The organism is Streptomyces sp. NPDC025833 (assembly GCF_055558055.1).
This window is the reverse complement of the sequence record NZ_JBVHNF010000005.1, coordinates 1-57,671: the sequence shown is the minus strand read 5'-3', so window position 1 is coordinate 57,671 and position 57,671 is coordinate 1. Positions and strand designations below refer to the sequence as shown.

At 74.0% G+C, this 57,671-nt stretch carries 39 protein-coding genes and 1 rRNA gene (1 of these 40 running past the window's edge); 24 read left to right on the top strand and 16 right to left on the bottom strand.

All coding sequences use genetic code 11. From position 1 onward, the window contains the following. From ACZ4K2_RS09720 to ACZ4K2_RS09690, 7 genes are all read left to right on the top strand, one after another. Nucleotides 1-2,805 carry the 3' portion of an FtsK/SpoIIIE domain-containing protein gene (locus tag ACZ4K2_RS09720; protein ID WP_467471331.1) on the top strand. 663 nt of this gene lie to the left of the window's left edge, so 2,805 of the gene's 3,468 nt are visible here — the last part of the coding sequence; its start codon lies beyond the left edge, outside the window; its stop codon occupies nt 2,803-2,805. Nucleotides 2,806-2,994: 189 nt separating this feature from the next. Next, entirely contained in the window at nt 2,995-4,374 is a 1,380-nt protein-coding gene (locus tag ACZ4K2_RS09715; protein WP_467471329.1) for an ABC transporter substrate-binding protein, read from the top strand. A 7-nt stretch (nt 4,375-4,381) separates the two neighbouring features. Next, on the top strand, nt 4,382-5,725 hold the full coding sequence (locus ACZ4K2_RS09710; RefSeq protein ID WP_467471327.1) for a carbohydrate ABC transporter permease: 1,344 nt from the start codon (nt 4,382-4,384) through the stop codon (nt 5,723-5,725). After that, complete coding sequence (locus ACZ4K2_RS09705; protein ID WP_467471326.1) at nt 5,722-6,630, top strand: carbohydrate ABC transporter permease; 909 nt, start codon at nt 5,722-5,724, stop codon at nt 6,628-6,630. Before ACZ4K2_RS09710 ends, ACZ4K2_RS09705 begins: the two co-directional genes overlap by 4 nt. A gap of 156 nt (nt 6,631-6,786) precedes the next feature. Then, nucleotides 6,787-9,018, top strand: a complete 2,232-nt coding sequence (locus tag ACZ4K2_RS09700) for a bifunctional glycosyltransferase/CDP-glycerol:glycerophosphate glycerophosphotransferase (protein WP_467471324.1) — start codon at nt 6,787-6,789, stop codon at nt 9,016-9,018. A gap of 125 nt (nt 9,019-9,143) precedes the next feature. Next, nucleotides 9,144-11,345 (top strand): bifunctional glycosyltransferase/CDP-glycerol:glycerophosphate glycerophosphotransferase, encoded by a 2,202-nt coding sequence (locus ACZ4K2_RS09695; RefSeq protein ID WP_467471323.1) that lies wholly within the window; start codon nt 9,144-9,146, stop codon nt 11,343-11,345. A gap of 6 nt (nt 11,346-11,351) precedes the next feature. Continuing rightward, entirely contained in the window at nt 11,352-13,550 is a 2,199-nt protein-coding gene (locus tag ACZ4K2_RS09690; RefSeq protein WP_467471322.1) for a bifunctional glycosyltransferase/CDP-glycerol:glycerophosphate glycerophosphotransferase, read from the top strand. Nucleotides 13,551-13,598: 48 nt separating this feature from the next. On the opposite strand, the gene ACZ4K2_RS09685 is transcribed toward ACZ4K2_RS09690, so the two are convergent. Further along, nucleotides 13,599-14,012, bottom strand: coding sequence for an organic hydroperoxide resistance protein (locus tag ACZ4K2_RS09685; protein ID WP_467471320.1), 414 nt, complete (start codon nt 14,010-14,012; stop codon nt 13,599-13,601). A gap of 124 nt (nt 14,013-14,136) precedes the next feature. On the opposite strand from ACZ4K2_RS09685, the gene ACZ4K2_RS09680 reads away from it, so the two are divergent. Beyond that, nucleotides 14,137-14,634 (top strand): MarR family winged helix-turn-helix transcriptional regulator, encoded by a 498-nt coding sequence (locus ACZ4K2_RS09680; protein WP_467471318.1) that lies wholly within the window; start codon nt 14,137-14,139, stop codon nt 14,632-14,634. Here the strand turns inward: ACZ4K2_RS09680 and ACZ4K2_RS09675 are convergent. Continuing rightward, nucleotides 14,582-16,135 carry a glycosyltransferase family 39 protein gene (locus tag ACZ4K2_RS09675; protein WP_467471316.1) on the bottom strand — a complete coding sequence of 518 codons (1,554 nt, stop codon included), beginning with the start codon at nt 16,133-16,135 and terminating at the stop codon, nt 14,582-14,584. The genes ACZ4K2_RS09680 and ACZ4K2_RS09675 overlap by 53 nt on opposite strands. Before the next feature lie 237 nt (nt 16,136-16,372). Here ACZ4K2_RS09675 and ACZ4K2_RS09670 point away from each other — a divergent pair, with 237 nt between their 5' ends. From ACZ4K2_RS09670 to galE, 3 genes are all read left to right on the top strand, one after another. Then, nucleotides 16,373-17,644: a glycosyltransferase 87 family protein gene (locus ACZ4K2_RS09670; RefSeq protein ID WP_467471314.1), complete on the top strand. Its 1,272-nt coding sequence runs from the start codon at nt 16,373-16,375 to the stop codon at nt 17,642-17,644. Nucleotides 17,645-17,688: 44 nt separating this feature from the next. Further along, nucleotides 17,689-19,326, top strand: a complete 1,638-nt coding sequence (locus ACZ4K2_RS09665; protein ID WP_467472038.1) for a glycosyltransferase — start codon at nt 17,689-17,691, stop codon at nt 19,324-19,326. 102 nt (nt 19,327-19,428) lie between these two features. Continuing rightward, nucleotides 19,429-20,415 carry a UDP-glucose 4-epimerase GalE gene (gene galE, locus ACZ4K2_RS09660; RefSeq protein WP_467471312.1) on the top strand — a complete coding sequence of 329 codons (987 nt, stop codon included), beginning with the start codon at nt 19,429-19,431 and terminating at the stop codon, nt 20,413-20,415. A gap of 560 nt (nt 20,416-20,975) precedes the next feature. On the opposite strand, the gene ACZ4K2_RS09655 is transcribed toward galE, so the two are convergent. Next, entirely contained in the window at nt 20,976-21,614 is a 639-nt protein-coding gene (locus ACZ4K2_RS09655; protein ID WP_467471310.1) for a TetR/AcrR family transcriptional regulator, read from the bottom strand. Nucleotides 21,615-21,819: 205 nt separating this feature from the next. Here ACZ4K2_RS09655 and ACZ4K2_RS09650 point away from each other — a divergent pair, with 205 nt between their 5' ends. From ACZ4K2_RS09650 to ACZ4K2_RS09635, 4 genes are all read left to right on the top strand, one after another. Then, the gene (locus ACZ4K2_RS09650; protein WP_467471308.1) at nt 21,820-22,734 is read left to right on the top strand and encodes an ABC transporter permease; all 915 of its coding nucleotides are present in this window, start codon (nt 21,820-21,822) and stop codon (nt 22,732-22,734) included. Beyond that, nucleotides 22,727-23,668, top strand: a complete 942-nt coding sequence (locus ACZ4K2_RS09645) for an ABC transporter ATP-binding protein (RefSeq protein ID WP_467471306.1) — start codon at nt 22,727-22,729, stop codon at nt 23,666-23,668. Before ACZ4K2_RS09650 ends, ACZ4K2_RS09645 begins: the two co-directional genes overlap by 8 nt. Before the next feature lie 114 nt (nt 23,669-23,782). Continuing rightward, nucleotides 23,783-25,993, top strand: a complete 2,211-nt coding sequence (locus tag ACZ4K2_RS09640; RefSeq protein ID WP_467471304.1) for a CDP-glycerol glycerophosphotransferase family protein — start codon at nt 23,783-23,785, stop codon at nt 25,991-25,993. Beyond that, nucleotides 25,990-27,636, top strand: a complete 1,647-nt coding sequence (locus ACZ4K2_RS09635) for a glycosyltransferase family 2 protein (protein ID WP_467471302.1) — start codon at nt 25,990-25,992, stop codon at nt 27,634-27,636. The genes ACZ4K2_RS09640 and ACZ4K2_RS09635 overlap by 4 nt, the downstream gene beginning before the upstream one ends. Nucleotides 27,637-27,729: 93 nt before the next feature. On the opposite strand, the gene ACZ4K2_RS09630 is transcribed toward ACZ4K2_RS09635, so the two are convergent. Both ACZ4K2_RS09630 and ACZ4K2_RS09625 read right to left on the bottom strand, forming a co-directional pair. Beyond that, a complete protein-coding gene (locus tag ACZ4K2_RS09630) occupies nt 27,730-29,244 on the bottom strand; it encodes a hypothetical protein (RefSeq protein ID WP_467471300.1) in 1,515 nt (504 codons plus the stop codon). Nucleotides 29,245-29,364: 120 nt separating this feature from the next. Further along, nucleotides 29,365-34,308, bottom strand: coding sequence for an NAD-glutamate dehydrogenase (locus tag ACZ4K2_RS09625; RefSeq protein ID WP_467471298.1), 4,944 nt, complete (start codon nt 34,306-34,308; stop codon nt 29,365-29,367). Nucleotides 34,309-34,909: 601 nt separating this feature from the next. On the opposite strand from ACZ4K2_RS09625, the gene ACZ4K2_RS09620 reads away from it, so the two are divergent. After that, nucleotides 34,910-35,476, top strand: coding sequence for a DJ-1/PfpI family protein (locus ACZ4K2_RS09620; protein ID WP_467471296.1), 567 nt, complete (start codon nt 34,910-34,912; stop codon nt 35,474-35,476). 89 nt (nt 35,477-35,565) lie between these two features. Here the strand turns inward: ACZ4K2_RS09620 and ACZ4K2_RS09615 are convergent, their stop codons facing one another. Together ACZ4K2_RS09615 and ACZ4K2_RS09610 are read right to left on the bottom strand one after the other, a co-directional pair. Continuing rightward, complete coding sequence (locus tag ACZ4K2_RS09615) at nt 35,566-36,234, bottom strand: HAD family hydrolase (protein ID WP_467471295.1); 669 nt, start codon at nt 36,232-36,234, stop codon at nt 35,566-35,568. A gap of 47 nt (nt 36,235-36,281) precedes the next feature. Further along, entirely contained in the window at nt 36,282-36,794 is a 513-nt protein-coding gene (locus ACZ4K2_RS09610; protein WP_467471293.1) for a DUF6912 family protein, read from the bottom strand. A 326-nt stretch (nt 36,795-37,120) separates the two neighbouring features. Between ACZ4K2_RS09610 and ACZ4K2_RS09605 the strand changes: the two genes are divergently transcribed. Next, complete coding sequence (locus ACZ4K2_RS09605) at nt 37,121-37,612, top strand: Rv3235 family protein (protein ID WP_467471291.1); 492 nt, start codon at nt 37,121-37,123, stop codon at nt 37,610-37,612. Nucleotides 37,613-37,795: 183 nt separating this feature from the next. Here ACZ4K2_RS09605 and secA read toward each other — a convergent pair whose 3' ends face one another. Further along, entirely contained in the window at nt 37,796-40,606 is a 2,811-nt protein-coding gene (gene secA / locus ACZ4K2_RS09600) for a preprotein translocase subunit SecA (RefSeq protein ID WP_467471289.1), read from the bottom strand. 253 nt (nt 40,607-40,859) lie between these two features. Here secA and ACZ4K2_RS09595 point away from each other — a divergent pair, with 253 nt between their 5' ends. Both ACZ4K2_RS09595 and ACZ4K2_RS09590 read left to right on the top strand, forming a co-directional pair. Continuing rightward, on the top strand, nt 40,860-41,429 hold the full coding sequence (locus ACZ4K2_RS09595; RefSeq protein WP_467471287.1) for a GNAT family N-acetyltransferase: 570 nt from the start codon (nt 40,860-40,862) through the stop codon (nt 41,427-41,429). Nucleotides 41,430-41,502: 73 nt separating this feature from the next. Next, nucleotides 41,503-42,678, top strand: coding sequence for a winged helix-turn-helix domain-containing protein (locus tag ACZ4K2_RS09590; protein ID WP_467471285.1), 1,176 nt, complete (start codon nt 41,503-41,505; stop codon nt 42,676-42,678). Between the two features lie 12 nt (nt 42,679-42,690). Here ACZ4K2_RS09590 and ACZ4K2_RS09585 read toward each other — a convergent pair whose 3' ends face one another. The 7 genes from ACZ4K2_RS09585 to mtnA form a co-directional block, all read right to left on the bottom strand. Beyond that, nucleotides 42,691-43,434 carry a response regulator gene (locus ACZ4K2_RS09585; protein ID WP_467471284.1) on the bottom strand — a complete coding sequence of 248 codons (744 nt, stop codon included), beginning with the start codon at nt 43,432-43,434 and terminating at the stop codon, nt 42,691-42,693. Between the two features lie 203 nt (nt 43,435-43,637). Beyond that, nucleotides 43,638-44,330 (bottom strand): ribosome hibernation-promoting factor, HPF/YfiA family, encoded by a 693-nt coding sequence (gene hpf, locus ACZ4K2_RS09580; protein WP_467471282.1) that lies wholly within the window; start codon nt 44,328-44,330, stop codon nt 43,638-43,640. Nucleotides 44,331-44,643: 313 nt separating this feature from the next. Next, nucleotides 44,644-45,537: a ComF family protein gene (locus tag ACZ4K2_RS09575; protein WP_467472036.1), complete on the bottom strand. Its 894-nt coding sequence runs from the start codon at nt 45,535-45,537 to the stop codon at nt 44,644-44,646. A gap of 120 nt (nt 45,538-45,657) precedes the next feature. Then, the gene (locus ACZ4K2_RS09570; protein WP_467471280.1) at nt 45,658-47,502 is read right to left on the bottom strand and encodes an LpqB family beta-propeller domain-containing protein; all 1,845 of its coding nucleotides are present in this window, start codon (nt 47,500-47,502) and stop codon (nt 45,658-45,660) included. Then, on the bottom strand, nt 47,492-49,576 hold the full coding sequence (mtrB, locus tag ACZ4K2_RS09565) for an MtrAB system histidine kinase MtrB (RefSeq protein ID WP_467471278.1): 2,085 nt from the start codon (nt 49,574-49,576) through the stop codon (nt 47,492-47,494). Before mtrB ends, ACZ4K2_RS09570 begins: the two co-directional genes overlap by 11 nt. Nucleotide 49,577: 1 nt before the next feature. Next, nucleotides 49,578-50,267, bottom strand: coding sequence for a two-component system response regulator MtrA (gene mtrA / locus ACZ4K2_RS09560; RefSeq protein ID WP_187279108.1), 690 nt, complete (start codon nt 50,265-50,267; stop codon nt 49,578-49,580). Nucleotides 50,268-50,542: 275 nt separating this feature from the next. Next, nucleotides 50,543-51,688, bottom strand: a complete 1,146-nt coding sequence (mtnA, locus tag ACZ4K2_RS09555; protein ID WP_467471275.1) for an S-methyl-5-thioribose-1-phosphate isomerase — start codon at nt 51,686-51,688, stop codon at nt 50,543-50,545. 140 nt (nt 51,689-51,828) lie between these two features. Here mtnA and ACZ4K2_RS09550 point away from each other — a divergent pair, with 140 nt between their 5' ends. The 5 genes from ACZ4K2_RS09550 (at nt 51,829) to ACZ4K2_RS09530 (ending at nt 57,475) form a co-directional block, all read left to right on the top strand. Next, a complete protein-coding gene (locus tag ACZ4K2_RS09550; protein WP_467471273.1) occupies nt 51,829-53,205 on the top strand; it encodes a glycerophosphoryl diester phosphodiesterase membrane domain-containing protein in 1,377 nt (458 codons plus the stop codon). Between the two features lie 127 nt (nt 53,206-53,332). Then, complete coding sequence (locus ACZ4K2_RS09545) at nt 53,333-53,983, top strand: DUF4129 domain-containing protein (RefSeq protein WP_467472033.1); 651 nt, start codon at nt 53,333-53,335, stop codon at nt 53,981-53,983. After that, on the top strand, nt 53,980-55,176 hold the full coding sequence (locus ACZ4K2_RS09540) for a DUF4350 domain-containing protein (RefSeq protein ID WP_467471272.1): 1,197 nt from the start codon (nt 53,980-53,982) through the stop codon (nt 55,174-55,176). The genes ACZ4K2_RS09545 and ACZ4K2_RS09540 overlap by 4 nt, the downstream gene beginning before the upstream one ends. Next, nucleotides 55,173-56,165 carry an AAA family ATPase gene (locus tag ACZ4K2_RS09535; RefSeq protein ID WP_467471270.1) on the top strand — a complete coding sequence of 331 codons (993 nt, stop codon included), beginning with the start codon at nt 55,173-55,175 and terminating at the stop codon, nt 56,163-56,165. The genes ACZ4K2_RS09540 and ACZ4K2_RS09535 overlap by 4 nt, the downstream gene beginning before the upstream one ends. Then, nucleotides 56,165-57,475, top strand: coding sequence for a DUF58 domain-containing protein (locus ACZ4K2_RS09530; RefSeq protein WP_467471269.1), 1,311 nt, complete (start codon nt 56,165-56,167; stop codon nt 57,473-57,475). The genes ACZ4K2_RS09535 and ACZ4K2_RS09530 overlap by 1 nt, the downstream gene beginning before the upstream one ends. A gap of 108 nt (nt 57,476-57,583) precedes the next feature. Here ACZ4K2_RS09530 and rrf read toward each other — a convergent pair. Continuing rightward, nucleotides 57,584-57,671: ribosomal RNA gene (gene rrf / locus ACZ4K2_RS09525) — 5S ribosomal RNA — on the bottom strand; the annotation flags it as partial.

Below are 57,671 nucleotides of genomic sequence, written 5' to 3'. Positions count from 1 at the left end.
GTCGCCGTGGGCGGCGGTCCGGCGGACGCGGACGCCGTCCCGCCGCGGCCGTCCGCGGCCGGCGACCCCGGACAGCACACCCACGACATCCACGGCGCCGACGGCCCGGGCGCCTTCGGCGCGGGTGCGCGGGAGCACCGGCGGGGGCTGTCGCCCGTGGTCCCGGGGCAGCCCGGGGCGCCGGGCGTGGAGCACCGCGGCGCGCGCTCCGACCAGGACACGCACGCCGGGCGCCTCGGCGTGGGCGGCGCGTACGCCGGTGCGCCGGGCAACGAGGACGCGCGGGCGGACGGCCGGATGGGCACCCCGGTCAGGGGGACGGACCTCCCGTGGGACGCCGGCCCCGCGGACGCCGGCACTCCGCAGGGCGGCCCCCAGGGCGCCCGGCGCCGCGGGCTCGGGGCCTGGGCGCGCCGGCTGGCCGGGGGGCGCGGTGAGCAGCCGGCCGCTGCGGCGCCGGACGGCGGCCCGGCCGCCCACGGCGACGGCGCCCCCGTGGCGCAGGCCCCGGGGCAGCCGGATACCTGGCCGGATCCGGCCGCCGTGCTGCTGGCCGCGCTGGGCCCCGGACCCCGGCTGTGGGAGCGCGGGCCGGGCCACCCCGAGGCGCTGACCGTGCGGCTCGGCACGGCCGACCGAAGCGCGCCGGACGGCTCGGGCCTGCTACCGGCGGTGCCGGTGACCGCGGCCCTGCGCGAGGCGGGCGGGCTCGGCCTGGCCGGTCCGCGCCCGCGGCTGTCCGGGCTGGCCCGCGCGGTGCTGGCCCAGCTCGCCGCGCTGCACTCCCCCGACCTGCTGGAGATCGTGCTGATCAGCGCGGACCACACGCGGCCGGTGGCGCAGCGCACGGCCGAGTGGGCGTGGCTGGGCTGGCTCCCGCACGTCCGGCCGGGGCACGGCCAGGACTGCCGCCTGCTGCTGGCCTACGACCGGGAACAGGCGGCGGCCCGCACGGAGGAGCTGCTGCGCCGGCTGGAGGACCACGCGGCGACCGGCCGGACGACGGCCCACCCCGCCGCGGCCCGCGGCACGGACCCGGCGGCGGACGCCGGGACCCGTACCGCGCCGTACGCCCCGGCGCCCGGTGTCCCGCCGCAGGGCGCCGGCCGCCCCGCGCCGTCCGGTGCCCCGGCGCACGGACCGCGCCCCGCGCCCCCGGGCGCCCCGGCCGGCCCGTGGTCCGACGGCGAGGGGGCCGCGCGCCGTCCCTCCTGGGCCAGGGAGGACGTCCCCGCGGCCGGGGCCGGCGGGTTCCCGGGGCCGTACACCGTCGTCGTCGTGGACGGTGATCCGGGCGGCTCGGCGCTGCGGGACGCCCTCGCGCGGCTGGCCGCGGCCGGGCCGCGGGCCGGGATCCACGTGCTGTGCCTCGCCGAGACCGAGCCCGCCTCGCCCGCCTCGCCCGTGGCGCGGACGTACGAGGCCGCGTGCGCGGTGACGCCGACGTTCCGGCACTGCGGTGCGGTGGCCCTGCTCAGCGGGGACGTCGCCGCCGGACTGAAGTTGCTGCGGGTGGCGCCGGGCGGCCCGGCCGGCCCCGGCACGCAGGCCGCCGTCGACGCCGTCTCCGCCGCCTGGGCCGAGCGGTTCGCGCGGGCCCTGGCCCCGCTGCGCCCGGACGGCCCGGCCGGCGAGCCGCAGGCGCGCGTGTCCGTCCCGCTGCCGCGGTCGGCGCGGCTGCTGGACGAGCTGGGGCTGGCCCGGGCCACCCCGGCGTCGCTGATGGCGCGCTGGGCGGACGCCGCCGACGACGCGGAGGCGCTGGGCGGGCGGGCCCGGGCGGTGCTCGGGGCCGGGCCGCGCGGTCCGGTCACCGCCGACCTCGTGGCCGACGGGCCGCACCTGCTGATCGAGGGGCCCGCCGGGAGCGGCCGGACCGAGCTGCTGCGGGCCGTGGTCGCCTCGCTGGCCGCCGCCGAGCGGCCGGACCGGCTGGCCGTGGTGCTGCTCGACGGCCGGGACGGGGTGGGGGCCGGCGCCGGGCGCGGCGAGGGCCTGCGCGTGTGCACGGACATACCGCACGTGACGACGCATCTGATCGCCAACGACCCGGTGCGGATGCGGGAGTTCGCCCAGTCGCTGGCCGCCGAGCTGAAGCGCCGGGCGGAACTGCTGGGCCGGGCGGACTTCGCCGGGTGGCACGCGGGCCGGGAGGTGTCCGGCCGGCTGGTGGCCCGGCGCGCGTCCACCCCGGTCGCGTCCGCCTCTACAGGGGACATAGAGGCGCCGCCCAGTTCCACCCTGCGGCTGCGGCCGGGCGCGGCGGCCCGGCAGCAGGCCGTGACGGCTCCGCCGCTGCCCCGGCTGGTGGTGGTCGTCGACGATCTGGACGCGCTGGTCTCCCCCGCGCTGGGCTCGCCGGGCCGGCCCGCCGCCGGGTCGGTGATACGGGCGCTGGAGGCGGTGGCCCGGGAGGGTGAGCGGCTCGGGGTGCACCTGGTGGCGGCGGCCGGGACCGGCGGCCGTACGGCGGAGTCGGAGCCGGCCCGCCGGGCGGCCCTGCGGGTCGTGCTGGACGCCCCGCAGCCCGGACCGGAGCAGCCGGCGCCGGGCCGGGGGCGGCTGGCGCACGCGGACGGCTGGTCCGTGGCCTTCCAGGGCGGCCGGGTGACCGGGCGCATACCGCGCACCGCGACCCAGCGGCCGACGGTCGTGCCGCTGGACTGGCAGCGCATGGGCGACCCGCCGGCCCGCCGGCCCGTGCGGGAACTGGGCAACGGGCCGACCGACCTGGCCCTGCTGGCGAGCGCGGTGGAGCGGGCCGCGCGTCAGGTGGCGGCGGCGGAGGTGCCGTCCCTCCTCTGAGTGATCCCCCTTCCCACGGCCGCCGGGAACCCGCGCGCATACGACCCCGGTCACGAGCCGGTCACGATGCGCCCGTCGGCACCGCAGGCGCTCTTGCCCGCCCGGAGCGGCCCGGCGTAGACCGGACCGCACTGGACAGAGTTCTTGACGTTCAACGACGTTCAACGGAGAACGACGAACGGGGAAGTGATGCGCAGCAAGAGCGACACGTTCCGCACCCGCAGGGCCGCCGGCACCGCCGCCGCCCTGCTCGCGGGAGCCCTCGCGCTGACCGCCTGCTCCGGCGGCGACGACGACGAGAAGGATGACAACCAGGCGAGCGGCGGGGCCACCGCGCCCACCGTCGCCCTGCCGAAACTGGACGGCGCCCATCTGGAGGTGGCCGCCGTCTGGACCGGCGGCGAGCAGGCCAACTTCAAGAAGGTCCTCGCCGAGTTCGAGAAGCGCACCGGAGCGAAGGTCACCTTCGTGCCCGCGCAGGACCCGATCATCAACTTCCTGGGTTCCAAGGTCGCGGGCGGCCAGCCGCCGGACGTCGCGCTGCTGCCGCAGCCCGGCGCGATCAAGCAGGCCGTGCAGAAGGGCTGGGCCAAGCCGGTCGGGGCGGAGGGCCGGAAGGAGCTGGCGAAGAACTACTCGCAGGGCTGGCAGGACATCGGCAAGGTCGACGGCAAGCAGTACGGCGTCTACTACAAGGCCGCCAACAAGTCGCTGATCTGGTACAACGCCGAGGTCTTCGAGAACGCGGGCGCCCAGGAGCCGAAGACCTGGAAGGACCTGCTGACCGCCTCGCAGGCGGTGTACGACTCCGGGGTCACGCCGTTCTCGGTGGCCGGCGCGGACGGCTGGCCGCTGACCGACTGGTTCGAGAACATCTACCTCTCCCAGGCCGGCCCGGAGAAGTACGACCAGCTCGCCCAGCACAAGATCAAGTGGACCGATCCGACGGTGAAGCAGGCGCTGACCACCCTCGCCGACGTCTGGGGCAAGAAGGACTACCTCGCGGGGGGCCAGAACGGCGCGCTGCAGACGGAGTTCCCGCAGTCGGTCACCCAGACCTTCACCGGTGGCGACCAGCCGAAGTCGGCGATGGTCTACGAGGGCGACTTCGTGCAGGTGAACATCGGTGAGACCAAGGCGAAGGTGGGCACGGACGCGAAGGTGTTCCCGTTCCCGGCCGTCGGCTCGGACGCGCCGGTGGTCTCCGGCGGTGACGCGGCCGTGATCCTGAAGGACTCCAAGGCGGCGCAGGCCCTGATCACGTTCCTCGCCTCGCCGGACGCGGCCACCATCCAGGCGAAGCTCGGCGGTTACCTCTCCCCGAACAAGAACGTGCCGGTCTCGGCGTACCCGAACGCGGTGCAGCAGAAGATCGCCAAGGCGCTGATCGCGGCCGGCGACGACTTCCGCTTCGACATGTCCGACCAGGCGCCGCAGGCCTTCGGCGGAACGCCCGGCAAGGGCGAGTGGAAGGACCTCCAGGACTTCCTGAAGAACCCGAAGGACGTCGCGGGCGCCCAGGCGAAGCTGGAGAAGGACGCGGCGGCGGCCTACGGGAACGGGAGCTGATCCGGCCATGGCGTCGGCAGCGGCGGCCGGGGCCCCACCGGGCCCCGCCGCACCCCGCGGTCGCAGAAGCGTGACCGGCACCCGCAAGGCGGTGGCAGCGCTGTTCCTGCTGCCCGCCCTGGTGCTGCTCGGCGCGCTCGTGGTCTACCCGATCGGGTACTCGGTGGTCCGCAGTCTCTACGACGCCTCCGGCGACTCCTTCGTAGGAGTGGACAACTACCGGACCCTCTTCACCGACGACAGCATCCGCACCGCCCTGAAGAACAACGTCATCTGGGTGGTGTTCGCCCCCACGGTCGCCACCGCGCTCGGCCTGGTCTTCGCCGTGCTGACCGAACGGGTGCGCTGGGGAACGGCGTTCAAGCTGGTCGTCTTCATGCCGATGGCGATCTCGATGCTGGCCGCCGGGATCATCTTCCGGCTGGTGTACGACCAGGACCCGGACAAGGGGGTGGCGAACGCCGTCTGGGTCGGCGTGCACGACACGTTCACGCAGTCGTCGGCGTTCCCGAAGGCCCACCCGGGCCGCCGGTCGCCGCTGGTGGCCGAGGACGGCGGCTTCGTCACCAAGGACGCCGTGCGCGCGGGCCGGCCGGTCGCCCTGCCGCTGGTCGGGGTCGCCCCGGACCAGCTCCCGGACGGGGTGGGCGAGGCCGCCGCCGCCCGGCCGGAGGCCGCCGAGGTCACCGGCACCACCTGGCAGGACTTCACCCGCGGCAAGGGCGTCGGCAGGCTCGGCGCGCCCGATCCGGGCGAGGTCGGCTACGCCGGGATGCGGATCGAGGCGGTGAAGGACGGCAAGGTCGTCGCCTCGGCGAAGGCGGCCGCGGACGGCACGTTCACGCTGCCCGCGGCGGCGGACGGGGCCCGGCTCAGGCTGCCCGCGGCCAACTTCCGGGAGCCGTACAACGGGGTCGAGTGGCTCGGCCCGTCGCTGGTCACCCCGTCGATCATCGGGGCGTACGTGTGGATGTGGGCGGGCTTCGCGATGGTGCTGATCGCGGCCGGCCTCGCGGGCGTGCCCCGGGAACTGCTGGAGGCGGCGCGGGTGGACGGCGCCACCGAGTGGCAGGTGTTCCGCAAGGTCACCGTGCCGCTGCTGGCCCCGGTGCTGGCGGTCGTCGTCGTGACCCTGATGATCAACGTGCTGAAGGTGTTCGACCTGGTGTTCATCATCGCGCCGGGCTCGTCCCAGGACGACGCGAACGTGCTGGCGCTGGAGCTGTACCGCAAGGGCTTCGCGGAGGGCCGGCCGGGCGTCGCGAGCGCGATCTCGGTGTTCCTGCTGCTGCTGGTCATCCCCGTGATGGCCTTCAACATTCGCCGGCTGCGGCGGGAGGTGCGGCGATGACGGCGACCGCCGGAGGCATCCGCAGGACCGAGCCGGCCGGGGCGGTCCGGGCCAGGGAGCCGGTCGGGACCCGGATCGCCGGGAAGCTCGGCGGCGGACTGGTCCGCGTGGTGCTGATCGTCGTCGGCCTGTTCTGGCTGGTCCCGACCATCGGCCTGCTCGTCTCCTCGCTGCGCGCGCCGGAGGACATGAGCGCGAGCGGCTGGTGGACGGTGTTCTCCGAGCCGTCCCAGCTCACCGTGGACAGCTACCGCAAGCTGCTGGAGAACCCGGACATCACCGGCTCGCTGCTGAACACCGTGCTGATCACGGTCCCGGCGACCCTCCTCGTCGTGGTGGTCGGGTCGCTGGCCGCGTACGCGTTCGCGTGGATGGAGTTCCCGGGCCGGGACTGGTGGTTCCTGGGCGTCGTCGGCCTGCTGGTGGTGCCGGTGCAGGTGGCGCTGATCCCGATCGCCGAACTGTTCGGCAGGATCGGGCTTTTCGGCTCGATCCTCGGGGTGGTCCTGTTCCACACCGGCTTCGGCCTGCCGTTCGCGGTGTTCCTGCTGCGGAACTTCTTCGCGGAGATCCCGCGGGAATTGCTGGAGGCCGCCCGGCTGGACGGCGCGGGCGAACTGCGCGTGTTCGCACGGGTCGTGATGCCGCTGGGCGGTCCGGCGATCGCCTCGCTCGGCATCTTCCAGTTCCTGTGGGTGTGGAACGACATGCTGGTCGCCCTGGTGTTCACCAAGTCGGGCACGCAGCCGGTCACCGTCGCACTCCAGACGCAGGTACGGCAGTTCGGCAACAACATCGACGTCCTGGCACCCGGGGCGTTCATCTCCATGGTGATCCCGCTGGCCGTGTTCTTCGCGTTCCAGCGGCAGTTCGTGTCCGGTGTGATGGCGGGAGCCGTCAAGTAACAATGCGACACAGGTGGTTCGGGGGCGGGCCGGAAACGGCCCGCCCCCTCGTCGTGCCGGCGCCGGGTAGCCCGAATGCCGTACGGGCCGTAACCAACTCACTCCACCGGGCGTTGCCGGGCAGAACGCCCGCGCCGACCGACCCATGGATGTCCCTTGCCGAGGTTCAGTGTCATTGTCCCCGCGTACGAGGTCCAGGCGTATCTCCCCCAGTGCCTGGACTCGGTGCTCTCGCAGTCGTACGGCGACCTGGAACTGATCGCCGTGGACGACCGCTCGCCCGACGCCTGCGGCGCGGTCATCGACGAGTACGCGGCCCGGGACCCGCGGGTGAGGGCCGTGCACCTGCCCGAGAACCAGGGCCTCGGCCGGGCCCGGAACGCGGGCATGGCGGAGGCGGCGGGCGACTACCTGCTCTTCCTGGACGGCGACGACACGCTCACCCCGCACGCGCTGCGCTCCGTCGCCGAGCGGCTGGCCGCGACCGGCGACCCGGACGTCCTGGTCTTCGACTACGCGCGCACCCACTGGGACGGCCGCGAGGTCCGCAACCGGCTCGCCGGCCAGCTCACCGAGGAGGGTCCGGCGCCGTTCCGGCTCCAGGACCGGCCCGGACTGCTGCGGGTGCTGATGGTCGCCTGGAACAAGGCGTACCGGCGCGACTTCGTACGGGCCCACGGGTTCGCCTTCCCGCCGGGCTACTACGAGGACACCCCCTGGACCTTCCCGGTGCTGATGACCGCCGGGTCGATCGCCACCCTGGACCGGGTGTGCGTGCACTACCGGCAGCGGCGGCAGGGCAGCATCCTCGGCACCACCAGCCGCAAGCACTTCGACCTGTTCGACCAGTACGACCGGGTGTTCGCGTACGTCGACGGGCGGCCCGGGCTGGACCGCTGGCGGCCGGAGCTGTACCGGCGGATGGTCGACCACTACGCGGTGGTGTTCACCCGGCGGGGCCGGCTCCCGCGCGGCAGCCACGGCGAGTTCCTGCGCCGGGCCCGCGCCCGCTGCCGCCGCCACCGGGTGCCGGGGGTGCGCCTCGGGCCGCGGCACCTCCTCGTCCGCTTCGGGCTGCACCGCACATTCCGGGTGCTGCGGGTGGCCTCGGCCCTGCGCCGGCGCACCCGGAAGGGCGCGGCGGGGCTGTCCCGCGCCCTGCGCGCCGGCGCCCTGCGGCTGCACTACGCGGTCCAGTCCTGGCTGCCGCTGCGCGCGGACCGGGCGGTGTTCACCGCGCGGGAGGGGCTCGGTGATCCGGCCGCGCTGGAGGAGGCGTTCCGGGCGCACGCCCCGCACGTGGCCACGGCGTGGGTCGTCCGGCCCGGGCAGGAGCGGGCGGCGCCGCGGGGGCCGCGCCCGCTGCGGCCCGGCACGGCCGCGTACTGGTCGGCGCTGGCCCGCTCCCGCTACCTGGTCGGCGACACCGGCCCCGGGGGCGGGATCCGCAAGCGGCCGGGCCAGGTCTTCGTGCGGACCCCGGAGGGCACGCCGCTGGGGCACACGGGTCTCGACCTCCAGGAGCGCCCGGCGGTGGCCCGGGACACGGACTTCGCGGAGCTGCTGCGGGACGCCGACCGGTGGGACTACGTCCTGTCCGGCAACCGGCACACCACCCTGACCTGGGAGCGGGCCCACCCGGGCCGCTACACCACGCTGGAGTACGGGCTACCCCGCAACGACGTCCTCCAGCGGGCGACCGCGGCCGACGTGGCCCGGCTGCGGGCCTCGCTGGGCGTCCCGGAGGGCACGGTCGCGGTGCTGTACGCGCCCGCGCACCGCGACCACCGGCGCACCCAGCTCCCGCCGCTCGACCTGGAGCGGATCGCAAGCCGCCTGGGCCCGCGCTTCGTGATCCTGGCCCGCGCCCACGCGCCCGCGCGGGACACCCGGATCATCGACGTCTCCGGCCACCCGGACGCGGCCGCAGCATGTCTCGCCTCGGACGCGCTGCTCACCGACTACGCGCCCGTCCTGTTCGACTACGCGGGCCTGGACCGGCCGATCGTGGTGCACACCGGGGACTGGGCGGTGTTCGAGGCGGCCCGCGGCGCCTACTTCGACCTGCGGGCCTTCCCGCCGGGCGCGGTGGCGCACAGCGAGGACGAGGTGATCGACGTCTTCACCGGCGGGCGCTGGCACGACGCGCGCGCGGCGCGCCTGCGGGCGGCGTTCCGGGAGCGGTTCTGCCCGTGGGACGACGGGCGCGCCGCGGAGCGGGTGGTGCGGCGGGTGGTGCTGGGCGAGACGCAGCCGCCGCCGGTGGTGCCGCTCGCGGACCGCAGCCCCGCGCCGGCGGCCCGCGTCCCCGCCCCGCCGCCCGCACCCGCCCCGCGGGCCACCGTGCCGCAACCTTCCGGCCCCCTTCCCGTCACCGAGAGCCGCTGAACGCCGTTGGTCCCTCCGGGAGTTCCCATGCCCCTCGGCTCGACGCGGCCCACCCCGAGCCGGCCGTCCACCTGGCGTCCGGCGGGGCGGCCCGGCCGCGTCCGCACGACGACAGAGAGAACCACATGCCCCGCTTCAGCATCATCGTCCCCTCCCACGGGGTCGCCGGCCGGCTGTCCCAGGCGCTGGACTCGGTCCTCGGCCAGTCCTTCGGCGACCTCCAGCTGATCCCGGTCTGCGACGCCCCCGACGCCCCGGCCGCCGCGGTGGCCGCCGGGTACGCGGAGCGGGACTCCCGGGTGACCCCGGTCCACTCCCCGCCGGCCGCCGGTCTGAGCGGGGCGCGCAACGCCGGGATGCGGGCGGCGACCGGCGCCTACCTGCTCTTCCTGGACGGCGACGACCTGCTGCTGCCGGGCGCGCTGGCCGCGCTGGACGCCCGGCTGTCGGAGCTCGCCGGCGTGGACGTGCTGTACGCCGAGTACGAGCGCGTCCCCTGGTGGGAGGGCGAGCCGTCGAACCCGGCCGGGCCGCTGCTCGCGAGGGCGCCGCAGGGGGCCTTCGCCCCCGCCGAGCTGCCCGCGCTGACCGGCGTCCGGCTGCCGGTGTGGAGCGCCGCCTACCGCCGCGCCTTCACCGCCGAGCACGAACTCGTCTTCCCGGAGGGCCACTTCACCGACCTCAGCTGGGGCGGGCTGGCCGGTGTCGCCGCCGGGCGGATCGGGGTGCTGCGCCGGGCCGTCGTACGGCACCGGCCGCGCCGCCAGGGCAGCCGGCTCCACCTGCCCGGGCCGCACCAACACGATCTGCTGGACCAGGTGGAGCGGGTGCTGACCCGGGCGGCCGAGCGGGAGCTGCCGGCCGAGCGGACCGGCCCGCTGTTCGACGAGCTGTTCGCCGTGGTGCTGCGGACGGCGTCGCGCCCGGAGCGGCTGGCCGCCGGGCACCGGGCGTTCTTCCGCCGCGCGGCGCGCCTGTACCGCAGGCACCGGCCGGCCGGGCACCGGATGCCGGGCGGCAGCCTGGGCGCGCAGCACCGGCTGCTGGCGGCGGGCGCGTACACCGCCTTCCGCTCCCTGCGGGGCGTCAACCGGGCGGCCGACGGCGCGGTGCGGCGGCTGCCCCGGCCGCGCATGCTGCGCACCCGGCTGCGGTACGCCCGCGACCTGCGCCGCCCGCTCGACGCGCACCTCGCCGTGTACTGCGCCTACTGGGGCCGCGGTTACGCCTGCAACCCGGCCGCGATCCACGCCAGGGCCCGCGAACTGGCCCCGCACATCCGCTCGGTGTTCCTCGTCGAGGCGGGCCGGGAGCACACCGTGCCGCGGGACGTCGAGTACGCGGTGATCGGCTCCCGCCGCTACTGGGAGGTGCTGTCCCGCGCCAAGTACCTGATCAACAACGCGAACTTCGCGGAGGGCGTCGTCAAGCGGCCCGGCAGCGTGCACCTGCAGACCCAGCACGGCACCCCGCTGAAGACGATGGGCGTGGACCAGTCGACGTACCCGGTGGTGGCGGCGCAGTCGGGCAGTTTCACCAGGCTGCTGGGCCGGGTCGACCGCTGGGACTTCAACCTCTCCGCCAACCGCCACTCCACGCAGATGTGGGAGCGCGCCTTCCCCGGCTCCTACGAGCACCTGGAGTACGGCTATCCGCGCAACGACGTGTACTACACGGCGACCGCCCGCGACGTGGCCCGGATCCGGCGCGAACTGGGCGTCCCCGAGGGCAGGACGGCCGTGCTGTACGCGCCGACCCACCGCGACCACCACACCGGTTTCGAGTCCGGCCTGGACCTGGAGGCGTTCTGCGCGGCGGCCGGCGAGGACGTCGTCGTGCTGCTGCGCGCCCACTACTTCTACGACCGGGGCCGCTCCCTGGACTCGGGCCGGATCATCGACGTGACCGCGCACCGCTCCGCCGAGGACGTGTGCCTGGCCGCGGACGCGCTGGTCACCGACTACTCGTCCATCATGTTCGACTACGCCAACCTCGACCGGCCGATCGTCGTGTACGCCGACGACTGGGAGGTCTACCGGGAGACCCGGGGCGTCTACTTCGACCTGCCGGCCGAGCCGCCCGGCCCGGTCGCCCGGACCCCCGAGGAGCTGGCCGCCGTCTTCCGCGACGGCTCCTGGGCGGGGCCGGGGTCCGCCGCGCTGCGGGCCGCGTTCCGGGAGCGGTTCTGCCAGTTCGACGACGGGCGGGCCGCCGAGCGGGTGGTGCGGCGGGTGCTGCTCGGCGAACCGCCGGAGGCGATCCCGCCCGTGATCCCGCTCGCGGAGCGCATCCCCGCCCCCGCCGCCGCGACCCTCGTGAGGAGCTGACCCGCCGTGCCCCGCTTCAGTCTGATCGTGCCCTGCTTCAAGGTGCAGGCCTTCCTGCGCGAGTGCCTGGACTCGGTGCTCGGGCAGTCCTTCGGCGACTTCGAGCTGATCGCCGTGGACGACCGCTCCCCGGACGGCTGCGGCGCGATCCTGGACGAGTACGCCGCCCGCGACCCGCGCGTGAAGGTGCTGCACCTGCCGGAGAACGTGGGCCTCGGCCGGGCGCGCAACGCGGGCCTGCCCGAGGCCACCGGCGACTACCTGTTCTTCCTGGACAGCGACGACACCCTCACCCCGGGCGCGCTGCGGGCCGTCGCCGACCGGCTCGCGGAGGCCGACGACCCGGACGTGCTCGTCTTCGACTACGCGCGCACGTACTGGTGGGGCGGCACCCGGCGCAACGTGCTCGCGGACGTGCTCGCGCGCGAGGGCACGTTCAGCGCGTCGGAGTACCCGCGGATCCTGGACCTGCTGATGGTCGTCTGGAACAAGGTGTACCGGCGGGAGTTCGTCGCGGAGCACGGTTTCGCGTTCCCGCCGGGCTACTACGAGGACACCCCCTGGACCTTCCCGGTGATGCTCAGCGCCCGCCGGATCGCCGCCCTGGACCGGATCTGCCTGAACTACCGGCAGCGGCGGCAGGGCAACATCCTGTCCACCACGAGCCGCAAGCACTTCGACGTCCACGACCAGTACGAGCGGGTCTTCGCCTTCGTGGCCGAGCGGCCCGAGCTGGCCGGCTGGCGGCCGTACCTGCACCGCAAGATGGGCGAGCACTGCCTGGACATCCTCGCCAAGCCGGACCGGCTGCCGCCCGCCGACAAGGCCGAGTTCTTCCGGCGCACGGCGGAGATGTTCCGCCGGCACCGGCCCCCGGGCGCCGCGGCGGACGGCGGGACCGCGGTGCTGACGGGCTCCTGGACGGCCTACCGGCTGCGGCGCGGGACGGCGCGGGCCGGGCGGGAGGCGGCCCGCCGGACGGAGCGGCTGCGCCGGGCCGCCGCCGCGCGGGCCCGCACCGGCTGGGCGGGGCTGCACGCGCGGCGCCCGCTGGACGAGGAGCTGGTGGTGTACTCGGCGTCCTCGCACCGGGGTGTGCTGGGCGATCCGGCGGCCGTGTACGCGGCGGCCCGCGAGGTCGCGCCGCGGCTGCGCGGGGTGTGGGCGGTGCGGGACGCGGAGACGGCCGCGCTGCTGCCGCCCGGGGTGGAGCACGTGCTCGTCGGTTCCCGGCGCTACCTGGAGGTCACCGCGCGCGCGAAGTTCTTCGTCAACGACGTCAACTGGCCCGGCGCGCTGGCCAAGCGGCCCGGCAGTGTGCACGTCCACACCCACCAGGGCACCCCGCTGAAGTACCTGGGCGCCGACCTGCTGGACAAGCCGGGGGCCCGGCTCGGCTTCGACGTGCCGCAGATGCTGCGCCGAGCCGACCGCTGGGACTTCAGCCTGGTCGCCAACCGGCACTCCGAGCTGGTCTGGGAGCGGGCCTACCCCTGCCACTTCACCTCGGTGCGCACCGGCAGCCCGCGCAACGACGTGCTGGTGAACGGGGGCGTGAGCGACTTCCGGGAGCGGCACGGCATCCCGGCGGACCACACGGTCGTGCTGTACGCGCCGACCCGCCGGGACTACCGCAGGAGCGGGCACGTGGACCGGATCGACCTGGCCCGGTTCGCCGGCGACCTCGGCGAGGGGCGCACGCTGGTGGTGCGGCTGCACCCGTCGCTGGCCGCCGGTCCCGCGCGGGGCATGGGCCTGGCGGAGCTGGCCCGGCGCGGGATCGTGGTGGACGGGACCGACGAGCCGCGGACCGCGGACGTGCTGCTCGCCGCGGACGTGCTGGTCACCGACTACTCGTCGGTGATGTTCGACTACGCCAACCTCGACCGGCCGGTCGTGGTGCACGCCGACGACTGGCCCGCGTTCACGGCGAGCCGGGGAGCCTATCTCGACGTCACCGCCGAGCCGCCGGGCCATGTGACGCGCTCGTACCCGGAGCTGGCCCGGCTGTTCGCCTCGGGCGCGTGGCGGGACGGGGAGTCGGCACGGCTGCGTGCCGCCTTCCGGGAGCGGTTCTGCGAGTTCGACGACGGGCGGGCGGCCGAGCGGGTCGTGCGGACCCTGCTGCTGGGCGAGCCGATGCCCTGGCCGGCGGCCCGCGTCCCGGGTCAGGCGTCGGCGCCGGACGCGCTGACGTCGGCGTGACGGTGCGCGGGGGACGGGCCCGTCCCCCGCGCACCGCTCGTCCCCGGGCTACTCGACGACGAGGTCGACCTCGATGTTGCCGCGGGTGGCGTTGGAGTACGGGCAGACCTGGTGGGCGGCCTCGACCAGCTCGCGGCCGGCCGCCTCGTCCACGGTGTCGGGCAGCTCCACGCGCAGGGTGACCTTCAGCCCGAAGCCCTCGCCCTGCTTGCCGATGCCCACCTCGGCGGTCACGGCCGCGTCGGTGACGTCGACCCCGGCCCTGCGCCCGACCAGGCCGAGGGCGCCGCCGAAGCAGGCGGCGTAGCCGGCGGCGAAGAGCTGCTCCGGGTTGGCGCCGTCGCCGTTGCCGCCCAGCTCCGCCGGCGGGGCCAGCTTGAGATCGATCCGGCCGTCGGAGGAGACGGCACGGCCCTCGCGGCCGTGGGTCGCGGTGGCGACGGCGGTGTAGAGCGCGTCCATGAAGACCATCCCTTGCGGAAGTCGGGTGTCCCGGCGGGCCCTGTCCTGCCCGCCGCACGATCAAAAGTAGAGCACACAACTAAGTTGTGCACAACTGAATGGCCCCCCGTACTACCCTGGGGGCATGACCGCCTCGCCCCCGCCCTCCAGCACCCCGGATGCCGGTGCCGACTGGCTCCGGCTGGACCGCCAGATCTGCTTCTCGCTGCACGCCGCGTCCCGCGCCTTCAACGGCGTCTACCGCGTGCTGCTCAGGGAACTGGGGCTCACCTATCCGCAGTACCTGGTGATGCTGGTGCTGTGGGAGGACGGCGACCTGCCGGTCAAGGCGCTCGGCGAGCGGCTGCGGCTCGACTCCGGGACGCTCTCCCCGCTGGTCAAGCGGCTGGAGTCGGCCGGTCTGGTGCGGCGCGAGCGCAGCGCCGAGGACGAGCGGTCGGTCCGGGTCCACCTCACCGGGCAGGGCGCGGAGCTGCGCGGGCGGGCGCTGGAGGTACCGCGCCGGATCATGTCGGCGACCGGCTTCGACCCGGCGGAGCTCGGCGAGCTGCGCGCCCGGCTCGACCGGCTCACGACCGCCCTGGACGCGGCGGCGCGGACGGAGGCCGGGGGCGGGCACTGACCGGGCGGACGTAGAGCCGCACGGTCACGCCGCCCCACACCGACTCCTCGCGGCGGGCGAACTGCTGCCACAGGACGGCGAGTTTCGCGCGCTCCACGGGGTTGCGCGGCGCCCGGGGCGCGGCGAGCAGCCGCCGTTCCCCGACCACCCACACCCGCTCCAGCCGCGCCATTCTGCGGCGCAGCTCGGGTACGCCGGTCTCCCGCCCGTACAGCGTGCCGGACCGCGCCGCCCCCGCCGCCAGCGCCACGTCCCGGGTGCCGCGGAACGCCCGGGGGTAGGTGAGCGCCACGTTCCGCAGCGGCCCCGGTACGAACAGGACGGCGTCGCCGGGGCCCGTCTCGCGCGCGGCCGCCCGGGAGACGGCGGCGAGGTCGTCGGGCCGCCGGCCGGGGTCCCGGTCCGCCCGCAGCAGGGGGAACTGGTACGAGAGCGGCAGCGCGACGGCGAGGGCACCGGCGAGCGCGACGGCGGCCCGCCGCGGCGCGGGGTGACGTTTCGGCAGGCCGCCACCGCCGCACCAGGGGACGTCGGCGGGCTCCCGCCCCGGCGCACGCGCGGGGCGCAGGCGCCCCAGCGCCCCCACCGACCGCTCGGCCCCCGCGGCCACCAGCAGCGGCGCCCCCGACAGCGCGTAGAGCACGTACCGGTCGACGTACAGCGGGGAAAGCTGGGACGCCAGCATCAGGGCCGCCGGCGGCAGCACCGCCAGCGGCAGCGCCACCCCGGCGCAGGTCAGCTCCCCCCGGCGCCCCACCAGTCCCGCCAGGCCCGTGAGCGCCAGGGCGAGGCACACCGCGTAGACCCCGTCCGTCGGGCCGAGGAACCCCCGCAGCAGGCCGCGCGCCGTCTGCGCGGTGGGCTCCCGCAGCCACGCGAGCTGGGCCGCCTGCCCGTGCGAGACCAGCACCATCGGCAGCAGCGCGAGGACGACCGCCGCCGCCGCGCACCCCCAGCCGCGCCATACCCGCGCGCCCGCCCGGGCCAGCGCCAGCGACGCCGCGTGGGCGACGAGCAGCAGCACCGCGAACTCGTGCAGCCAGCAGGTGAGGCCGAGCAGGGCGCCGTACGGCCACCAGCGGCCGGTGCGCACGGCCCGCACGAACAGCAGCGTCGCCGCGGTGGCGCCGGCCGCGACGAGGGCGTAGGAGCGGCCCTCCTGGGCGTAGTGCCCGGCCATCGGCGAGACGGCGTAGAGCAGCCCGGCCCACAGGCCGGCGCGCGGCCGGAGCAGCCGGGCGCCGAGGGCGGCCACCAGCGCCGCCGTGCCGGCCGCCGCGCACACCGAGGGCAGCCGGAGCGCGACCTCGCCGGAGTGCACCGCGAGGACGGCGTGCACCAGCAGGTAGTACAGGCCGTGCACGGCGTCCACGTCGTGCAGCAGCCGCCAGATCTGCGGCACCGTGCGCTGCCCCACCTGGAAGCTGACCGCCTCGTCGCGCCACATGCCGCCCCGGTCCAGCCCCCAGAGCCCGAGCACCAGCATCACCAGCGCGGGCACGCCCGCGGCGGCGGCCCGGCACAGCCGCTCCCGGCCGCACCCCGGTGTCCGGCACGGTGGGCGGCTCGTCGCACCGGCCGGAACGCCGGTGGTCGCTCCAGCCGCCCGGCGCGACTGGCGATTCACAGGAAGCCCGACGTTCACCATGGCCCGATCTCTTGCGATTAGCCAATATGTGGAGTGATTGACGGCGTATCAGCATGAATACACCATCAGTACCGCTTACGCTCCCATGTGATGAACCGCCTCCGTGTCACCCCCGGCCCGGTCCTCACCCTCACCGCCCTGTGGCTCGCCACCCGCGCCCTGATGCTGTGGCTCGTCACCCGCAGCGCCGATCCGCTGCTGGGCGGGGGCGCGGTGACGCGGGAGGTGTGGCGGCTGTACCACCGCTGGTACGGGGTGCTCGCGGACGGCTCCTTCCCGGTCCACGACACGCTGTGGCAGTACCCGCCGGGCGCGGGCGCCGTCCTGCTGGCGCCGGGGCTGCTGCCGGGCCTCACGTACTTCGAGGCGTTCGTGCTGCTCACGCTCGCCGCGGACGCGCTGACCGCGGCCGCGCTCGTCCGGGCCGGCCGCCGGCCCGGGCGCAGCCTGCTCGGCGCGGCCGTGTGGACCGGCGGCCTGCCGCTGCTGCTGCACCTCCCGCTCGCCCGGTACGACGTCCAGGTCACCGCCCTGGCCGTGCTGTCCCTCCTGGTCTCGGCGCGTTCCGCGCGCGTGGGCGGGCTGTTCGGGGCGCTGGGCGCGCTGGTGAAGGTGTGGCCGGCGCTGGTGCTGCTGGGCACGCCCCGGGGGCGGCCGACCCGCGAGGCGTGGGCGTGGGCGGCCGGGACCGCGGCCGTCTGCCTCGCGCTGTTCGCGTCCTGTCTCGCCCACCCGTTCTCCTTCCTGCGGGAGCAGGGCGGGCGCGGGGTGCAGATCGAGTCGCTCGGCGGCACGGCGCTCAACCTCGCCCGGCACGCCGGCTGGCCCGGCCGGGTCCGCTACCGCTACGGCGCGATGGAGCTGGTCGGCCCGCACGTGTCCGCCGTCGCCACCGCGTCCCTGGCGCTGACGGCGCTCTCCTTCGGGCTGCTGGTGCTGTGGCGGCTGCGGGCGCGGTGCTGGAGCGAGGCCACGCCCCACGACGCGGCGCTCTGCGCGGTGCTGCTCTTCACGGTCACCAGCCGGGTGATCAGCCCGCAGTACATGGTCTGGCTGATCGGACTGGCCGCCGTGTGCCTGACCTCGCGGCACACCGGCCAGCGGCCGGTGGCGCTGCTGGTGCTCGCGGCGGCCGCGCTGAGCACGGTGGTCTACCCGGTGTCCTACCGTGAGGTGCTCGACGGCACCTGGACCGGCTGCCTGCTGATGCTGGCCCGCAACGGGCTGCTGACGGCCGCCGCCGTATTGTCGTTCCGACGGCTGTGGCGGGCCGCGCGACCTCCGGCCGAGAAGTACGCACGTCCGGCGGAACCGCGGCCCGATTCCAACCGTCTACCTGACAGAGCACTAAGCGTCTCTTAACGGGGTATTACAAAACATTTCTACACTCCCGGCCCGTGGACTCCATGCACACAGAACAGCGAGACCCACTTCCGGCCCCGGCCTCGGCACGGGAGCCGGACCCACGTGTTGCCGTCGTCGTGATCGGCTACAACGACCGCGCGCACGTGGCCGACGCCGTCCGCTCGGCGCTGGCCCAGGGCCCCGCGGTGGCCGAGGTGATCGCCGTGGACGACTGCTCCACGGACGGCAGTGACCGGCTGCTCGCCCGGCTGGCCGCCGGCGAGCCCCGGCTGCGCGTGGTGCGCCGGACCGTGAACAGCGGCGGCTGCGGCAGTCCCCGCAACACCGGGATCGACGAGGCGACGGCGCCGTACGTGATGTTCCTGGACAGCGACGACGTGCTGCCCGCCGGTGCGGTGGACGCGCTGCTGGCGGCGGCGACGGAGGCGGGCGCCGAGGTCGCCGGCGGCCTGTGCGTGCGCCGGGAGCTGCCCTCGGGACACGAGACGCCCTGGCAGGAGCCCCTCTACACGGAGCGCACCGTCCTCGCGCGCCCCGCCGAGCGCCCCCGGCTGGTCCACGACACGCTGTGCGTCAACAAGCTGTACCGCGCAGGCTTCCTGCGGGAGCACGGCATCCGCTTCCCCGAGGGCCGCTACATCTACGAGGACTTCGTCTTCACCGCGCGCGTGCTGGCCGCGAGCCCGCGCGTGGCGCTCGTACCGGACCGGGTGTACGTGTGGCAGGTCCGCCGGACGGCCGAGCGGCTGTCGCTCTCGCTGGACCGGGGGCGCGTCGCCAACTGGGCGGCGCGCGTCGAGGCGAGCGCGCTGGCGTACGACATCCTGCTGGGCGCCGGCCAGAAGGACCTGGCGCGGGCGGCCCGGGCCAAGTTCCTCGATCACGACGTGCGCATGTACGCGCGCGAGCTGGGGCTGCGCGACGCGGACTACCGGCGCGCGTGGTGGTCGCGCACCCGCGAGTACCTCGGGCGCTACGACGCGGCCGACTGGGAGCTGGACCCCGCCGCCGCCGGGCGCGTGCTCGCGCGGCTGGTGCTGGCCTCACCCGAGCCCCGCGACCTGCCCCGCGTGCGCGAGCTCGCCGCCCGCCCGGCCCGCCTGCTGCCGCCCTACGCCCGGACGCCCGAGGGCGACCCGGTGTGGGCCGCCGACCTGCCCGGGGTCTCGCTGGCCCCGCTGCTGGCCCGGCCCGTCACCACGCTGCCGCTCGCGGTGGACGCGGAGCTGCGCCCGGGCGCGCGGGCCTCGCTGCTGCGCCTCACGCTGCACGAGCTGTACGGGAAGGTGGCCGAGGCGGACCCGCGCGAGGTGGACGTGGTGTGGCGGGCGCGCGAGGGCGGTCGCGACCGGGGCCGCGCGACGGTGGCGCTCACCCCCGGCGCCCCCGCGCACACCTGGTCCGCGCAGGTGCCGGTCGACCTCACGGGGCTCGGCTCGGGCACCTGGGACCTGCGGCTGTCGCTCCGCTTCGCGGACGGCTCGCGGCGCGAGCTGACGGCGCACGCCCTCACGGGCGCCGGGCGGCTGCGCCGGCGCGCCGTCCCGAGCGTGGTGCACGGCGTGCTCCTGGTCCAGCCGTACGCCACGCACTCCGGGGCGCTGGCCCTGCGCGTGGCGACCGGCCTGAGCGGGGTGCTGGCGGTGGCCCGGGGGCGGCTGCGCCGCCTGCTGCGCTGAGCCGGCCGCCCGCCGCACCGGCACGGCTGCCACGGACCAGGCCCCGGCTCCGGCGGGGGCCACACGGGCGGAACCGCCCCACGAGCTGACGAGGAGACGGCCATGACCTGGCTGATCACCGGCGGCGCCGGATACATCGGGGCGCACGTCGTACGGGCGATGACCGAGGCGGGCGAGGCCGCGGTCGTCTACGACGACCTGTCCACGGGCGTCGCCGAGCGGGTCCCGGCCGGGGTGCCGCTGGTGCGCGGCTCGGTCCTGGACCAGGACCTGCTGACCCGCACGATCACCGGGCACGGCATCACCGGGGTCGTTCACCTGGCGGCGAAGAAGCAGGTGGGCGAGTCGGTGGAGCAGCCGCTGCGCTACTACCGGGAGAACGTGGAGGGCCTGCGCGTCCTCCTGGAGGCGGTGACGCGGGCGGAGATCGCCTCGTTCGTCTTCTCCTCCTCCGCGGCCGTCTACGGCATGCCCGACGTCGACCTGGTGACGGAGGAGACCCCCTGCCGCCCGCTGTCCCCGTACGGCGAGACCAAGCTGGCCGGCGAGTGGCTCGTCCGGGCCGCGGGCCGTGCGACCGGTCTCGCCACGGCGTCGCTGCGCTACTTCAACGTGGCGGGCGCGGCCGCCCCCGAACTGGCCGACACCGGCGTGCACAACCTGGTCCCGATGGTTCTGGAGCGGCTCACCGAGGGCGCGGCGCCGCGCGTCTTCGGCGACGACTACCCGACCCCCGACGGCACCTGCGTCCGTGACTACATCCACGTGGCCGACCTGGCCGGGGCCCACGTGACCGTGGCCCGCGCCCTGGCCGCCGCCCCCGGCACCGACCTGACCCTCAACATCGGCCGGGGCGAGGGCGTCTCCGTCCGCGAGATGATCGACCGCATCAACGCGGTCACCGGTTACGACCGGCCCCCGACGGTCACCCCGCGCCGCCCCGGCGACCCCGCGCGGGTCGTCGCCTCGGCCGCCCGCATCGCCGCGGAACTGGGCTGGCACGCCAAGTACGACGTACAGGACATGATCACCTCGGCCTGGGAGGGCTGGCTCCACCTGCACCCGGAGGCGGCGCGGGCAGAGCGGTAGGGGCGCGTCGTCGGGGGGCCCGGTCGACGGGCCCGCGGGTCTCGTGCCCCGACGCGCGGGGCGGGGGAAGCGCGCGGCCCGGTCGGCGGCGCGGCGCACACCGAAGGACGGCTCGACGGACGCCTTCGGGCAGCCCCGGCCCGGAGCCCCGGAGGGCAGGGGCGCCGATGCGGACGGCCCCGACGCGCCGCGCGGCCCCCGGGCGGAACGAACGACCGGCGACAGCGAACGACAGGCGCGACCCGGGAGCGGGAGCGCGACGGCCCCGGCCCGGAGCCCCTGGCAGGGAGCGGGCTACTCCTGCGGCCGGGTACCGCGCGCCGGCCGCGCGGTCACGACGGACGCCGCCGCCCCTCCAGGCGCCCGAACGGCGACTCCGCCGCCCGGGAGCGCAGGCCGCACAGGCCGACCCGGGCCCCACCGGCCGGCGGGCCGTACCCGGCAGGCCGGCCCTGCTCCCTCCGGAGCACCAGGAGCCGTACGCCACCGGATCCGCGTCCGGGCCACCGGAGCGGTGCCGTTCCTCGGCGGTGGGCAGGCGGCGCCGGACGGGCGTGGCGTCAGAGTGCCTTGAGCGCTCCCGCCGTGGCCCGGGCCAGCCCCGCCAGGTAGCCCTTCGGCAGTTTCGGGGCGCGGATCACCACCGAGCGCCAGTACAGGGGGCCCGAGATGAGGTCCAGCGCCAGGTCGGGGTCGACGCCCGCGCGGACCTCCCCGCGGGCTTCCGCCGCCGCCACGATCCCGCTGGCCACGCCCTCCTGGCCGTCGCGCACCGCCTTCTGGAGCGCCTCCGCGATCTCCGGGTTGCGGGCCGCCTCGGCCTGGAGGTCGGGGATGATCTGGGACGCGATCGGGTGGCGCAGGGCGCGGGACGTGACCTCGTAGAGGAGGCGCAGGTCGCCCTCCAGGGAGCCCGTGTCGGGGGCCGGGAACCCGGTCACCGCCAGCGCGGAGACGACGTCCAGGACCAGGTGGAGCTTCGAACGCCAGCGCCGGTACACCGCCGTCTTGCCGACCCCGGCCCGGCGGGCGATCCCCTCGATGGACACGCGCGCGTAGCCGACGGCCGCCAGTTCCTCGAACACGGCGGCCCGGATGGCCTCGGTCACGTCCTCCCGGAGCACGGCCGCCCCGGCGGGCGCCCGGCGGCGGGGGCGCGCCGACGGCTCGTCGGCGGACTCGGCGGCGTTCGTCGTCATGCCCCCAGCATAGGCCGTGACGACGAAACGGTTGCGTTGCGACGTCCCCTGGCCCTACTCTCACGTTGCGACGATACGGTCCCGTCCCGACGTAAGAGAACGTGGAGAGAAGCGTGCGCGAACACCGGGCGACGGGCCCGGACGACGCGGCGGCCCCGGTGCGGGCCGGACGCGGCACCCCCTCCCCCGAGCGAAAGCAGCGGATGTGAGCCAGGTCCTCCACACACCGCCCCCCACCCAGGCCCCGCCCGCCGACGACCCCGCGGCGCTCGCGGCCCGGCACGGCCTGTCGGTCAGCGGCGCCCGCCCCTCCCTGCCGGAGTACATCGGCCGGCTCTGGGCCCGGCGCCACTTCATCAGCGCCTTCGCCACCGCCAAGCTCACCGCCCAGTACAGCCAGGCGAAGCTCGGCCAGGTATGGCAGGTCATGACCCCGCTGCTGAACGCGGCGGTCTACTACTTCATCTTCGGCATGCTGCTCGGCACCAAGCACAACGTGCCGGACTACGTGCCGTTCCTGGTCACGGGCGTGTTCATCTGGACGTTCACGCAGAGCTCGATCATGGCGGGCACCCGGGCCATCTCCGGCAACCTCGGCCTGGTCCGCGCCCTGCACTTCCCGCGCGCCGCCCTGCCGATCTCCTTCGCGCTCCAGCAGCTCCAGCAGCTCCTGTTCTCGATGGCCGCGCTGGTCGTCATCCTGCTCTGCTTCGGCGTGCCGGTCGCCGCCTCCTGGCTGCTGGCGATCCCGGCGCTGGTCCTGCAGTTCACCTTCAACGCCGGCGTGTCGATGGCGGTGGCCCGGATCGGCGCGAAGACCCCGGACATCGCCCAGCTCATGCCGTTCGTGCTGCGCACCTGGATGTACGTGTCCGGCGTGATGTGGAGCATCGACAAGATCACCCGGGGCGACGACCTGCCGCACGCCGTCACGCTGCTGCTCCAGCTCAACCCGGCCGCCGTCTACATCGACCTGATGCGGTTCGCGCTGATCGACAGCTTCCACGCCCAGCAGCTCCCCCCGCACGTGTGGGCGGTGGCGACGGGCTGGGCCCTGCTCGCCGGCGCCGGCGGCTTCATCTACTTCTGGAAGGCTGAGGAGACCTACGGCCGTGGCTGAGCAGACCTCCACCGAGAAGATCCCCACCGTCATCGCCGACGCCGTCGACATCGTCTACCGGGTCAACGGCACCGGCGCCGGCCGCGGCACCGCCACCGCCGCCCTCAACCGCATCCTGCGCCGCGGGCAGGCCGAGAAGGCGGCCGGCGTGCGCAGGGTGCACGCGGTGCGGAAGGTGTCGTTCACCGCCTACCGGGGCGAGGCGGTCGGCCTCATCGGCACCAACGGCTCCGGGAAGTCGACCCTGCTCAAGGCGGTCGCCGGGCTGCTGCCGGTGGAGAGCGGGCACATCTATACCGACGGCCAGCCGTCGCTGCTGGGCGTGAACGCGGCCCTGATGAGCGACCTCACCGGCGAACGCAACGTCTTCCTCGGCGGGCTCGCCATGGGCATGTCCCGGGAGCAGATCAAGGAGCGCTACCAGGACATCGTCGACTTCTCCGGCATCAACGAGAAGGGCGACTTCATCACCCTGCCGATGCGCACGTACTCCTCGGGCATGGCCGCCCGGCTGCGCTTCTCCATCGCCGCCGCCAAGGACCACGACGTCCTGCTGATCGACGAGGCGCTGGCCACCGGCGACCGCTCCTTCCAGAAGCGGTCCGAGGCGCGGATCCGCGAGCTGCGGCAGCACGCGGGCACGGTGTTCCTGGTCAGCCACAACAACAAGTCGATCCGCGACACCTGCGAGCGGGTCCTGTGGCTGGAGCGCGGCGAGCTGCGCATGGACGGGCCGACCGAGGAGGTCATGAAGGAGTACGAGGCGTTCACCGGGGACAAGAAGCCGGCACCCAAGAAGCCCGCGCCGAAGAAACCGGCGCCGAAGACGGACACCCCGAAAGCGGACGGCCCCAAGGCGGACGCCCTGAAGACGGACGGCCCGAATCCGCGGGCACCGCAACCGGCCGCGCCGAAAGCGCCTCTTTCCTCCTGAGCCGAACCCTCACCAAGCCCTCACCGTCACGGGCGATTATCCCTTTCATCTGCTTAGTGACAGTATGTTATGAAGGGTCTGCCCGGAGACACGTCGAGCAAGGAGTCCACCGCAATGCCCCAGCTGAGTGTGATCGTCTACGGGCCGAACGCACAGGGGCATCTGACGGAGCTACTGGACTCCCTGGCGGCCCACCCCCCGTCCGACACCGAAGTGGTCGTCGCCGCGGTCGGCGACTGGGCGCGGGAGACCGCCGAGGGCCACGCCCCCGAGACGGTCGTCGTCCCCCTGCCGGACGGTACCGCAGACGCCCGGGCGCGCGCGGCGGGCGCCGCCCGCGCGTCCGGCCGCTGGCTGCACTTCGTGCACGCCAAGGACGGCCTGCCCGCCGGCGCGCCCCGCCTGATCGCCGAGCGGACCGCGGAACTGGACGCCGCGGACGGCCCGGCCCCCGTCGACGTGCTCCTCTTCGACCACGTCACCACCACCTGGCAGACCGCCACCGCCCCCTCCCGCGACGGCCGCCACCTCGCCGCCGTCGGCCGCGCCGCCCTCCCCCTGGACGACGCCGCCGACCTGCTGCGGCTCACCCCCCTGCTCGGCAACCGCGCCCTGCGCGCCGGCTTCTGGCGGGCCCACGCCGAACAGCTCGGCACCGACGACGAGCCGCGCGCCGCCCTCGCCGCCCTGCTGCACGCCGGCCGCGTCGCCTGCCTGAACCAGACGGCGTACGAGCACCGCGTGCTGCGCCCCGAGAGCCTGCCCCCGCGCGCCCCCGAGGACCGGCTCGCGCTCATCGACCGCTACGAGGCCCTGCTCCCGCTCGCCCGAAACCGCCGCGCCCCCCTCGCGGTGCTCTACGACATGACGGTGCGCGACCTGGTGCGCACCTTCGCCCGCGAGGACCTGCCCGAGGAGGTGGCCCGCGAGTTCTTCCGCCGCGCCTCCCTGGCCGCGGTCCGCTGGCGCCCCGAGGGCCACCGGCGCCCCGCGGGCCTGGAGGGCGTGCGGCACGCCCTGCTGGAGGAGGGCGCGTACACCAGGTACCGCGCGTTCCAGGCCGCGAACCGCACCCGCCGCGCCGCCCGCAAGGCCGTACGGGACCGCAAGCGGGCGCTGGGCGCCAAGGTCCGCGACCAGCGGTACCGCCGCGCCCTGACCCGCCCGGTCGACCCCGAGCTCGCCGTGTTCTCGGCCTACTGGGACCGCGGGGTGGCCTGCAACCCCGCCGCGATCGCCGCGAAGCTCGCCGAGCTGGCCCCGCACATCCACCCGGTGTGGGTGGTGAACAGGCAGAACGCGGCGCTGCTGCCGCCGGGCACCGACCACGTCGTCCCCGGCACCGCCCGCTACTGGGAGACCCTGGCGACCGCCCGGTACCTGACGAACAACGTCAACTTCCCGAACGCCGTGGTCAAGCGCCCGGACGCCGTCCACCTCCAGACCCACCACGGCACCCCGCTCAAGCGCATGGGCCTGGACCAGATGGACCACCCGGCCGCCGCCAAGGGCCTGGACTTCGCCGCCCTGCTGGCCCGCGTCGACAAGTGGGACTACAGCGTCAGCGCCAACAGCCACTCCACCCGCATGTGGGAGCGCGCCTACCCGTCCCGCTACACCTCGCTGGACCACGGCTACCCGCGCAACGACGTCTACTACACCGCCGGCGCCGAGGCGGTGCGCGCCGCCCGCGAGCGCCTGGGCATCCCGCCGGGCCGGAGGGCCGTCCTGTACGCCCCCACCCACCGCGACTACGAGGCCGGCTTCACGCCCCGCCTCGACCTCGCCGCCCTCGCCGACCGCCTCGGTGAGGACACCGTCCTGCTGGTGCGCGCCCACTACTTCTACGGCGGCGCCGCCTCCCCGCTGACCGGCCTGCGCCGCTCCGGTCGGATCATCGACGTCTCCTCCTACGACCCGGTCGAGGAGCTGTGCCTGGCCGCCGACGCGCTGGTCACGGACTACTCGTCGATCATGTTCGACTACGCCAACCTGGACCGCCCGATCGTGGTCTACGCCGACGACTGGGAGACCTACCGGACCACCCGCGGCGTCTACTTCGACCTCATGGCCGAGCACCCCGGCCAGGTCGCCCACACACAGGAGGAACTCGCGGAGATCCTCACCTCCGGCGCCTGGCGGGACGAGAGCGCCGCCAAGGCCCGGACCGCGTTCCGGCGCCGGTTCTGCGAGTACGACGACGGGCGCGCCGCCGAGCGGGTCGTCCGGCGGGTGTTCCTGGGCGAACCGGAGGAGTCGCTGCCACCGGTTCTTCCCCTCGAGGACCGCACCCCCGCCCCGACCCCCGAGGAGGCCACCGCATGACCAGCCCCGACGTCACGGTCACCGTCATCGTCTACAACGACGCGGCCCGCCTCCCGCGCGCGGTCGCCTCGCTGCGGGCGCAGACCCACGCGAACATAGAGATCGTCATCAGCGACGACCACTCGACGGACGACACGCCCCGGGTGGCGCGGGAGCTGGCGGCCCAGGACCCGCGCATCCGCTACCTGCGCCTGCCGGAGAACAGCGGCGGTTGCAGCGCCCCGCGCAACCGGGCCATCGACATCGCCCGGGCGCCGTACCTGATGTTCCTGGACAGCGACGACGAGCTGCCGCCCCGCGCGGTGGAGCTGCTGCTCGACGCGCACCGCGAGCGCGAGGTGGACTTCACCATGGGCGCGGTGCGCCGGGTCCGCGTGGACAACGGCCGCCGCTCGACCTGGATGCCGCACGTCGTGACCGAGCGGCGCACCGTCGAGGGCATCGAGGCGGACCCGCGGCTGCTGTTCGAGCACCTGTCCACCAGCAAGATGTACGCGCGCGCCTTCCTGGACCGGCACGACCTCCGCTTCCCCGAAGGCATCCACTACGAGGACCAGCTGTTCTCGGCGCAGGCGTACTGCCTGGCGAAGGCGTTCACGATCATCCCCGACCCGGTGTACGTCTGGTACATCGAGCCGTACGCCGCCGCGGCGTCCGCCTCCATCTCCAACCAGCGGCACAAGATCGGCAACGTGCGCGACCGGGTGCACGTCCAGCGGCTGATCGACGCGTTCCTGGCCGAGAACGGACACGCCGGGCTGCGGGAGGACAAGGACTACAAGTTCCTCAAGCACGACTTCCGGATGTACGCGGGCGACCTGCCGTACCGGGACGAGGAGTGGCTCACCGCCTTCGCGGAGATCGTCAACCCCTACCTGGACACGCTCTCCCCCGGCGCCTACGCCAGGCTGCCGCGGCCCGAGCGGGTGGTGCTGGAGCTGCTGCGGGACGGCCGCACGGCCGAGGCCCGGCTCGCGGCGCGCGGGCTGGGCCAGGGAGTGGCCCCCCGGCACGTCACCGCCGACGGCACGGGCGCGACGTACTGGGGTGACAGCGTCCCCGCCACGGACCGGGCCCGCCGGGAGCTGGACGTGTCCGACCTGGAGCTGGACACCCGCCCGTTCCCCACCGCCCACTTCCGCCACGAGATCACCGAGCTGACGCCCGGACCGGGCGCGACCCTGACCCTCGCGATCCGCAGCTACGACCCCGGTCTGCGGCTGCCCGTGGGACCGCAGCGCGCGTCCCTGCTGCTGACCCCCGGCAAGCGCCGGATGACGGTCCCCTTCCGGCTGGACCCGGTCCGCCCCGGCGTCTTCGAGGGCACCGCCCGCCTGGACCTGACGGCGGCGGAGCTGCCCCTCCAGGGCTTCGACGGCATGCGCCACCCCATGGTCCGCCTGGACCAGCAGGGCCTGACCAACACGGGCCTGCTGCTGGCTCCGCCGGACTTCCCGGTCCGCACGGTCCTGGTGGACCGGCATCGGATCACGCTCGAACCGGAGGGCCGCAACCCGGGCCGCCTCCAGCTCCGCTGGCAGCCGGTCGGGATGACGGCACGGGTGATCCGCCCGCTGGTGCGCCGGGTGGCCCGGCCCCGGGTGCGGGGCGCCGTCCGGCTGGTGACGAGCGTGCTGCGGTAGGGGCGCCCCCCGTCCGGTGTCGCGGGTGGCCACGGGCTCGGAGCCGTGGCCACCCGCCTCTCCGTGCCCCCGCCGCGGGCGTCCTGCCCCGGCTCAGGGCAGCACGCGGTACAGCACCTTCCCGCCGCCCGGCCCCCGCGCCACCTCGCGGAGCCACGGGGCCTTGTCCGAGCCGCCCCCCACGACCCACTCCACCCCGTACTCCCGCAGGATCGCCCGGCGTGCCGCCGCACCCGTCCCCGCCTCGAAGTACCGGGTCACCGCCGCCTCCCGGCGCGCCTCGTCCGGCAGGAACACGTCCGGGTAGCCCGGTGCCACGGTGTACGGCCCGTACGCGGGGATCTGCCGGGCCGGCCACATGCGGGTCATCACCACGTCCCCGTAGCCCACCCCCGCCTTCATGATCCACCGGTAGCCCGTCCACGGCTCCCGGTACTTCTCCGCGACCGCCGCGGGCAGGACGTCCCGGTCCACCGCGTACCCGAGCGTCCCGGACTGCGTCCACGCCCCCACCGCCAGCGCCACGAGCAGCGCGCACGCCCAGACCCGGCGTACCGCCCGCCGCCCCGCCGCCCCGGTCTCCAGCGCGGCCGCGAGCTGCGCCGGGATCAGCGCGGCGGGCAGCGCCCGCCCCCAGGAGTAGTGCCCGGTCAGGCCGCCCGCCGCGAACACCAGCGCACCGAGGACGAAGAAGATCACCAGCGCGTCCCGGCGGTCCCGCCGCAGGCGCGGTACCAGTGCCGCCACCCCGAGCAGCACGAGCCCGAACCGGCCGGCCAGGTCGTCGTACAGCGGCCGGTGGATGGCCTCCAGGTCCGCGCCCGCGGAGAACAGCGCGAAGAAGTCGTAGTACGGCCACAGCAGCAGCACCAGCAGCCCCAGGGCCAGCCCGGCGCCGAGCCGGAGCAGGACCGCGCGGGCGGGACGGGCGGCGAGGAGCGCGGCGAGGGCGCCGAGGGACGCCACCACCCCGGTGAACTGGTGGCACAGCAGGACCAGCGCCCACAGCGCCCCCAGCCCGAGCCACGTCCCCCAGCCGGCCGGCCCGCCGCGCACGGCCCGGGTCAGCCAGGCCCACAGGTGGAAGGCGAGGCCGAGCGCGAACACGCTGGGGTAGGCCACCGTCAGCGCGAGGGAGTTCAGCCCGGCGAAGCCGCTCCAGTTGAACAGCGCCGGGCCCCAGAGCAGGAGCAGGCAGAGCAGGGCGAGGGCGGGCGCGGCGCGATGGCCGTCCAAGGTGCGGACGTAGCGCCGGACGCCGGTCACCAGCAGGCCCAGTCCGGCGAGCGCGCCCAGCCGCAGCACCACGAACACCGACAGGCCGCTCACCTTGGTGACGGCACCGAGCAGCAGCATCCACGGCGAGTAGTACGGGCTGGGCGTGTCGGCGTCGACGAGCGGATTGCCGGGGTGCGGCAGGTCGTGCGCCAGGCGCTGGAGCGTGGCCGCGTGCATGCCGAGGTCACCCGCCCACGGCAGGCGGACCACGACCAGGAGCAGCAGCACGACGACGAGGACGGCGGCGGCCTGCGGCAGCACCCGGCCGGCGCGCGCGGCGGGGCCGGGTGCGGGTGCCGAACGGCGCTGGGATTCGGTGTCGGACGGCACGGTGTGCATGGTCCATCGACCCTACAACCCGTACCTGAGGACGGCGCCCCGGGCACGAGGTGCCCGGGGCGCCGTCCGTGCGGTACCGCCGCTACGCGGTACCGCCGGTGTGTCCCGCCGCTACGAGTGCGAGCGCAGCAGCGTCCGCATCGTGCGCATCGCCACCGACAGGTTGGCGAGGTCGAAGGAGTCCGAACCGCGGATCTCGTCGAGCGTGGTGCGCGCCCGGCCGAGGATCGCGGAGTTGTTCCGCTCCCACGCCTCGAAGCGCCGCTCGGGCGAGGAGGCGCCGTCGCCCGCCGCGAAGACGTCCGCGGTGAGCGCCGCGTGCGCCGCGTAGAGGTCCTCGCGGATGGAGGCGCGGGCCATGGACTGCCAGCGGTCCTCACGGGGCAGCTCGATGATGCGGTCCATCAGCTGGGTGATGTCGAGCCGGTCGGCGAGGTCGTAGTAGATCTCGGCGACGTCCAGCGGCTCCCTGCCCATGCGGTCGGCCACCGACACGATGTCCAGCGCCGGGAAGGCGGAGGAGAAGCCGGCCACGCGGGTGGCCAGCTCGTCCGGGACGCCGGCCGCGGACAGCTCGTCGTACACGTGCTGGTACCACTCCAGGTCCGCGCCCTTGAGCAGCTTCGGCAGCTGCTGCCAGACCTGCTCGACCCGCTCGGCGAAGAACTCCACCGTCTCGGCGAGCTGGAGCGGCTGCGGCCGGTTGTTGAGCAGCCAGCGGGTGCCGCGCTCGATCAGCCGGCGCGAGTGCAGCCGGATGCGGGTCTGGACGATCGCCTCGACCCGGTTGTCCAGGGCCTCGACCGCGTCCCACACCGGTGCCGAGCGGAAGATCGCGCGGGCCGCGGTCTGGGCGCGGACGATCTCCTCCAGGGAGGCGCCGGTCTCCTCGCGCAGGCGGTGCAGGTAGGTCGTACCACCCGTGTTGACCGTGTCGTTGACCAGCACGGTCGTGGTGATCTCGCGGCGCAGCGGGTGGCTGTCGATGGCCTCGGCGAAGCGCTCGCGCAGGGCGGTCGGGAAGTAGGCGTGCAGCAGGCCGCGCAGGTACGGGTCGTCCGGCAGCGAGGTGTGCAGCAGCTCCTCGGCCACCGTGATCTTCGTGTACGCCAGGACCACGGCCGTCTCCGGGCCGGTCAGACCCTGGCTCTGGGCGAGGCGCTCGCGGATCTGCCGGTCCGTCGGCAGGAACTCCAGCGCCCGGTCCAGGTGGCCCTCGCGCACCAGGTGGCGGATGAACCGCTGCTGGGCGTGGAGCATGTCCTTCGCCTGGAACAGGGCGTTGGCCAGGGCGGCGTTCTGCGCGTAGTTGTTGCGCAGGACCAGCGTGCCAACCTCGTCGGTCATCTCGGCGAGCAGCTTGTTGCGCTGCTTGACGGTCATGTCGCCGTCCCCGACCAGACCGTTCAGCAGGATCTTGATGTTCACCTCGTGGTCGGAGGTGTCCACACCGGCGCTGTTGTCGATCGCGTCGGTGTTGATCTTGCCGCCGTGCGTGGCGAACTCGATCCGGCCGAGCTGGGTCAGGCCCAGGTTGCCGCCCTCGCCGACGACCTTGACCCGCAGGTTCCCGCCGTCGACGCGGATGGCGTCGTTGGCCTTGTCGCCGACGTCGGCGTTCGACTCCGCGGACGCCTTCACGTACGTGCCGATGCCGCCGTTCCACAGCAGGTCCACCGGCGCTTCGAGGATGGCCTTCATCAGGTCGGCCGGGGTCATCTTGGCGACCTTGCCCTCGATGCCGAGGGCCTCGCGGATGTGGCTGTTGAGGGTGATCGCCTTGGCGGTGCGCGGGAAGATCCCGCCGCCCGCCGACAGCAGCCCGGTGTCGTAGTCGGCCCAGCTGGAGCGGGGCAGCTCGAACAGGCGGCGGCGCTCGGCGTAGGAGGTGGCCGCGTCCGGGGTCGGGTCGATGAAGATGTGCCGGTGGTCGAAGGCGGCGACCAGGCGGATGTGCTCGGAGAGCAGCATGCCGTTGCCGAACACGTCACCGGACATGTCGCCGATGCCGACGACCGTGAAGTCCTCGCTCTGGGTGTCCACGCCCAGCTCGCGGAAGTGCCGCTTCACCGACTCCCAGGCACCGCGGGCGGTGATGCCCATGCCCTTGTGGTCGTAGCCGGCCGAACCGCCGGAGGCGAAGGCGTCACCGAGCCAGAAGTCGTACTGCCCGGCGACCCCGTTGGCGATGTCCGAGAAGGTCGCGGTGCCCTTGTCGGCGGCGACCACCAGGTAGGTGTCGTCGCCGTCGTGCCGGACCACGTCCTTCGGCGGCACGACCTCGCCGGCGACCATGTTGTCGGTGATGTCGAGCAGCGCCGAGATGAAGGTCTTGTAGCTGGCGACGCCCTCGGCGAGCCACGCGTCCCGGTCCACCGTCGGGTCGGGGAGCTGCTTGGCGACGAAGCCGCCCTTGGCGCCGACCGGCACGATGACGGTGTTCTTCACCATCTGCGCCTTGACCAGGCCCAGGATCTCCGTGCGGAAGTCCTCGCGCCGGTCGGACCAGCGCAGACCGCCGCGGGCGACCTTGCCGAAGCGCAGGTGGACGCCCTCCACGCGCGGCGAGTACACCCAGATCTCGTACGCCGGGCGCGGCGCGGGCAGGTCCGGGATGGCCTGCGGGTCGAACTTCATGGAGACGTAGTCGTGCGGCTCGCCGCCGCGCGCGCCCTGGAAGAAGTTGGTGCGCAGGGTCGCCTTGATGACGGTCAGGAACGACCGCAGGATGCGGTCCTCGTCCAGGCTGGCCACCTGCTCCAGGGCCGCGTCCAGCTCCTCCAGCAGGGCGTCGGTGATCTCCAGGCCGGCCTGCTGCCGCTCCGGGGACATCCGCGCCTCGAACAGGGAGACGAGGAGCCGGGTGGTGTGGACGTTGTTGCGGAGGGTGTCCTCCATGTAGTCCTGCGAGAAGGTCGAACTGGCCTGCCGCAGGTACTTGGCGTAGGCGCGCAGCACCATCGCCTGGCGCCAGGTCAGCCCGGCGCTCAGCACGAGGGCGTTGAAGCCGTCGTTCTCGGCCTTGCCGGTCCAGGTGGCGGCGAACGCCTCCTGGAACCGCTCACGGCCGTCGTCGCCCAGGTAGTCGCCGTTGCCGCCGCCGAGCGCCTTCGGCATGCGCAGGCCGAAGTCGTAGATCCAGGCGGTGGTGCGGTCCGCGCAGCGCATCTCGTACGGCCGCTCGTCGGTGACCTCGACACCGAGCCGGCTCAGCACGGGCAGCACCTTGGACAGCGAGACCGTGCCGCCCTTCTGGTAGATCTTGAAGCGGCGCTCGTCCGGCGCGGCCCCCACCGGCTCGTACAGGCTCAGGGAGAAGGCCTTCTCCTCGCTGAGCTGCTCCAGGTGGACCAGGTCGGCGACCGCGGCCCGCGGGCTGTGGTCGGCCTTGTAGCCCTCGGGGAAGGCGTGGTTGTAGCGGCGCAGCACCTCGGCCGCGCGCTCCTCGCCGCACTCGGCGGTCAGCGCCTCGGCGAACGCGTCGGCCCAGGAGCGGGCCGCCTCGACCAGGCGCGCCTCGATGCGCTCCTTGTCGGAGTCCGACAGCTCGGGCAGCTCGGTGCCCTGCGGGACCCGGACGACGAAGTGCAGCCGGGACAGGATCGACTCGGTGTTCCAGGCGGTGAAGTCGACGCTGGTACCGCCCAGCTCCTCCTTGAGGATGTCGATGATCCGCAGGCGGACACCGGTGGTGTAGCGGTCGCGCGGGAGGTAGACGAGGGCCGAGTAGTAGCGGCCGTACTCGTCCTGGCGCAGGTAGAGCCGCAGCCGGCGGCGCTCCTGGAGGTAGAGGACGCTCGTCACGATCGCCTGGAGCTCGGAGACCGGCGTCTGGAACAGCTCGTCGCGCGGGTAGGTCTCCATGATCTGGAGCAGGTCGCGGCCGTCGTGGCTGTTGGGCGAGAACCCGGCGCGGCGCAGCACCTCGTCGACCTTGCGGCGGACCACCGGGACCCGGCGCACGGAGTCGGTGTAGGCGGCGGAGGAGAACAGGCCGAGGAAGCGGCGCTCGCCGACGACGTTGCCGTCCGCGTCGAACTTCTTGACGCCGATGTAGTCCAGGTACGACGGCCGGTGCACGGTGGCCCGGCTGTTGGCCTTGGTCAGCACGAGCAGCTTGTGCTCGCGGGCCTTGGCGCGGGCGTCGGCCGGGAGCCGCTCGAAGGAGGGGCTGACCGGGTGCTGGTCGTCCTCGGCGTGGTGCGGGTCCGAACGCAGTATGCCGAGCCCGGTGCCGGGCACGGCGGCGAGCGTGTCGTCCTCGCGCAGCTGGTACTCGCGGTAGCCGAGGAAGGTGAAGTGGTCGGTGGCCAGCCAGCGCAGCAGCTCGCGGGCCTCCTCGACCTCGGGCCGGGGCAGGTCGCCGGGGGCGGGCTCGCTCACCAGGTCGTCGGCGATCCGGGTCGCCGTGTCCCGCATCTTCTCCCAGTCCTCGACGGCCTCGCGGACGTCGGACAGGACGCGCAGCAGGTCGGCGGTGATCTGCTTGAGGTCGGCGCGGTCGGTCTCCCGGTCGATCTCCACGTGGATCCAGGACTCGACGTGCGCGTCGTGCGGGAGGTCGCCGGTGGCCGGCGTCGGCAGCACCTCCAGCAGCTTGCCGGTCAGGTCGCGCCGGACGACGAACTGCGGGTGGATGACGACGTGGATGCCGCGTCCCTGCCGGGTCAGCTCGTTCGTCACGGAGTCGACGAGGAAGGGCATGTCGTCGGTGACGACCTCCACGACGGTGTGGCTGCAGGTCCACCCGTTCTCTTCCACGGTCGGGGTGTGCACCCGGACGTTCGCGGTGCCCTGCGGGCGGTTCTCGGCGAGACGGTGGTGCGAGACCGCGGCGCCGAAGACGTCGACCGGGTCGCGGTCGGCGAAGTCCTCCGGGGCGGTGTGCAGGTAGTAGCGCTGGAGGAACGTGAGCACCGACTCGCTGTCCGGGGTGCCGGGACCGCCCTCGCTCGTCGTCCCGGTCGGTAGGTGCCCCCCGACCGGGCTGTTCTCAGCTACCCGCGCGGCCCTCTCGAGCAGCTCGGCCTTGGCTTCGTCCAGCTTGGTCTGCATTGTCCTCTGGCTCCTGTCGCGCGCCGTTGCGTGACGTAGAAGGAAGTACGGTCTCTTCCCTTGCGACACAACGCCACGCCCCGGGGTGTCCGGTCGATTCCGACGGTATGCCGCGAAGTGAGATCAGCGGGAGGAATTCAGCCATTGTGATGACGTCCGCCGGGTGTGACGCTGCTCTCGGCACCGCCGCGCATCCGGCCGCCCTCGGCGTCCCGGGGGCTTCGGCGCCCCCGCCCCGCCCGCGAGGACCAGCGACCGCCGCCCGGGCACGGAGGCGTTCCGTGCGACCCGGGCGCGGGGCGGGAGCAGCATCGCTCCCGCGAGATATCGCGCTGATCACGCCACAAGGCTATCGCCACTCACCCCGGGTCCGTCATGAGCCGTATGTGTACAAAACCGAGGGGTGAAGTTTGACGTTCTGCACAGCGGCGGGCGGGGGCCGCGTGGCGTATCGGTCGCGTCCCCGCGTGGCCGGCCGCACCCTGAGAACCACCGGGCCCTCTTGGCAGACGCGCCCGGCGGGGGCACGGTGCCCGAGAGTCCCACCCGCACGGTCCGGCGCTCCGCCCGCGGAGCGCGGAGTCCCCCCGAGGAGCCGACCATGCCCACGAAGATCCTCATCGTCACCGGCGACGCTGCGGAGTCCCTGGAGGTCCTCTACCCGTACCAGCGGCTGCGCGAGGAGGGCTACGAGGTGCACATCGCGGCCCCCACCCGCAAGACGCTCCGCTTCGTCGTCCACGACTTCGAGCCCGGCTACGACACCTACACCGAGAAGCCCGGTTACACCTGGCCCGCCGACCTGGCCTTCTCCGAGGTGGATCCGGGCGGGTACGCGGCCCTGGTCGTCCCCGGCGGCCGGGCCCCCGAGTACCTGCGCAACGATCCCGAACTGCGCAAGATCCTCAAGGCGTTCTTCGACGCGGACAAGCCCGTCGCCCAGATCTGCCACGGCCCGCTGCTCACGGCCGCGATCGACTCGCTGCGGGGCCGCCGGGTCACGGCCTACCCCGCGCTGGAACCCGACATGCAGGCGGCCGGCGCGGGCTTCCAGGACGCCGAGACGGTCGTCGACGGCACGCTGGTCTCCGCCCGGGCCTGGCCGGACCACCCGGCGTGGATGCGGGAGTTCCTGAAGGTGCTGCGCACGACGGCACCGGCGGGCTGAAGCGCCGGACGGGCAGGAAGGCGGGGGCCGCGGGACGGGAAGCGGCCCGGTTCCGCCGGGCCGGGGCCCCGCCCCGCCCCCCCTCTCCGCTACGCCGCTATCCGCCGGGCCTCCGCCACCGCCTCGGCCAGCGTGTCCACCACGGGCACCTCCACGTCCCGGAGGCTGGCCCGGCTGTGCGACCCCCCGGTGTACAGCACGGCCCGCGCCCCCGCGTGCCGGGCGGCGAGCGCGTCGTCCGCCGCGTCCCCGATCACCACCGTCCGCGCCGGCTCCACCAGCCCGGCCAGCGCCTCCAGGTGGCGGACCATGTGCTCGGCCTTGCTGCCGCCGGACGGCCCGGTCCGCCCGTCGACGCGCAGGAAGTGCGCCTCGATGCCGAAGTCACGGACCAGCGGCACCAGTTCCTCGTGCCCGTACATGCTCAGCAGCGACTGGCTGTGCCCCGCCGACCGCCACCCCGAGAGCAGTTCCTCCGCCCCCTCGGTGAGCGTGCACCGCACCCGGTGCTCGGTGTAGTGCCGGTGGAAGACGCCGTCCATCAGCTCCCACTCGGCGTCGCTCGGCAGCCGCCCGAGCAGCCGCTCGTAGAACTTCGGCACCGGCACGCAGTACAGCGTCCGGTACTGCTCCAGCGTGATCGGCGCGAGGCCCAGCTCGGCGAACGCCGCGTTCGTCGCCCCGATGACGGCGTCGTTGTCGTGGAACAGCGTCCCGTTCCAGTCCCAGACGATGTGCGCCCTTCCCTGCGTCCCCATGTCCAAGACCGTACCCGCCCCCACCGACAGCGGGGCCGCCGCCGGGGTCAGCCCCGGCCCACCAGGCCGGGGATCTCCTGCGTGGCGAACCACAGCAGCTCGTGGTCGTCCGCCCCGTCCACGGCGGACCGCGCGTCGCCGTCCCCGCCGTCGGCCGCCTCCAGCGCGTCCGCCGCAGCGGTCACGTCCGTCTCCGCGTCCTCGGCGTCGACGTGCACGGAAGCCACCTTCGCGAGCGGCACCGGCACCGTCACGGTCACCGCCCCGAGATCGGACGCCTCCGGCCCGCGGTCGGGGCCTGCGCCCACCGCGGCGTCGGGCACGTCCACGGCGACCACGACCCGGCGCCGTGCGGCCTCCCGGTCCGCGGCCAGCAGCCGCAGCGAGGCCAGCGCGGCCCGGCCCAGCGCCGCGTACTCCAGTTCCTCGACGTCCTCGGAGCGGTACCACTCGCGCAGGGCGGGCGTGACGGCGTACGCGGCGGTCGGGCCGCTCCCCAGCTCACCCGTCTTGTGCGCCTCGGCGAGGGCGGGGAGGGTCAGGGGGACGTAGACGCGCATGCTGGCCGCTCATTCCTGGTGGGGGCTCCGCTGGGGCCCGGGGAGGGCGGCTGGCGCGTCTCCCGCGGGGCCTTCAGGATACGTGCGCCCGTCCTCTTTCGGGTCCCCGCCCGCCCCCGCCCCGGCGTCAACTCCCGGCCTGCGGTTCACCCCGTCCCGCCGCGCGGCCACGGGGGCGAGGGGTGGTCGCGTCACTCGGATAAGTGAACCTTCCGGGCCGCGCGCACGTGCCGTTCCCCGCTTGCCCGGCCCTTCCCGGCCCCGTACAAGATCCCCACCAGCAAGTTACCGCCCGGTATCCCCGGGCCCGCCGAACGGGGACCCCCGTGAACAAGGTCATGAGCCGTACCGCCCCGCCCCGCCCGCGGCACCGCCCGCCGACCCGGCGGGACAGCCGCCGCCCGGGTGGCGCGCCGCCCCGCACGCCCAGCCGGCCGGCGACCGCGCGCTCCGCTACGGCCCGTACGGCGCCGGATCCGGCCCCCCGGCCGCCCCGCCCCACCGATCTCTTCGCGGACCGCCTGCTGGCCGTCCTGAGCGGTGAGCGGCCGGTCCACTGGATGCTGCGGCACACCGCGGGCCGCGCCTACGACGACCTGGCCCGCCTCGCCGAGCGCAGCCCCCTGCGCACCCGCGGCACCCGCCCGGTCGTCCACGACATCGGCTACTACGTCCCCAGCGAGGGCGCCCTGGAGGTCTTCGCCCGCATCGCCGCCGGGGACCGGCTGCGCGCGATGGCCTTCCGCCTGGAACTGGGCGAGGACCTCCGCTGGCGCTGCACCGCGGTGGAAACGGGCACCGGCACCCCGGGCTGCTGAACCACACCCCGACGGCCGGAGGAAGGTCGCCCGGCCCTCCGCCACGCCCCCCCTGCCGACGGCCCGCCACCGTCCCTCCCCCGGCGACCAGCGCACCGCGGAGGGGGCCGGGACGGTGGCGGACACGCGGCAGGGCCGGGGCTCCCGAGGGAGTCCCGGCCCTGCTCACACTCGCTCCGGCGGCTACTTCTTGCGGCGCCGGCCGCCCTTCGCCTGCCGGCGCCGCTCCGCGCGCGTCAGGCCGTCCGACTCGGAGCGCACCGGCTCCTCGTCCTCCAGGTCACGCTCGACGATGCCGCCCTCGCCGTCCACCGTCGGCGCGGAGAAGTGCAGGTCCCGGCGCTGCGGGACGTCCAGCCCCTTCGCGCGGATCTCCGGACGCGCGCCCGCCTGCGCGGGCACCGTGTCCTGCACGCCCTCGCCGGCCGGCTGGGCCTCCTCGACCGGGACCTCCTCGACCTGCTGCTCGACCTGGACCTCCAGGTTGAACAGGTAGCCGACGGACTCCTCCTTGATGCCGTCCATCATCGCGGTGAACATGTCGAAGCCCTCGCGCTGGTACTCGACCAGCGGGTCCTTCTGCGCCATCGCGCGCAGGCCGATGCCCTCCTGGAGGTAGTCCATCTCGTAGAGGTGCTCGCGCCACTTGCGGTCCAGGACCGACAGCACGACCCGGCGCTCCAGCTCACGCATGATCTCGGAGCCGAGCTGCGCCTCACGGGCCTGGTACTGCTCGCGGACGTCCTCCTTGATGGACTCCGAGATGAACTCGGCGGTCAGCCCGGCCCGGTCGCCGGCCGCCTCCTCCAGCTCCTCGATGGTGACCTTCACCGGGTAGAGCTGCCGGAAGGCGCCCCACAGCCGGTCCAGGTCCCAGTCCTCGGGGAAGCCCTCGGAGGTCTCGGCGTGGACGTACGCGTCGATCGTGTCGTCCGTGAAGTGCTGCACCTGCTCGTGCAGGTCCTCGCCCTCCAGGACGCGGCGGCGCTCGCCGTAGATGACCTCGCGCTGCCGGTTGAGCACCTCGTCGTACTTCAGGACGTTCTTGCGGGTCTCGAAGTTCTGCGTCTCGACCTGCGACTGCGCCGACGCGATCGCGCGGGTGACCATCTTGTTCTCGATCGGCACGTCGTCCGGGACGTTCGCCATCGACATCACGCGCTCGACCATCTGCGCCTTGAACAGCCGCATGAGGTCGTCACCGAGGGAGAGGTAGAACCGCGACTCGCCCGGGTCGCCCTGACGGCCGGAACGACCGCGCAGCTGGTTGTCGATGCGCCGCGACTCGTGCCGCTCGGTACCGAGGACGTACAGGCCGCCGAGGTCCTCGACCTCGTCCTTCTCCGCCTTGACGGCCTGCTCGGCCTTCTCCAGGGCGGCGGGCAGGGCCGCGGCCCACTCCTCGATGTGCTCCTCGGGGTCCAGGCCGCGCTGGCGCAGCTCCGCCTCGGCGAGGTCCTCGGGGTTGCCGCCGAGCTTGATGTCCGTACCGCGGCCGGCCATGTTGGTGGCCACGGTCACGGCGCCCTTGCGGCCGGCCTGCGCGACGATCGACGCCTCGCGCTCGTGGTGCTTGGCGTTCAGCACCTCGTGCTGGATGCCGCGCTTGCTGAGCTGCTGCGAGAGGTACTCGGACTTCTCGACGGAGGTCGTGCCGACCAGGATCGGCTGGCCCTTCTCGTGCTTCTCGGCGATGTCGTCGACGACCGCCTCGAACTTGGCCACCTCGGTGCGGTAGATCAGGTCCGACTGGTCCTTGCGGACCATCGGCCTGTTGGTCGGGATCGGGACCACGCCGAGCTTGTAGATCTGGTGGAACTCGGCGGCCTCGGTCATCGCCGTACCGGTCATGCCGGAGAGCTTGTTGTAGAGGCGGAAGAAGTTCTGCAGGGTGATCGTCGCGAGCGTCTGGTTCTCGTCCTTGATGTCCACCCCTTCCTTCGCCTCGATCGCCTGGTGCATGCCCTCGTTGTAGCGGCGGCCGGCGAGGATACGGCCGGTGTGCTCGTCGACGATCATGACCTCGCCGTCGATGACGACGTAGTCCTTGTCGCGCTTGAACAGCTCCTTGGCCTTGATGGCGTTGTTCAGGTAGCCGACGAGGGGGGTGTTCACCGACTCGTAGAGGTTGTCGATGCCCAGCCAGTCCTCGACCTTGGCGACACCGGACTCGTGGATGGCGACCGTGCGCTTCTTCTCGTCGACGTCGTAGTCGCCGGTCTCCTCGATGCCCTTGAGCGGGTTGCCGGCCTCGCCGCGCTTGAGGCGCGTGACCAGCTTGGCGAAGTCGCCGTACCACTTGGTGGCCTGGTCGGCCGGGCCGGAGATGATCAGCGGCGTACGGGCCTCGTCGATGAGGATCGAGTCGACCTCGTCGACGATGGCGAAGTTGTGGCCGCGCTGCACCAGCTCGTCCTTCGCCCACGCCATGTTGTCGCGCAGGTAGTCGAAGCCGAACTCGTTGTTCGTGCCGTAGGTGATGTCGCACGCGTACTGCTCGCGGCGCTGGGCCGGGGTCATGCTGGCGAGGATGACCCCGACCTCGAGGCCGAGGAACTTGTGGACGCGGCCCATCATCTCGGAGTCGCGCTCGGCCAGGTAGTCGTTGACCGTGACGATGTGCACGCCGTCGCCGGACAGCGCGTTCAGGTACGCGGGCAGGGTGCCGACGAGGGTCTTGCCCTCACCGGTCTTCATCTCGGCCACGTAGCCGAGGTGCAGCGCGGCGCCGCCCATCATCTGCACGTCGTAGTGGCGCTGGCCGAGGACGCGCTTGGCGGCCTCGCGCACGGTGGCGAACGCCTCGGGAAGCAGGTCGTCCAGGCTCTCACCGTCGGCGTACCGCTGCTTGTATTCATCGGTGAGGGCCCGCAGCTCGGCGTCGGAGAGGTCGACGAAGTCCTCTTCGATGGAGTTGACCTGGTCCGCGATGCGGTGCAGCTTGCGCAGGATCTTGCCTTCGCCTGCACGCATGATCTTCGAGAGGACGGACACGGGGGCTGGTCTCCTTGCCGGTCGGGCCTGGGACGGTCGGTTTTCCATGTGACGTACTGAGCAACGGCCATCGTATGCGAGGACCCGGCCGCGCCGGGAGGGCCTGGCGGCCCGGCGGCCCCTTCACCCTGGACAACGGCCGGGGCGACGCGATGGTGCCGCTCCCGCGGGAGGAATTGAGCGAAATGTGATCACCCGCTCACGCCCCGCGAAAACCGTGGCTCCGGGAGGGCGCCGCGAGGACAATCGGGCGATGGAACCCGTCACGCTCACCACGGACCGCCTCCTGCTGCGCCCGGTCGGCCCCGGCGACACCGACGCGGTGTACGAGGCCGTGCAGGACCCCGACATCCGGCGCTGGACGACGGTCCCCTCGCCCTACCTGCCCGAGCACGCCGTCGGCTTCACCGAGCGGCTCGTCCCCGAGGGGTGGGCGCAGGGCTCGGTGTTCACCTTCGGCGTGTTCCTCGCCGGCGGCGCGCTGGCCGGCATGCTCGCCCTCTCGATGCGTTCCCTGGGCACGGCCGAGATCGGGTTCTGGGCCGCCAGGGAGCACCGCGGCCGCGGGTACGTCGTGGAGGCCGCGCTCACCGCCTGCCGGTGGATCTTCACCGAGATCGGGGTGGACCGCGTGGAATGGCGCGCCGAGGTCGGCAACGACGGCTCCCGCGCGGTGGCCGAACGCGCGGGCTTCACCGTCGAGGGCACGCTGCGCTCCGGCATCAACAACAAGGGCGTGCGCCGGGACTGCTGGATCGGCTCCCTGCTCCCCTCTGACCTGGGCCTGCCGTCCACGGCCCCCTACCTGCCCGCCCGCGCCTGAGCCGCGCGGGTCCGTCCGCGGTGTACGCGCGGCCCGTCGCGGGCTGTCAGTGGCACCCTCTATCGTCCGACGCATGACGACCCTTCCGCGCCCCACCACCGTCCTCACCGCGGCCGACGCCCGCCGGATCGTGCTGCGCGCCCAGGGCCTGCTCGGCGCGCCCGACCGGCGCGCGGGTGTCCGCGGGGTGCTCCGCCGGCTCGGCGCGGTCCAGCTCGACACGATCTCGGTCCTCGCCCGCTCCCACGAGCTGGTGCCGTACGCCAGGCTGGGCGCGGTCGGCCGCACCGTCGTGGAGGACGCGTACTGGACGGGCGCGCACGCCTTCGAGTACTGGTCGCACGCGGCCTGCATCCTGCCCGTCGAGGAGTGGCCGCACTTCGCCTTCCGCCGCCGCGCCTACCGCGACCGGCCGCACTGGCACCACGATCTGCCCGACGGCACCTACGACCAGGTGATCAAGCAGTTGCGCGCGGAGGGCCCGCTGACCGCCACGGAACTGGGCGGCGCGAAGCGGACGAGCGAGTGGTGGGACTGGTCGGGCACCAAGGTCGCCGTGGAGCGGGCGCTGATGTACGGCGAGGTGGTGTGCGTGCGGCGGCGCGGCTGGAAGCGGGTGTACGACCTCGCCGAGCGCGCCGTACCGCAGGCGCTGCTGCACGACGAGCTGGACGACGCCGAGTGCCTGCGCCGCCTGGTCCGGCTGGCGGGCGAGTCGCTCGGCGTGGGCACCCGCGCGGACATCGCCGACTACCACCGGCTCCGGGGCGAGCAGGTCGACGCCGTGATCGCGGACTCGGGTCTGGTGCCGGTCGAGGTCGAGGGCTGGGCGAAGCCGGCCTGGGCCGATCCGGCCGCCCTGGCGACGCCGCCGCGCGGCCGGCACCGCACCACGCTGCTGTCCCCGTTCGACTCCCTGATCTGGGAGCGGGCGCGCACGGAACGGATCTTCGGCTTCACCCACCGGCTGGAGGCGTACGTCCCCAGGCAGAAGCGGGTCCACGGCTACTTCGCGATGCCGGTGCTCGCCGGCGGCCGGCTGGTCGGCCGGGTCGACCCGGCGCGCGAGGGCCGCACGCTGGTGGCCAGGCAGGTCGCCCTGGAAGGCCCGAAGGCGGTCCCGGCACTCGCCCGGGCCCTGGTCGAGGCGGCGTCCTGGGTGAACTGCACGGACGTGCGCGTCGAGCGCACGGACGCGCCCGCGCTGCGCGAGCCCCTCACCAGGGAACTCGCCGGTCTCCTCGGCTGACCGCCGCGGGCGCTAGCGGATCTCCAGGATCTTCTCGCGCATCGCGTAGACCACGGCCTCCATCCGGGAGTGCAGTTGCAGCTTCTCCAGGATGTTGCGGACGTGGTTCTTCACGGTGTTCTCGGAGATGAACAGCTGCTTGGCGATGTCCCGGTTGTTCCTGCCCGTGGCGACGAGCTTGAGGACCTCCAGCTCCCGTTCGGTCAGCCGGGGCGCGGGCACCAGCCGGCGCTCGTCGGTGCGCTGGATCATCGACTTGAACTCGGTGAGGAGCTTGGACGCCATCGACGGGCTGATCTGCGACTGTCCGTCGGCCACTGCCCGGATGGCGGTGGCCACCTCGTCGGTCGAGATCTCCTTGAGGAGGTATCCGGTCGCGCCGGCCTTGATCGCCTCGTAGAGGTCGGCCTCCTCGTCGCTGATGGTCAGCATGATGATCTTCGCGCTGGGGGCGACCTCCTTGATGGAGGTGCAGGCCTCGATGCCGCCGCGCTTGGGCATGCGGACGTCCATGAGCACGATGTCGGGCAGCAGGTCGGCGGCCTTGTCGACGGCCTCTGCTCCGTCGCCCGCCTCACCCACGACCTGGATGTCCTCCTCGGCCGCGAGCACGATCTCCAGGCCGCGCCGGAAAAGGGCGTGATCGTCCACCACCAGGACCCTGATCGGCTCCTCGCGCGCGGAGCCGGCGTCCGGGCCCACGCCGATGACATCGTCGGCGTCCCCGCCCCGCATCGGTCCGAAGGTGTCCGCCATCGTTCCTCCCCCTGAAGGCTGGGGCCTGTGGTCCTGTGCCATCGCCAACCCAAGGCAACGGCCCACCGGTTGGGCCGATGCGGCCATGATTCCATGCCCGGACGACACCGAGGTGACGCATGGGGCGCGAAGTGGTCGCACAGCGGTGCCCCTGGGGGCGCACACACGCTCCAGGGGCACCGGCTCTGCTTCGGCCGGGTGCGTCAGCCGCCCAGCGTGCCGCCCGCCGCGGGGGCCTCCGCCTCGGTGACCATCGGGTCCGTGCTGAGGTGGATCACGCCGTAGTCGTAGGCGTGCCGCCGGTAGACGACGCTCGGTTCCTTCGTCTCGGAGTCGACGAACAGGTAGAAGTCGTGGCCGACCAGTTCCATCTCGTAGAGGGCCTGGTCGAGGCTCATCGGAGCGGCGACGTGGGTCTTCTCGCGGACGACGAGGGGGCCTTCACCCTTGACCTCCAGCGAGCCGATCTTCTTGGTCGGCACTCCGTCCGTCTCCTCCTCGTGGACGGGGAGGCCGTTGCCGTTGAGCGTCGCCGCGTCCGGCACGTGGTCGGGGACCTCCGCCGCCGGGATCCGGCGCGCGCCGCGCCGGGAAAACCGCTTGTCGTGCTGCTTGCGCAGACGCGCGTCGAGCTTCTCCGCCGCCAGGTCGAGCGCCGCGTACGGGTCGCTGGCCGCTGCCTCCGCCCGGATCACCGGGCCCCGGGAGCGGAGCGTGATCTCCACCCGGTCGCAGCGGTCGGCCTGCCGGGGGTTCGGTTCCTTGGACACCTCGACGTCGAGGCTGATCACCTTGGCATCGAGCCTCTGGATCTTCTCCAGCTTCAGCTTCTCGGCCACGTGCTTGCGGAACCGCTCGGGCACCTCGGTCTTGCGGCCTTTGACGACGATGTCCACGCAGAACTCCGTTCCCGGATCGCTCCGCCGCCCCGGCGGAGCACTCCCTTTCGCACCAGGTCCGGCGAGCACCGGACCTCGGACTCGGTGACTTCCACCTCCTCCTCCCCCATGGGCGAGATCTCCATCCCACCGGCACGGGTGATTATGGAAAAACCCGCGGCACGGCATTCGGATAAGCGAGGTGCGACCTGCGGCCTTTCCTCACAACCGAACATATCTCGCCCGGACGGATGGCGTCACCCTCTACTGCGGCGTACCTCCGTTCCGGTGAATTAGTCCCTTCACCACCTGCAACGACGCAGGTCTACGGTCAGTTCCTGGTTATTCCGAAAGAATCGCGAGGAGCAGCGATCACAGCGGCACGGAACAGCCCTCCGCGGGCGTTCGCCACCGTCTTTTCCGGTGCACCGTGCACCCACTTCCTTCCCTGCCGCGCGCCGAGCTCTCGTTCCTCCCTACCTTCCCGAGATATCGCCCGGTACACGACCGTTCTGCCGTCTTGGTGCGGCACCCCCGCCTCCCGCAGCGCACGCGCCGCCTCCGCGAGACTCGCGCCGGTCGTCATGAGGTCGTCGACCAGCACCACACGGCCCGCACCGAGCTGCCGGACGCCTCCCGGAGCCACCTCCAGCGCCCCGGCGAGGTTCTCCAGGCGCCGCCGCGCGTCCAGCCCCGCCTGGTCCGCCACGGCCCGCCGCTGCCGCAGCACGGCCGCCACCCGGGCCGCCGTCCCGGTGCGCCGCAGCTCCCCGGCCGCCGCGAGCGCCATCCGCCGCACCGGATCGTGCCCACGCGCCCGCACGGCCCACCGGGCGGACGGCACGGGCACCAGCAGGACCGGCCCGCCCCGCGGCCACCCGGCCGCCTCACCGGCTGCACCACCTGTCGCGGCACCGGCGTCGCCGCCGCCGGCACCGAGGCCCGCCCGCACGGCCCGCGCCAGCGCCGCGCCCAGCGGTCCCGCGAGGGCCAGCGCGCCCCGCTCCTTGTGCTCCAGCAGCAGCGCCCGCACCTCCGCCGCGTACGGAGCAACCGCGTGCACCACCGGCAGCCCGGCCGGCTCCGGCACCGGCCGCGCCCGCCGCGGCCCGCCCCCCTGCAGCCGGGCCCGGCACCGCGGGCAGAGCGCCGTACGAGGTGCCCCGCAGCCCGCGCAGTCGGCCGGCAGCACCAGGTCGGTGAGGTCCCGCCACCACCCCCGCATGACCACCACTGTGCCCATGTCCCCGCGGTCCGGCCACCCCTGTGGACGACGCCCTGTGGAAAACGGCGCGCGGCCCGCCCACCGCGTCACCCGTTCGAGGGGCGCGGTGCCGCTCGGTGTTCAGCCCGGGTAGACCGGTGCCGTCCCGTCCTTGTCGACCTTCTGCCACTGCGCCCCGGACGGCAGGCGCACGATGCCGTCCTCCGAGTGGGCCACCAGCGGCACCCGGTCGTCCTCGGACGCGGCGACCTCCTTGATGCTGGTGAGCGCGCCCGGCGCCGGGCCGTCGAGCGTGGAGCCGTCGACCTGGACGTACCGCATCTGCTGCACGCCGCCCTGCTCCTGGCCGACGACGAGCAGCCTGCTGTCCCCGGCCCACGAGATGGCGCTGACCTGCTCCAGGTCCGGTGTCGCCGACCGCAGTCCGTCCACCGAGATGCCCTGCCCCGTCCCGTCGTCGCGCTGGATGCGGCCGATGAGCAGGGACTGCTTGCCGGCCTTCTGCACGACCAGCGCGATCCGCGCCCCGTCGGCGGCCACCCGCGCGTCCCTGATCGTCCCGGACAGGTCCGGGACGTCGACCCGCACCGGCCGGGTGCCGCCCTGCTCCAGCACGAACAGCCGGGTGCGCGCCGGGTCGCGGTCGGCCACCCACAGGTCGCCGCGGGCGTCCCAGCTCGGGGTGGTCAGCCGGTCCGCCGGGGTCGGCCCCGCGCTGGTCACCAGCGTCTCGTCGAAGGAGGCACCGGACGCCAGCGAGGTCACGTACAGCGACGCGCCCTCGTTCCCCACCCCGGCCGCGGCGTGCTCGTCACGCGAGATCGCCACCGACAGGAGCCCCTTGCCGCCCTCGCCCAGCGGGCCGGGCACCGGGACCGATCCGGCAGCAGTGTCGGTACCGCCGCTCGTGGCCGGCAACCGCACCACCCGGTGCTTGCCGTCGATGAAGTACACGTACTCGGGGCGCTTGGTCGCGCCGTGCCAGGCCACCGACTCGGCGCGCTCGTCGGTCAGCTCGCACAGCCGGTCGCCGCCGATGCCCTGCAACTCCACGGCGTCCAGCGTCGGCGCCAGGTTCCGCAGGGTGAACAGCACCTGCGTCGCCATCTCCGTGCACTTGCCCGCCCCGACCCGGGACGCCTTCAGGTTCAGCGGCACCGTCAGCTTGTTCTGGTCGTCCGGAGCCAGCCCGGACACGCCCTTCTGCAACGCCGTACCGGTCGGGAAGCTGGACCGGACCACCGGCCCGAGCCAGGCGGTGGGCCCCTTCAGCAGCGAACCCACCATCTGGGTCATCGCGTCCACCTTGCTGCGCACGAACACCGGGTCGGCGACCGCCACCGGCTGCCCGCCCGCCCCGACCGTCGCGTCGGAGGCGAAGTAGTACTTGTCGACGGACGTGTAGTTCCGCTGGAAGTCCGACTTTCCCATGACGACCCCGGCGGGCAGTCCGTCGATGCGCCACTGCCCGCTCTTGGCGTCCTTCACGAGGTGCAGCTTCTCGCGGTAGGAGCCCGCGGCGGGCTGGTAGGCCTGCTGCGCGTCGACCGTGGCGACCCGGCTGCCGGCCAGCACACAGGTGACGCTGTTGGCCTCCTCCCGGCCGCCCGGGCCGCAGTCGGTCTCGATGCTCGGCCCGTTGGCGAGGACGGTGGTCGACCGCTCCGGCCGCCAGGTGTGCGCCGCGTCGGCCGTCAGGTACTTGCGGGCCGTGTCGTACTGCGGATCATCGCTGGTCAGCGCCTCCAGGAAGCCCTGCATGATCTCACCGGGACCGGCCCCGTCGGCCGGCGGCATCGCGAAGACCCGCACCCCGGTGTCCTGCCGGGGCGTGGACTCCACGTCCCGCAGGTCCCCGTTGTCGGGCATCGAGGCGCAACCGGCCAGCAGTACGACACCCAAGGCGGCGTACGCCACCGCGCGCCCCGGCCGCCGCCGTGCGCCCCCCTCGCGGTCAGCGGCCACGAAATGCCTCCCCAGGCTCGGTCGAGTGCTCCGGCGCCACGGCCCCTGGCCGGCCCTCACCCGCGTCGTGCGCCGGCCGTCCGACCGGTCCGTCCCCCGCTCGCCGGGCGCCGCCGGTGGGCCGGGGCACCACGCGCGCGGCGTTGCCGGGCAGGGCGGTCGGGTCGGTGGCGGACAACCGCGGCGCGACGCGCGGCGGCAGGGCCGGCGTCGACGCACCGGCCTGCTGCACCGGGACGGTCGCCCGCTTCTCCTCGCCGTCACGCGTCAGCCCGGCCTCGTCGAGACCGCGTTTGCGGCGCGAGTCCTTGGGCTCCAGCGGTATGGGCGAGCCCCGCAGCGGCTCGTCCGCGGTCCTCGGCAGCGTCAGCCGGAACTGGGAGCCGCCGCCCGGCTCGCCCCACGCCTGCAGCCAGCCGCCGTGCAGCCGCGCGTCCTCCAGGGCGATCGACAGTCCGAGGCCCGTACCGCCCGTGGTGCGCGCGCGTGCCGGGTCGGCCCGCCAGAAGCGGCTGAAGACCCGGGTCGCCTCGCCGGGCTTCAGGCCCACACCGTAGTCCCGCACGGCGACGGCCACGGCGCCGCCCGCGGCGGCGAGCCTGACCACGACGTCCCGGCCCTCGCCGTGCTCGACGGCGTTGACGACGAGATTGCGCAGGACGCGCTCCACGCGCCGGGCGTCCGCCTCGGCGACGACGGGCTGCTGGTCTCCGACCACGCGCAGGCGCGTGCCCTTGCGCTCGGCGAGCGGCTCGGCGCCGCTCACCACCCGCCGGACGACTTCCCTGAGGTCTATCGGCTCGGCCTCCAGCGCCGCGGCGCCGGCGTCGAAACGGCTGATCTCCAGCAGGTCCGCGAGCAGCGACTCGAACCGGTCCAGCTGGTCGGCGAGCAGCTCGGCGGACCGCGCGGTCACCGGGTCGAAGTCCTCGCGCGCCTCGTGGATGACGTCGGCGGCCATCCGGACGGTGGTCAGCGGGGTGCGCAGCTCGTGCGAGACGTCCGAGACGAACCGCCGCTGCATCCGGGACAGGTCCTCCAACTGCTGGATCTTCAGCTGAAGGTTCTGCGCCATCTTGTTGAAGGCCTCGCCCAGACGCGCGATGTCGTCCTCGCCGGTGACCTTCATCCGCTCCTGGAGCTGCCCGGCGGACAGCCGCTCCGCGATCCCGGCCGCCATCCGCACCGGCGTGACGACCTGCCGGACCACCAGCCAGGCGATGGCCCCGAGCAGGACGACGACGAACAGCCCCGCGGTGGCGAGGGTGCCCTTGACCAGGCCGAGGGACTTCTCCTCCTGGGTGAGCGGGAACAGGTAGTACAGCTCGTACGGACGCCCGTTCGGGTCGTTGACCTGCTTGCCGATGACGAGCCCCGGCTGCGACTCCTTGCCGCCGAAGTAGACGATCCGCGTGTTGCTCTGCGCGGCCGTCGTACCGTTGTTTACCCGCTCGCGCAGAGCCACGGGCACGCTGGAGGTCGGGTTGACGCTCCCGGAACCGCGCGGGCTGCGCCCGCCGCCGCTGTCGTCGCCCACGGGCAGCGTCACCACGTCGAAGGCGCCCGCGCCACCGCTGGACAGCGACTCGACGAGGTCGCTCATCCACTGGATGACGTTCTGCGACTGCCGTCCGTCCACGGTCGACGTGCCGTCACCGGTGGCGGTGCCGCCGGCGGCACCGGTTCCGGAGACCGCCTCGTCGGCCTTCTGCCTGGCCACCGCGAACCCGCCGGTGGCCTGGCTCTGCGACGCCTTCACCTTCGCGTCCAGCAGGCCGTTGCGCACCTGCCCGATCACGACGAAACCCAACAGCAGGACGACACCCAGCGACATCAGCAGGGTGGTGGCGACGACCCTGAGCTGGATGTTGCGCCGCCACAGCCGCATCACCGGCAGCAGCGGCCGGCGCACCCAGCGCAGGAACAGCCGCAGCACCGGGCTGCCCTGGGCGCCGCCCCGGAGCAGACCGCCCTCCAGCAGGGTCCTCACCCGCGTACCGGCCGCCCGGCCGACAGACCGCCCCGGCCGGGTCCCGGGACCGCCGGGGGCCGGAGCGGCACTGTCCTCGGACATGTCAGCTCGGCCCGGCCTTGTAACCGACACCACGGACGGTCACCACGATCTCCGGCCGCTCCGGATCCTTCTCGACCTTGGAGCGCAGCCGCTGGACGTGCACGTTGACCAGCCGCGTGTCGGCCGCGTGCCGGTAGCCCCACACCTGCTCCAGGAGCACCTCGCGCGTGAACACCTGCCACGGCTTGCGCGCGAGGGCGACCAGCAGGTCGAACTCCAGCGGGGTCAGCGCGATCGACTGCCCGTCCCGCTTCACGGAGTGCCCGGCGACGTCGATGACCAGATCACCGATCGTGAGCTGCTCCGGTGCCGGCTCCTCGGACCTGCGCAGACGCGCCCGGATCCGGGCCACCAGCTCCTTCGGCTTGAACGGCTTCACGATGTAGTCGTCGGCGCCCGACTCCAGGCCGACCACGACGTCGACGGTGTCGCTCTTGGCCGTGAGCATCACGATCGGCACACCGGACTCCGCCCGGATCAGCCGGCACACCTCAATGCCGTCCCGGCCGGGCAGCATCAGGTCGAGCAGCACCAGGTCGGGCTTGCTCTCACGGAAAGCGGCCAGCGCCTTGTCGCCGTCGGCTACGAAAGACGGCTCAAAACCTTCACCACGCAGCACGATGCCGAGCATCTCGGCCAGTGCGGTGTCGTCGTCGACGACAAGGACTCGTCCCTTCATAAACGACATCATCCCATTCTCATAACAGCGACAGGCGCCCTGGTGAGGCAGGTCACTGGCCGGTGACGATAGTCGTATGGAGGCGTCACTGTCTGCCCCTGGCCGCCGACGCCGGTGCCACCGCCGGGGACCGGCCCGCACCGAGGCGGCCCCGGACGGTCCGCACGCCGGGACATCCGGCCGCGGACGATGCCCGGAAGCCGCGGTCCGGACGGCCCCTCCCCCGTGCCGCCACGGTAGAGGGGCCGTCCGGGTGGACCGGGGCCGACAGGGCCGGCGCCGCTCCGTCAGGTGATCGGCACCTGGCGCGGCCTGGCGCCGCCCAGCTCCGCGAGCGCCGCGGCCGTCACGGGTGAGACGACCCCCTCCTCGGTGACGATGGCCGTCACCAGCTCGGGCGGCGTCACGTCGAACGCCGGGTTGTACGCCTGCGTCCCCAGGGGTGCCACCGGATTCCCGCCTCCGGGGCCCGTCACCGGCACCTGGGGGGCCATCACCTCGGTCACCTCGTAACCGGGGCGCTGCTCGACGTCGATGGACGCACCGTCGGGGGTGGCCGGGTCGAGCGTCGTCACCGGCGCCACCACGATGAACGGCACGTGGTGGTACTGGGCCAGCACGGCGAGCGGATAGCTCCCCACCTTGTTCGCCACCGAGCCGTCCGCCGCGATGCGGTCCGCCCCGATCAGCACCGCGTCCACCTCACCCGCCGCGAACAGGGAACCCGCCGCGTTGTCGGTGAGCAGGGAGTACGCCATGTCGTTGCGGGCCGCCTCGTACGCCGTCAGGCGCGCGCCCTGGAGCAGCGGCCGGGTCTCGTCCACCCACAGCCGCCGCAGCCGCCCCACCCGGTGCGCGGCCAGCGCCACCGCGAAGGCGGTGCCCTCGCCGCCCGAGACCAGGGCCCCGGTGTTGCAGTGCGTCAGGATCCGGTGCCCGCCGCCCGGGAGCAGCTCGTCCAGCAGCGCCAGGCCGTGGGCCGCCATCCGGGTGCTGGCCTCGGCGTCCTCCCGGTGCAGGGCCCGCGCCGCCACCAGCGCCGCCACGGCGGCCGCGGTCGGATCGCCGGTCCTGACCAGCTCCGCCTGGTGCGCGGACTCGGCCCGGCGCACCCCGACGGACAGGTTCACCGCGGTGGGCCTGGCCCCTTCGAGCGACCGCGCGGCCTCCGCCACGTCGAAGCCCCGCGCGGCGGCGAGCGCGACGCCGTACGCCCCCGCGATCCCCAGCAGCGGTGCCCCGCGCACGGCGAGCGACCGGATCGCCTCCACCAGCGCCGCCGCGTCCGTGCACACCAGCTCGACCTCTTCGGCCGGAAGCCGCGTCTGGTCGAGAAGGACCAGCACGGGGCCCTCCGGTGGTTCCTCCCATCGGATCGCCGGTATCTCGATCGGCCGCTTGTCCCCGTCGGTTCGCGCCTGCTGATCAGCCATGCCGACAGTCTGCCCCGGATACCGCGGACAATTGAAGGAGTCCGGTCCCCACCGTGGCCGGTCCGCGGCTGATCGGCACATGGCACGATGGCTGCCAACCTGCCGCCGCGACCGCGGACGGGCACCGAGAAGGAGCTTCGATGACAGACACTCCGGGCTGGGCCTCGCCCGGATCCTCCCCGTCGTCCGAGGGGCGGGAGCCCGGTGCCTCCGGCTCCGCCGAACCCGCCGACCGCCCCGGTCCCGCCGAGCCCGCACCGCAGCCGGGCGCGGACCCGCAGGGCCCGGGCGCGAAGTGGTCCAAGGAGCAGCCGCCACCCGGCCGGTGGCCGGCGCCCACCGGTGCCCCCGCCCCCCACCAGGCCCCGCCACCCCCACCGCCCGGCCCCGGCTGGGGCGGTCAGCACCCGGCAGGCCCCTCGGGCGGCCACCCCGGCGGATACGGCGGAGGGCACCCGCCCGCCGGTTACGGCCCTTACCCCGGCTACGGCGGCTACCCCGGCTGGGGTGGCCCGCCGCCCGCCGCCAAGCCCGGCGTCATACCGCTGCGACCGCTCGGGGTCGGCGAGATCCTCGACGGCGCCGTCTCCACGATGCGCAGCTACTGGCGCCCGGTCCTCGGCATCTCGCTGGCGGTCGCCCTGATCACCGAGATCAGCCTGGTCCTCCTCCAGGGCTTCGTCCTCGACGACTCCCTCGCCCGCGCCTCGCTCGACGACCGGACCGTCACACCCCGCGAGGCGTTCCGCGCCCTGCGCGACACCATGATCGGCACCGGGCTGGTCTCGGTGGTCTCCGCGGCCGCCATCGTCGTCACCACCGCCCTGATCACGACCATCACCAGCCGTGCCGTCCTCGGCAAGCCGGTCACCATCGGCGAGGCCTGGCGTGAGGCCCGCCCGCGAATCCCCAAGCTGTGCGGTCTGCTCCTCCTGCTCGGCCTGATCGTCATCGGGGCCATGGTCGTCGGGGCACTGCCCGGCCTCCTGGTCATGATCAGCGGCGGCAGCGACGCCGGCGGAGCAGCGCTGTTCGCCCTGGGTCTGCTCGCGGGCAGCGTCGTCGCCGTGTGGCTGGGCGTCCGCTTCTATCTGGCCGCGCCCGCCCTGATGCTGGAACGGCAGGGCATCGGGAAGTCCCTGAGCCGCTCCGCCAAGCTGGTACGCGGCGCCTGGTGGCGCATCTGCGGCATCCAACTGCTCGCCGCGCTCATCACCGGCATCGTCTCGGCGATCATCGCCATCCCCTTCTCCGCCGTCGGCGCGGCCGTGAGCGGCGACGGTACGGCCGACTTCCTCGCCACCAACAGCGGTCACCTCGGCTGGACGTTCCTGATCATCCGGGGGATCGGCGCCGTGATCGGCACCATGCTGACCCTGCCGATCAGCGCCGGCGTCACCGTACTCCTCTACATCGACCAGCGCATCCGCCGCGAGGCCCTCGACCTCGAACTGGCCCGCGCGGCCGGTGTCCAGGGCTACGACACCGGCGCCCCCGGACCAGTCCCCGGGAGCTGATGCGGTGATCACGGGGGCAGTTCTCGCGGCCGCCGCCGCACCGGGCGCCGCCGCGGTCGTACGACGGCTGCCGGGCCTGGCGGGCCGGACCGTCCTGGTGGTCGCCGGCTCGGGCGACGAGCCGCCGGTGACCATCCCGCGCGATCCCGCGCGGGAAGCGGCCCGGCGCGAGCTGTCCAAGCGGATGTACCACGAGAACGACCCCGGCCTGCTCCAGCGCGCCCTGAACGCCCTCTGGGACTGGATCGACCGGCTGCTCGGCACGGCCGCCTCGGCCACGCCGGGCGGCGCGGTCGGGCTGGTCGTCGTGGTCCTGGTCGTCGTCGCCGTGACGGCCGCCCTGTGGTGGCGCCTCGGCACCCCCGCCCGCCGCCCCGCCCCGGCCGCCGCCCTGTTCGACGAGCGGCCCCGCAGCGCCGCCGAACACCGCGCGGCCGGCGCGGCCCAAGCGGCCCAGGGCCACTGGAACCAGGCCGTCCAGGAGCGCATGCGGGCCATCGTCCGCGCCCTGGAGGAACGCGCCCTGCTCGACGTACGCCCCGGCCGCACCGCCGACGAAGCGGCCGCCGAAGCCGGCCGCCTCCTTCCCGGGCACGCGGAGCGGCTGCGCGCCGCGGCCCGTGAGTTCGACGACGTCACGTACGGCGGGCGCAGGGCCGGCGAGCCGTCGTACCAGCGTCTCGTCGACCTCGACCGCGACCTGGAGGACACCAGGCCCGCTCTCGCCGACAGCACCGCCGCCAAGGCCCCCAGCGCCTCCCGGGGGGCAGCCGAGTGACCGCCGCGGCCCCACCGGCGACCACCTCCACCGCGCCCACCGGACGCCAGGTGTGGACCAGGACCCGGGGCATCGGTCTCGCCGTCGTCCTGATCCTCGCCGCGGCCGTCGCCATGGCCGCCGTACGCTCCACCGCCCGCCACGGCGAACTGGACCCGCGCTCCGCCGACCCCCACGGCAGCCGCGCCGTCGCCGCACTCCTCGCCGAGCGGGGCGTCTCCACCCGGGTGGTCACCGCACTCGGTGCGGCACGCGCCGCCGCGGGTCCGGACACCACCCTCCTCGTCGCCGTACCCGATCTGCTGACCCACCGCCAGCAGACCCGGCTGCACGCGGCGACCGCGGCCTCCGGCGGGCGCACCGTCCTGGTCGCCGCCGGCGACCGGTCGGTGACCCGGCTCGCCCCCGGGGTCACCGCGAACCGCGCCGCCGGCGATTCCACGCTCGCCCCGGGCTGCGCCCTGCCCGAGGCCCGGCGCGCGGGCACCGCCGACACCGGCGGCGTCCGCTACACCACCACCCGTCGCGACGCCGACGCCTGCTACCGCAGCGACCGCCTCGCCACCCTGCTGCGGATCCCCGCGGCTTCCGGAGGCGGCGACACCATCGTGCTCGGCGCGCCCGACATCCTCCGCAACGAGCGCCTCGACGAGCAGGGCAACGCCTCCCTGGCTCTTCAACTGCTCGGCTCCCGACCCCATCTGGTCTGGTACCTCCCCTCGCTGTCGGACGCCTCAGCCGCCGGATCCGGCGAGCGGAAGAGCTTCCTGGACCTGCTCCCCCCGGGATGGCTCTGGGCCACCCTCCAGCTCTTCGTCGCGGCGGCTCTCGCCGCCTGCTGGCGGGCCCGCCGCTTCGGCCCCCTCGTGGCCGAGAGACTGCCCGTCGCGATCCGCGCCTCCGAGACCACCGAGGGCCGCGCCCGCCTCTACCGCAAGGCCCACGCCCGCGACCGCGCGGCCGCCGCCCTTCGCGCCGCCACCCGCGCCCGCCTCGCCCCCCTCGTCGGCGTCCCCCCGGCCCACGCGCACACGCCCGAGGCCCTGCTCCCCGCCCTGTCCACCCGCCTCCCGGCCGACGGCGGGCAAGCCCTGCACCCCCTCCTCTTCGGACCGCCGCCCGGCGACGACGCGGCCCTCGTCGCACTCACCGACCGACTCGACGCCCTCGAAAGAGAGGTACGCCGTTCATGACGGACCCGACCACCGACAACGCCGGGAAGATCGGAGACCCGGGCGCCGCCCGCGCCTCCCTGGAAGCCCTGCGCGCCGAGATCGCCAAAGCCGTGGTCGGCCAGGACCCCGCCGTGACCGGACTCGTCGTCGCCCTCCTCTGCCGCGGACACGTACTACTAGAAGGAGTCCCCGGGGTCGCCAAGACGTTGCTCGTCCGCGCCCTCGCATCCGCGCTCTCGGTGGACACCAAGCGCGTCCAGTTCACCCCGGACCTGATGCCCAGCGATGTCACCGGCTCGCTCGTCTACGACGCCCGCACCGCGGAGTTCTCCTTCCAGCCGGGCCCCGTCTTCACCAACCTCCTCCTCGCGGACGAGATCAACCGCACCCCGCCCAAGACCCAGTCGTCGCTGCTGGAGGCCATGGAGGAACGCCAGGTCACGGTCGACGGCACACCACGCCCGCTCCCCGAACCGTTCCTGGTCGCCGCGACCCAGAACCCGGTCGAATACGAGGGCACCTACCCCCTGCCCGAAGCCCAGCTCGACCGCTTCCTCCTCAAGCTGACCGTCCCCCTGCCCTCCCGCCGGGACGAGATCGACGTCCTCACCCGGCACGCCTCCGGTTTCGACCCACGCGATCTGCGCGCCGCCGGCGTACGCCCCGTCGCGGGCCCCGCCGACCTCGAAGCGGCACGCGCCGCGGTCGCCGGGACGACCGTGTCGCCGGAGATCACCGCCTACGTCGTGGACGTCTGCCGCGCCACCCGTGACTCGCCCTCCCTCACCCTGGGCGTCTCCCCGCGCGGCGCCACCGCCCTGCTCGCCGCCTCCCGGGCCTGGGCATGGCTGACGGGCCGCGACTACGTCATCCCGGACGACGTGAAGGCCCTGGCCCTGCCCACGCTGCGGCACCGCGTCCAGCTGCGTCCCGAGGCGGAGATGGAAGGCGTGACCGCCGACTCGGTCATCAACGCCGTCCTCGCCCACGTCCCGGTGCCCCGCTGATGGCGCTGACCGGACGCGCCGCCCTGCTCGCGGCCCTCGGCTCACTCCCCGTCGGCATCCTGGAACCGGGCTGGACCGGCCTCCTCGCGGTCAACGGCCCCCTGGCGCTGGCCTGTGCCTGCGACTACGCGCTGGCCGCGCCAGTACGCCGCCTGGGCCTGACGCGCTCCGGGGACACCTCCGTCCGGCTCGGTGACACCGCCGACGTCACCCTCACCATCACCAACCCGTCCTCCCGCCCGCTCCGGGGGCGGTTGCGGGACGCCTGGCCGCCCAGCAGCTGGCAGCCCGGCACCGACACGGAGGCGTCCCGGCACCGGCTGACCGTCCCTCCCGGAGAACGGCGGCGCGTGACGACCCGGCTGCGCCCCATGCGCCGCGGCGACCGTCGAGCGGACCGCGTGACCGTCCGCTCCTACGGCCCTCTCGGGCTCTTCGCCCGCCAAGGAGCCCACGACGTGCCCTGGACGGTACGGGTCCTGCCCCCGTTCGCCAGCCGCAGGCACCTCCCCTCGAAGCTCGCCCGGCTGCGTGAACTCGACGGCCGCACCGGCGTGCTGACCCGTGGGCAGGGAACGGAGTTCGACAGCCTGCGCGAGTACGTTCCGGGAGACGACACCCGTTCGATCGACTGGCGAGCCACGGCCCGGCAGTCCGCCGTCGCCGTCCGCACCTGGCGTCCGGAACGCGACCGGCACATCCTGCTGGTCCTCGACTCCGGCCGCACTTCCGCCGGCCGCGTGAGCGACGCGCCCCGGCTGGACGCCTCCATGGACGCGGCCCTGCTGCTCGCGGCCCTCGCCTCCCGGGCCGGCGATCGCGTGGCCCTGCTGGCCTACGACCGCCGGGTGCGCACGCTGGTCCAGGGCCGGTCGGCCGGGGATGTGCTGCCGTCCTTGGTCAACGCGATGGCCGCGCTGGAACCGGAACTCGTCGAGACGGATGCCCGCGGTCTCACCGCCACCGCTCTGCGCACCGCTCCCCGGCACTCCCTGATCGTTCTCTTCACGACGTTGGACGCGGCGCCGGTCGAGGAGGGCCTGCTTCCCGTGCTGCCGCAACTCACCCGGCGCCACACCGTTCTGGTCGCCTCGGTGGCGGATCCGTACATCGCCCGGATGGCGCGGGCCCGGGGCGACGCGGAGGCCGTGTACGAGGCGGCGGCAGCGGCTCAGACGCAGGACGAACGCCGGCGCACCGCGGAACAGCTCCGTCGCCACGGTGTGACGGTCGTGGACGCGACGCCGGAGGAGCTGGCGCCGGCACTGGCGGATGCCTATCTGGCGCTGAAGGCAGCCGGTCGGCTCTGATCGGTGATCGGCCGCGCCATGGCAGCTCGCCTCGATATGAAATACGGAAAAGCTCTGGAACGCAGAAAACCCCCGCATCGTTTCGATGCGGGGGTTTTCCTAAAATTTGTTCGGCGGCGTCCTACTCTCCCACAGGGTCCCCCCTGCAGTACCATCGGCGCTGTGAGGCTTAGCTTCCGGGTTCGGAATGTAACCG

What these genes read in the sequence shown, in the direction of transcription:
- ACZ4K2_RS09535 (WP_467471270.1), top strand. Translation starts at nt 55,173, where the DNA reads ATGACGGACCCGACCACCGACAACGCCGGGAAGATCGGAGACCCGGGC.
- ACZ4K2_RS09680 (WP_467471318.1), top strand. Translation starts at nt 14,137, where the DNA reads ATGACCGCCTCGCCCCCGCCCTCCAGCACCCCGGATGCCGGTGCCGAC.
- ACZ4K2_RS09550 (WP_467471273.1), top strand. Translation starts at nt 51,829, where the DNA reads ATGACAGACACTCCGGGCTGGGCCTCGCCCGGATCCTCCCCGTCGTCC.
- ACZ4K2_RS09715 (WP_467471329.1), top strand. Translation starts at nt 2,995, where the DNA reads ATGCGCAGCAAGAGCGACACGTTCCGCACCCGCAGGGCCGCCGGCACC.
- galE (WP_467471312.1), top strand. Translation starts at nt 19,429, where the DNA reads ATGACCTGGCTGATCACCGGCGGCGCCGGATACATCGGGGCGCACGTC.
- ACZ4K2_RS09640 (WP_467471304.1), top strand. Translation starts at nt 23,783, where the DNA reads ATGCCCCAGCTGAGTGTGATCGTCTACGGGCCGAACGCACAGGGGCAT.
- ACZ4K2_RS09590 (WP_467471285.1), top strand. Translation starts at nt 41,503, where the DNA reads ATGACGACCCTTCCGCGCCCCACCACCGTCCTCACCGCGGCCGACGCC.
- ACZ4K2_RS09585 (WP_467471284.1), bottom strand. Translation starts at nt 43,434, where the DNA reads ATGGCGGACACCTTCGGACCGATGCGGGGCGGGGACGCCGACGATGTC.
- ACZ4K2_RS09530 (WP_467471269.1), top strand. Translation starts at nt 56,165, where the DNA reads ATGGCGCTGACCGGACGCGCCGCCCTGCTCGCGGCCCTCGGCTCACTC.
- ACZ4K2_RS09635 (WP_467471302.1), top strand. Translation starts at nt 25,990, where the DNA reads ATGACCAGCCCCGACGTCACGGTCACCGTCATCGTCTACAACGACGCG.
- ACZ4K2_RS09625 (WP_467471298.1), bottom strand. Translation starts at nt 34,308, where the DNA reads ATGCAGACCAAGCTGGACGAAGCCAAGGCCGAGCTGCTCGAGAGGGCC.
- mtnA (WP_467471275.1), bottom strand. Translation starts at nt 51,688, where the DNA reads ATGGCTGATCAGCAGGCGCGAACCGACGGGGACAAGCGGCCGATCGAG.
- ACZ4K2_RS09685 (WP_467471320.1), bottom strand. Translation starts at nt 14,012, where the DNA reads ATGGACGCGCTCTACACCGCCGTCGCCACCGCGACCCACGGCCGCGAG.
- ACZ4K2_RS09670 (WP_467471314.1), top strand. Translation starts at nt 16,373, where the DNA reads ATGAACCGCCTCCGTGTCACCCCCGGCCCGGTCCTCACCCTCACCGCC.
- ACZ4K2_RS09575 (WP_467472036.1), bottom strand. Translation starts at nt 45,537, where the DNA reads ATGCGGGGGTGGTGGCGGGACCTCACCGACCTGGTGCTGCCGGCCGAC.
- ACZ4K2_RS09620 (WP_467471296.1), top strand. Translation starts at nt 34,910, where the DNA reads ATGCCCACGAAGATCCTCATCGTCACCGGCGACGCTGCGGAGTCCCTG.
- ACZ4K2_RS09705 (WP_467471326.1), top strand. Translation starts at nt 5,722, where the DNA reads ATGACGGCGACCGCCGGAGGCATCCGCAGGACCGAGCCGGCCGGGGCG.
- ACZ4K2_RS09595 (WP_467471287.1), top strand. Translation starts at nt 40,860, where the DNA reads ATGGAACCCGTCACGCTCACCACGGACCGCCTCCTGCTGCGCCCGGTC.
- ACZ4K2_RS09695 (WP_467471323.1), top strand. Translation starts at nt 9,144, where the DNA reads ATGCCCCGCTTCAGCATCATCGTCCCCTCCCACGGGGTCGCCGGCCGG.
- mtrA (WP_187279108.1), bottom strand. Translation starts at nt 50,267, where the DNA reads ATGATGTCGTTTATGAAGGGACGAGTCCTTGTCGTCGACGACGACACC.
- mtrB (WP_467471278.1), bottom strand. Translation starts at nt 49,576, where the DNA reads ATGTCCGAGGACAGTGCCGCTCCGGCCCCCGGCGGTCCCGGGACCCGG.
- ACZ4K2_RS09615 (WP_467471295.1), bottom strand. Translation starts at nt 36,234, where the DNA reads ATGGGGACGCAGGGAAGGGCGCACATCGTCTGGGACTGGAACGGGACG.
- ACZ4K2_RS09655 (WP_467471310.1), bottom strand. Translation starts at nt 21,614, where the DNA reads ATGACGACGAACGCCGCCGAGTCCGCCGACGAGCCGTCGGCGCGCCCC.
- ACZ4K2_RS09610 (WP_467471293.1), bottom strand. Translation starts at nt 36,794, where the DNA reads ATGCGCGTCTACGTCCCCCTGACCCTCCCCGCCCTCGCCGAGGCGCAC.
- ACZ4K2_RS09710 (WP_467471327.1), top strand. Translation starts at nt 4,382, where the DNA reads ATGGCGTCGGCAGCGGCGGCCGGGGCCCCACCGGGCCCCGCCGCACCC.
- ACZ4K2_RS09665 (WP_467472038.1), top strand. Translation starts at nt 17,689, where the DNA reads ATGCACACAGAACAGCGAGACCCACTTCCGGCCCCGGCCTCGGCACGG.